Raw genomic sequence first — 44,828 nt, forward strand, 5'->3', positions numbered from 1 at the left:
CGTCTGCGCCGCGCGGCCGGTCGTTATGGTGTCGCCGTAGCCGGCTTGCCGGTCGGATTGGCGAAGTAGCGGAAGAACTCCGAATCCGGCCGCAGCAGGTAGCGGGTGTCGCCCTGCTTCAGGCCGTTCTCGTAGGCCGTCATCGAACGATAGAAGGCGAAGAAGTCTGCGTCCTGGCCATAGGCCTCGGCGAACAGACGGTTACGTTCGCCGTCACCGGCACCGCGGATCGCTTCGGCCTGTCCGTTGGCGTCGGCGATGATGACCGTTGCCTCACGATCCGCCTTGGAGCGGATTTCCTGAGCCTTCTGGCCGCCCTGCGCGCGGAACTCGGCCGCTTCACGCTGACGTTCCGTCTGCATGCGCTGATAGACCGCCTGGCTGTTGGCGTCGGGCAGATCGGCGCGGCGGATACGCACGTCGATCACCTGAATGCCGTAACCATCGGCCTCACGGTCGAGCTGGTCGCGGATCTTGTTCATCAGGCCTTCGCGGTCGTCACGAACGATCTGGATGAAATTGACCTCGCCGAGCACGCGGCGCATGGCGGCGTTCAGCAGCGTTGTCAGCTGGATGTTGGCGCCCTGAATGGTGCCGATGCTCTGATAGAAGCGCAGCGCGTTCTTGATGCGATAGCGCGCGAAGGCATCCACCACCAGACGACGCTGGTCGTTGGCGATGACTTCCTGTGCGGGGTTCTCCAAGTCGAGAATGCGCTTGTCGATGGTGATCACGCTGTCGACGAACGGCCATTTGAAGTTCAGGCCGGGCTCGGTGACCACGCGCACCGGCTCACCCAGTCGGACCACCAGGGCCTGCTGGGTCTGCTGCACGGTGTACAGCGAGCCGAAGCCGAGAATGACAAGCACCAACACGACGATCAGTGCGACGATACCTGAGATACCGGATTTCATCGGTTGCCTCCGCTCTGCTGAGGCTGACCAGATGTCGCCGGTGGCTGACGTCGCGGCGTCAGTTCGTTCAAGGGAAGATAAGGCACCACGCCCTGCGAACCAGCGCCCTGGCCGGGATCGCTGATCAGCTTCTCGGCGCCGTGGAGGATCTTTTCCATGGTTTCGAGATAGAGACGCTGACGGGTCACGTCCGGCGCCTTCTTGTACTCCTCATACACCTTCAGGAAGCGCGCGCTCTGGCCCTTGGCCTCGGCAATCGCCTGTTCGCGATAACCTTCGGCGACCTGCAGGATCTGCGCGGCGCGACCGCGGGCGTCGGGGACGATGCGGTTGGTATAGGTCTGCGCTTCGTTCTGCAGACGCTGGGCGTCGGCCTGCGCCGCCTGCACGTCGCGGAACGCGTCGATGACCTGGGACGGCGGATCGACCTTCTGCAACTGCACCTGCTGCACCAGCACGCCGGCGCCATAGCCGTCGAGCGTCTTCTGCATCAGCTCCTGCACCTGGGTTTCCGTGGTGGTGCGCGCGCCGGTCAGGATCGGCTGGATATTGGCGCGGCCAACAACTTCACGCATCACGCTTTCGGCCACCGCCTTCACGGTGCCCTGGGCATTCTGGATGTTGAACAGGAAGTTGCCGACACCGTCAGGCTTGATGCGCCACAACACCGTGAAATCGACATCGACGATGTTCTCGTCGCCGGTGAGCATCAGGCTCTCTTCGGGAATGTCGCGCACGCTGCGGCCGCGACGGCCGCTTTCCTCGAGGATGGACATGCCGACCGACAGGGTTTCCACGCGCAGCGCCTTGGGCAGCAGCACGGTCTCGATCGGATAAGGCAGATGATAGTTCAGGCCGGGCTGCACGGTGCGGACATGCTTGCCGAAACGGAGCACGGCACCGAGTTCGTCGGGCTGCACGCGGAAGAAACCCGACAGGCCCCAGATCGCACCGGCCACAACGAGCACGAGAAGGATACCCATGCCGCTGATGAAGCCGCCGGGCAGCATCGACTGCAGACGGTCCTGCCCCTTGCGCAGAAGATCCTCAAGATCAGGCGGCCTCGGTCCGGACGATTGCGGCCCCGATCCCCAGGGTCCTTTCGGGCCGGGCCCCCATGGGCCTCCGCCTTGATTCTTCCACGACATTCAAACTCTCCTCTGCGCGGCCGGACATACCGGTCTCGCCATCTCTGCATGGCTTTATAGGGGAGCGCCCCTGCTCTTACAACGCGGGGCACACCCGCTGGGAGCTAAGCGCAACGCCATGTTTTTCAATGTTAACGGGCCAAAAACGCGGTTAACGGAGGCTACGCCGGCAATATGTCACATAGGAGAAATCGACACTGTCCTCGCCCGCCGCGGGATGCCGAACCCGCGCTGTTTCTTCCCACGCAGCGAGATCGACCGGTGGCAGCCTGGTGTCGCCCACAGGAGCCGCATGGACCTCGGTCACTTCGAGGCGATCCGCAAACGGCATCCATTGCGCGTAGATTTCAGCACCGCCGATGATGGCGATTTCGGTCACCGATCGACGCAGCGCATCTCCGATGGCGATGGCATGCGCGGCCTCGCGCGAGGTGGCAACGACGGCGCCATCGGCCGTGTAATCCGCATTGCGGGTGATGACGATATTGGTGCGGCCGGGCAGCGGACGGCGCGGGAATGACTCGAAGGTCTTGCGGCCCATGACGATGGGTTTGCCGATGGTCAGCGCCTTGAAGCGCTGCATATCGGATTTCAGTCGCCACGGAATGGTGTTGTCATGGCCGATGACGCCGTTCTCGGCGACGGCGTAGACGAGGACGATCTGGATTTGTGAAAGCACCCTAGGCGGCCAATCGGTAGATGAGAGCGTCGTCAATCAGAACACCGTTAACAACATTTCGACTGAAACGAATCTCAGCTTTTCCGTCGACCCGAACGACACTACCCATCGCAGCTAACATTTTGTCTTTCGGCGGCACTAACTTGACCCGCGAAAAGTCTAATCGCGCTCGTAAATCACCCGCAGCGTCCATTACGTCGGCAACTTGTGCCAGTGAACTCAATAAGTCCTTTTCGGCTTTGGGAGTTCGGATCACCAATCGCCATTGATCGACGTCAGCAAAGTAAATCCATGCTGCACCTGTTACCGGGAACTTCGCTCGATCAAGAATATCGAGCAATTCGTGCCCCATTGCGACATCAGCATCTACCAGTGACGTTGCAGCCATTTCATAACTCCGTGCTGCGGATGCTCCACGGCATCTGCCATAGCAGCCGCCGTAACGGCATCGATCATATCATATCTGGAATCGACCGACCATTCAGCGACGACCGACCAGCGCGTGTCGAAAGCTGGAAGCTGCCGCTCGCTTTTTAGAACGTCAGCGAGCCCTGCAAGACCGACTAGCCTCGCCACTTGATGGTCTAAAAATCCGGTTAAAATAGCTTTGTCAGGGATTGTTTCTACAGAAATCTGCCGAGCAATACGAGCTTTCAAACCTAGCTCGACCCCATAGCCGTAGAGATAATATGAGTTTGAGTACCGCTTATTTTGAAACAACAAGCGTGCATCGCTCACCTTCGCTGTAGCGAGCCCCTGTAGCGTTGATCGTGACAGGGGCGCCATGGCTACACCGCAACCTCGGCCTTGATATGCGGATGCGGATCGTAGCCTTCGAGCGTGAAGTCCTCATAGCGGAACGCGAAGATGTCCTTCACGTCGGGATTGATCTTCATGACAGGCAGTTTGCGCGTCTCGCGCGTCAGCTGCAGCCGCGCCTGCTCCAGATGATTGGAGTAAAGATGCGCGTCGCCGAGCGTGTGCACGAAATCGCCGGGCTTCAAGCCGGTGACCTGCGCGATCATCATCGTCAGCAATGCATAGGATGCGATGTTGAAGGGCACGCCCAGAAAGACGTCGGCCGAGCGCTGATACAGCTGACACGACAATTTGCCATTCGCGACATAGAACTGAAACAGGCAGTGGCACGGCGGGAGTGCCATCTTCTCGATCTCGGCCGGATTCCAGGCCGAGACGATCAGCCGACGGGAATCCGGGTTACGCTTGATCATGTCGATCACATTGGCGATCTGATCGATGCTGCGGCCGTCCGGGGCCGGCCATGAGCGCCACTGTGATCCATAGACCGGGCCGAGATCGCCATTGGCGTCGGCCCATTCGTCCCAGATCGAGACGCCGTGGTCCTTGAGATATTTGATGTTGGTGTCGCCCGCGAGGAACCAGAGCAGCTCGTGAATGATGGCCTTCAGCGACAGCTTCTTGGTGGTCAGGACAGGAAAGCCGTCGCTGAGCTTGAAGCGTGTCTGATGGCCGAACACCGACAACGTACCGGTGCCGGTACGGTCGTGCTTCTCGACACCGTCGCTGAGGATGCGTTCGAGCAGGTCGTGATACTGGTTCATGGTCGTTCTTGCCGGATGTGAGCCGGCGAACTTATCGCCTCGGCCGAAACCGGGACACGCCGATTCCCGGATTATACCCGGAAATCTGTGTCCCCTCCCCGCAAAGAACAAGGGCCGGACTCTCGCGAATCCGGCCCTTAAATCAAACCGTTGGACGGTTCCCGCTTACTGGGCAGGCTTCAGCACCGCCGACCACTTGGCGACTTCGTCCTTCACCAGCGTGCCCAGGGACGCCTGGGTGCGGGCTTCCGGCTTCGGAATATCCGAGCCGAGATCGAGCAGACGCTTCTTGACGTTCTCGTCGTCGAGGGCCTTGGCGGCAGCCGCGTTCAGCTTGGCGGTGATCGCCGCGGGCGTGCCCTTCGGTGCGAAGATCGCGTTCCAGGCCGAGGCCTGATACTTCGGCAGGCCGGCTTCGTTGGTGGTCGGGACGTCCGGCAGCGACGCGTTACGTTCGGGGGTCGCGATCGCATAGGCCTTGATGGTGCCGCCCTTGATCTGCGGAACGGCGTTGACGATCTGGTCGCACATGTAGTCGACCTGACCACCGACCAGCGCGTTCATCGCCGGGCCGGTGCCGTTGAACGGCACGCCGATCGGCTTGATGTCGAGCACCGACGAGAGCAATTCGCAAGACGAGTAGGACACCGAGCCGACACCGGCATGGGCCATGTTCAGCTTCTCGTTATTCGCCTTCACATAGGTGACGAATTCCTTGAGGTCCTTCGGCGCAAAGTCCTTCTTGGAGAGGATGAGGATCGGCGTGCCGGCGAGCAGTGCGACGGGCTCGAAGTCCTTCTCCGGATGATAGGCGAGCTTCGGATACAGCGGCACGGCGGCGGCATGGGTGCCCATGTGACCGGTGATGATGGTGTAGCCGTCGTTGGTGGCCTTAGCAGCGCGGGTCGCGCCGGTGGTGCCGCCGGCGCCGACCACGTTCTCGATGATGATCTGCTGACCGAGGGTCTTCGACATTTCGGACGCAACGATACGCGCGATCACGTCGGTCGGACCGCCTGCAGCGAAAGGCACGATCATGGTAATGGGGCGGGTCGGATATTCCTGTGCTTGCGCCTTGGTCGAAACCGCGCCGAGACCGGCGAGCGTCGCCAGGCCACCGATCGCAAGCATGCGCTTAAATGACTTCATATTGTGCCTCCCAGTTCAAAATAGCCCGCCGATACGACGTATTGCGCGGGACTCATACAAAGCAACGGCCCGAAGTCCATTCGACTTCGGGCCGCGGCGGAGTGACGCAGTAATTTAGTTAATCGGGCTAGCTTTCCGATTCGACGAAGACTTCGTCGCGCTTCTTTCGCAGTGCAGGAAGCACGGCAAGGATCAGCAGGAAGGCCGAGATTGCCATCAGGGTCGCCGACAGCGGACGGGTGAAGAACACCGTCGCATCACCGCGCGAGATGAGCAGTGCACGGCGCAGGTTCTCTTCCATCAGTGGGCCGAGCACCATGCCGAGCAGCAGCGGCGCCGGCTCGAAGTCGTGCTTGATCAGCCAGTAGCCGATGAGACCGAACACGCCTGCAAGGACGACGTCCATCGGTGCATTGTTCACCGAATAGATACCGATCGAGCAGAACACCACGATCGACGGGAACATCAGGCGATACGGGACGCGCAGCAGGCGCACCCAGATGCCGACCATCGGCAGGTTGATGACGAGCAGCATCAGGTTGCCGACCCACATGGAGGCGATCATGCCCCAGACGAGATCAGGCTGCTTCTGCATCACCTGCGGACCCGGAACGATACCGTGAATGGTCATCGCGCCGACCATCAGCGCCATCACCGCATTCGGCGGAATGCCGAGGGTGAGCAGCGGGATGAACGAGGTCTGTGCAGCTGCGTTGTTGGCGCTTTCCGGCGCCGCAACGCCTTCGATCGCACCACGGCCGAACTTCCTCGGATTCTTGGAGAGCTTCTTCTCGAGGGTGTAGGCTGCGAAGGACGCGATGACCGCGCCGCCGCCCGGCAGAATGCCGAGGATCGAGCCAAGCACCGTGCCGCGCAGGATCGGCGGCGTCGATACCTTGAGATCCTCCTTGGTCGGCATCAGGCCGGTGACCTTGGACTGCACCAGCTGACGATCTTCTTCGCTGCCGGCATCGAGATTGCGGATGATTTCGGCGAAGCCGAACAGACCCATCGCAACGGTGGCGAAGCCAAGACCGTCAGCGAGTTCGGGAATGTTGAACGACATACGCGAGGCGCCAGTCTCGATGTCCGAGCCCACCATGGAGAGCAGCAGGCCGAACACGATCATGGCGATCGCCTTCAGCACCGAGCCCTTGGCGAGCACGACCGCGAAGATCAGGCCGAGCACCATCAGCGAGAAGTATTCCGCCGGACCGAAGGCCAGCGCGAGCTTGGTGAGCGGTGCGCCGAGGATCGCGATCAGAACGGTGGCGACGCAGCCGGCGAAGAACGAACCGATGGCGGCGATGGCAAGTGCCGGACCGGCGCGGCCCTGCTTGGCCATCTGGAAGCCGTCGAGTGCGGTGACGACCGAGCCGGCTTCACCGGGGATGTTGACGAGGATCGACGTGGTCGAACCACCATACTGCGCACCGTAATAGATGCCGGCGAGCATGATCAGCGCGCCGACCGGCGGCAGACCGAAGGTGATCGGCAGCAGCATCGCCACGGTGGCGATGGTGCCGATGCCCGGCAACACGCCGACCAGCGTGCCGACCAGTGCGCCGACCAGACACAGCAGAATGTTCATCGGCAGTGGAATGGTCATCCCGCCCAGGAAAGGCGGCGCCCACTGCACGAATTGGAAAACGGTCGAGAAGCCGAGACCCAGATTGGAAAAAAGATCGCCCATAACGCCCTCGTCCTTAGCGCATCAGGAAAGTCGGCCACATCTGCAGCGGCAGACCCAGCGCATACGGGAACAGCAAGGCGCAGAATGTCGTGAGACATGCACCGACGATGGCCGTTTCGAGCCAGCGCGTTTCGGTCGAGCCGAGTGCTGCGATGAGGAAGCTCGACATCGCCGAGAAGATCATGCCCATCGGGCGAATGCAGAACGCGAAAGACAGGATCGCCAGCATGACGAAGAACGGGCCGCGCCAGTGAAACTTCTGCAGCGACGGACCTTCGGTGAAGATGCCAACCGCCATCACGGCAGCGCCGAGACCGAGCAAGAGAATGCCGAACATCCGCGGCGCGGTACCTGCGCCGAACGAGAAGCCATGCATGCCCTGCAGATCACTTGATGCCCACAACGCAAATGCAGCAATTGCCACCAGGGCTAGGCCGCCGATGAAATCCTGCGGGCCCTTGACCCAACTCGGCAAGAAAGATTTCTCCGGCGCGTGGCTCGGCGCGTCACTCATTGGTACGTCCCTCTAGTCATGAGCCTATCATAGCTCAACGTCGTTCAGAGCCCGCCCAGGCTCCGTGGTCAAGGCTTGCCTAGCCACTTTCGTCAGAGAATGCCAGCGAAACCAAGTAATCCGCCGCCAACTAACAACCATAACGGGTTGAGGCGCGTTGCAAAGGCCAGAACGGCTGCAACCGCGGTGACGGAATACGCTACTATAGAAGTGTCTGCGGAATTCATGACGATGAGGCCACTCGCCCCCATTAGACCAATGGATAATGGTACAAGTGCCGCCTGCACAATTGCTGGCCATGTCGCATGCGTCGAACGCGCGAGCAAACGGCTTATATAATAGGCGACGACCGCAGTCGGCCCGCACATCGACAAGGTCGCTACCAGCGCACCGAGCACGCCGGCAACCTGGTAGCCGATCAGCGTGACAATCAGGACATTGGGCCCCGGTGATAGTTGCGAAATCGCAAAAACATCGGCGAACTGCTTGTCTGTAAGCCAATGATTGACGTCTACCGCAATGCGGTGAATCTCCGGAATCGCCGAATTTGCGCCGCCCACGGCGAAGAGCGACATTACCCCGAAGGTCCAGGCGATCGTCCACAGCGTACCGATACCAGTCTGGTTCACGCCCTGCCCCAGCGACGGATGATTATGGTGAGCAGAACGCTTGCCGGAATCGAGACCAGCAATACCGTTGGTAGTGGCCAGCGCATGAGGCCGACCGCAACGAACACCGCAAGCATCATCAGCAGGCTGAGCGGTTCGCGCTTCTGCAACAGCGGCAACATCATCCGCGCCACCACCGCGAACAGCAGTCCGACCGCAACGCAGGAGACACCGGCCAGTGTGCGGCGCAGCGATTCCAGATCGCCGTAGCGGGAATAGAGGACCGCCAGGATCGTCACGATCAGCACGGGCGGGCCGAGCAGCCCGGCGAAAGCGGCGATGGCGCCCGGCACACCGCGGATGCGGGCGCCAAACACGACCGAGAGATTGACGATGTTGGGGCCCGGCAGAAAATGGCAGAGCGCGAAGGTCTCGTTGAATTCCTCCGCCGTCATCCAGCGATGCTGCTCGACAATGGCCCGGCGCGCCCAGACCAGCACGCCGCCGAATCCCGCCAGCGACATCTTCGCAAATGCGAAGAACAGCACGCCCAATCCCACAGGCGCCAGGGTTGCAGTTCCATGGCTTTCAGCCAAGAGTGGCGGGGGCTTCGCGGGCATGCGCCCGGTTTAGGCCGGAGCAGCCGCCGCGCCAAACGATTTTGTCTGGTTTTTCGGCCGATATGGCCTCCAGACGCTTTCGCTCTGTATCGCGGCGCACCACTCTTCTATATAAAGTGCAGTCATCGTCCCTGGCCGCGGGCTTTCAAGGCTGCTGACCTCGGATGCACATGGGCGTATGAAGCGGGGCAGATGGCGCGAGTCGGCTTTCCCGACATCGCCACAATTGCCGATACATCCTCTACCAAGACGAAAGCGACGGGGCCGAACGATGCCGACCGATCATATTCGCTACGACGTGCTGGCCCGTGACGCCCTCCGTGGCGTGTTGCGCAAGGTATTGATCGATGCCGCCGAGCATGGCCTGCCGGGCGAGCACCATTTCTTCATCACCTTCATCTCGAAGGCTGACGGTGTGAAGCTGTCGCCTCGCCTGCTGGCCCAGTATCCCGAAGAGATGACGGTGATCCTGCAACACCAGTTCTGGGATCTCACGGTCACCGAGGACCGGTTCGAAGTCGGTCTGTCGTTCAATGGAATCCCCGAACGCCTGGTCGTGCCCTTCGCGTCGATCAAGAGCTTCTACGATCCGTCCGTGCAGTTCGGCCTGAGCTTCGAGACCGAAGCCGCCGCTGCCGCCGATGCTCCAGCAACCAGCACGCCGCCGGCGACCACTCCCGCTGAAGCCCTGGCCGCGCCGCCTGCACCGCCAGAGACGCCTGCCGAGGGCGAGGCACCGAAAACGGGCGAAGGTGCAGAAGTCGTCCGTTTAGACCGCTTCCGAAAAAAATAAGCGCGAGAGCGTGTACAGTGAAAGGGCCGCAGCGATGCGGCCCTTTTCGTTTTGCGTCGCGTCCGTCGGCGCAGCAATGCAGGAATTCATCATGGCTAAATCGTCGAAGAAGACATCCGCCGCATCGACCCGCACCGAGACCGACAGCTTCGGCCCCATCGAGGTCGCCGCCGATCGCTATTGGGGCGCGCAGACGGAGCGTTCACGACAGAACTTCCGCATCGGCCATGATCGCATGCCGATGCCCCTCGTCCGTGCCCTTGGCATCGTCAAGCTCGCTGCCGCCGAAACCAATCGCGAGCTCGGACTGCTGCCGCCGAAGCTCGCCAAGGCGATCGTGCAGGCCGCCCGCGAAGTCATCGACGGCAAGCTCGATGATCACTTCCCGCTTGTCGTCTGGCAGACCGGCTCCGGCACCCAGACCAACATGAATCTCAACGAGGTCATCGCCAATCGCGCCAACGAACTGCTCGGCTTTGGGCGCGGTGCGAAGGAGCCGGTGCATCCGAATGATCACGTCAACATGAGCCAGTCGTCGAATGACTCATTTCCAACCGCGATGCACATCGCAGCGACTCAACAAATCACACATGACCTCATCCCTGCCTTAAGCGAGCTGCTTGCTGCGCTGCGCAAAAAGGAAAAGGCCTTCGCCAAGATCGTGAAGATCGGACGGACGCATACGCAGGACGCGACGCCACTTACTCTTGGCCAGGAATTCTCGGGCTACGCATCGCAGGTCGAAAGCGGCATCGCGCGACTGCGTAGTGCCGTGAAGGAGCTCTATCCGCTCGCGCAAGGCGGCACCGCCGTCGGGACGGGACTCAACTCCAAGCCGGGCTTCGCCAAGCTGTTCGCGAAGAACACAGAGAAGATGACCAAGCTGCCCTTCACAAGTGCAGCGAACAAATTCGAAGCACTCGCCTCGAACGACGCCTATGTGTTTACACACGGTGCAATAAACGCAATCGCGACAGGATTATTTAAGATTGCAAACGACATTCGCCTGCTCGGCTCCGGTCCGCGCTCGGGACTCGGCGAACTCATCCTGCCGGAAAACGAGCCCGGCTCATCGATCATGCCCGGCAAGGTGAATCCGACACAATGTGAAGCAATGACAATGGTATGCTGTCAGGTATTCGGAAACCATACGGCAATCACGGTGGCCGGCAGCCAGGGGCACTTCGAGCTCAACGTGTACAAGCCCGTGATGGCGCATTGTATGATGCAGTCCATACAATTGATCGCGGACGTTGCGCGATCCTTCACTGAACACTGCATCGATGGCATCCGTGCAGATGAAAAGCGCATCCGCGAATTGATGGAACGCTCACTCATGCTCGTCACCGCGCTTGCGCCAAAGATCGGCTACGACAACGCCGCAAAGGTCGCCAAGTCTGCACATGCGAATGGGACAACGCTCAAGGAGGAAGCTGTCGGCTTGGGTCTTATCGACACAAAGGAATTCGATCGTCTCGTTCAACCGGTCAAAATGATACATCCCGGTTGACATGAAGCTGCCGAGTCAATTTTTTTCTCACAGCTTGTTGAGAATATCTCAAAGACGAAATAGTTATAATCGATACCGCCTAATTGGTTAGAATGATCGACTATCGTTTCTAACCGTTGCTGCGATACTGCGAAGACGACTTGATGAGTCAACTCGGCAAGAGCGAACTCGACAAGTCGGACTTCGCAAGTCCGGCTCTTCTCGATCTCGATACTTCCATAGTGCGATTGCTGCTTTCGATTGTTTGAAAATACGGAGTGTATTTTTTGGATGGATTGCGAAACCGACCTGGCCTTCGCCGCGTATCAGTACCCGACGGTGAAGTCTGCGTTTCACGCTCCATCAGTTTCATTGAACGACAGGAGCGATCATGGGTGACCTGATCAATCTGAATCGCTTCAGGAAGCGCGCAGCGCGCGACGAAGCTTCCCGACAAGCAGAAACTAACCGTGCCCGCTTTGGGCGAACAAAATCTGAACGCATCCTAGAGGAGCAGCGCACTGCCCGTGCGAACACCATGCTTAACCAGCACAAAATCGATGGCGAGAGCGCATCATGAAGTCTCCCGTAGTTAAACGATCGATCGTCGTTGCTGGACACAAGACCAGCGTGAGCCTTGAAGAGGCATTCTGGAACGGCATGAAGGAGATTTCCAATCTCCGTGACATGACGCTTTCGGAACTGGTCGGCGAGATCGACACCAATCGTCAGCAGGGTAACCTGTCGTCGGCGATCCGGTTGTTCGTGCTCGACTATTTCCGCACGCGCGCGGCGCCGCCGCAGCGTGGGTCCGAGAACGCGACGAACCTGTCCGCCTGACCGGCGCCGGCAGTGGCGGCTACGCCGCTGCCGTTGAAGATGGGCCGTAGAGCCTTCATTGGCGACAAGGCCGATGCCGGTCCGAGCGCATCCATGCAGAGCCGATCCACTCAGATGGATCGGACGCGCTTATCAATCCTGAAATCCTCAGAAACTTGGTCTGGTCAGCGGCACGGCTGCGGGCGGCGTCAGCACGAGCGGCGCTGCCGGTCGTTGTTTCGGCTGCGCGCGCGGCGTGCCCGGTGCTGGGCGGATCTCGATCGGTGCAGGCAATGGCGCGATCTGCTGGCTGACGACAGGCGGCAGAGCCGGCGGCGCGATGACCGGTCGGGGTGCGGCGGCCCTGGGTGGCGACCTGCGCGGCAACGGAACGTCCGGGGATGTCTGCGTGGTCGATGTGGGACCATCGACCGGATCGGGCGTCTCGACCGGCCGCGCGGCGCGCGGCGGCGGAATGGCGGCAGGCAGTGGCGCTGGCGACTGCGACGCACCGCGCTCCAGCAGATCAAGTCGCCGCGTCTCGCGATCAATGGCACGCACCGCGAGCCAGGACGACAGCGACGCGATTTCGACCGTGCGATCGAGCCGGTCCGGAGGGCCCATCAGGAACAGTTGGATCTCCGGCCGGGCATTTGAGCCACCGGTCGCCGCACCAACCAGGCTCGCGCGGATATCGACCTGATCGGCGACGATGTCGTAACCGCCCGACACGATGGCGCGCGCGCCTTCGGACTCCAGCGTGACGGCTCCCACACGCAAACGGCTGTCCTTGATACTGAACGGGATCTGCGCCGAGCCAGCGGCAAATTCGCCGCGCGCCAAGACCGGATCGATGATCTGCTTCAGTCGTACATCATCCGTGGCCTGACCGGAATCGCTGGCCAGGATCGCCACGTCGAACACTCCCGGATCGAGCCCCCCGATCCGCAGGCCATCCACGGTCAGAAGCCCATCGCCCGATACGGCGCCTTCGAGCGCCGACGCGCTACGCCCCTGCGATGAAACACTCATCTTCAGCGACGTCTTGCCGGCCGGCATGCCAAGGCCGCGATAGCGCAGTGCACTGCCGTCTGCGCCGGTCAACGTCACGCGTGCACCGAGCGCATAGCCGGTGGCGGCAGGTTTGAGATCGAGATCAGCCGCAAGATCACCACCACCGATCTTGCCCTTGATCCCGTCAATCGTCAGTGCACGGCCATCGCTCTTGATGTTGCCGCTGATTGGCTGCAGTTCGGCGCCGCCGGGTAGACTTGCGCGCAGGGCCTGGAGCGCAACCTGGCCGCGCCACCCCGGCAGCGCACTGCCGCCGAGCGGATCGCTGGCATCGTGCCCGCGCGCGCCGATCATCCAGCCGAGCGCGGGGGCAAGATCGATACTGTCGACACCGAGCTGACCGTTGATGGACTTTTCGGCTCCCAGCGTCAGCGCAAGGCGGCCGCGCAATCGTGATCCTGCGACCGTCGTGTCGATGTCATCGAGATTGAGCTTGTCGCCATTCAACGAGAGACGAGACGACAAGCTCGCCCGGGCAGCCGGATCGGTGCCTGCGATACCCAGCAGCGGCGCAGCATTGGCGCTGCGCACGGCCACCGTCAGCGTTGCCTTCGGTGCTTTTGCGAACGGCTCGGCGGTCCCCTGCACATCCGCATCGAGCTCGGCGCCGGACAGCTTCGCCTTGACCCGCATGGGCGCATGCCATGCACCGGCGGCACTGGCCTCAAGAAGAAGAGGCACATCGCCCGCTGCAAACGAACCGTTCAAGCCCAGCAGCGTGAGCATCGTGTTGCCCTGCCCCGTCAACCGCGACTCGAGCGAGAACTCGCTGCGTGACAGCGCATCGCCATCGAACCCGCGCGCGGCAACCACTGTCGGTGACGCGATGATCGTTACGTCGCCCTTGATCTGTGGCGCATCGATATCAAGCGACATGCGCGCATCGGTGCGATCGGGCTTCCCCTGCGCCTTGGTGAGATCGAGCGCGAACTTCAATTTGACAACGCCCGGCGCAGCCGCCAGCGTATCGATCCGCTTCGCTGCATCCGGCGCAAAGGACGCGATGATCTTGCTGATCTGCGCCAGCGACGGCGCACGCGCATCCAGCACCAGCTTTCCGGTGGCATCGTTGCGATCGAATGTGCCGCTGCCATCGAGCATCAGGCCTGATGCTTCCCCGACCTTGAAACGATCGAGCGATATCGTCTTCGGTCCATAGACGAGCTGTGCTGCGAAGGGACGCATCTCCTGCCCTGCCGACACCGCGCGTCCGATATCGAGCGACAGCTTTCCGGCGTCCGGCCATTCGGCCTGCGGCCCGCTCAGCGAGCGCGCCAGCGCGGTTGCGGCGTCGAGGTCGAGACGATCGGCGCGCAGCTCGGCATCGATGCGCGATCCCCCCGCGGACGATGGATAGTTCAATGCGATACGGCCCTCCAGCGTCCCGCCATCGATCTCCGCCTTCAGCCCGTCGACCGCCAGCCGGTCTGCGCTCGATGTGAAGTTGCCGCGAATGCGCAGCGGCTTTTGATCGCGTAGCCGCCCATCGCTACGGCCCTTCAGCCAGTCGGCGAGCAGGTCGGGATCGGCGGAATCGATACTAACCGCTCCGGCGAAGCCGTTGCTGCCCGGCTGCGCGGCGCCGCTCGCAATGACGCGCGTGGCGCCGGGTGCACGGAATTCAAGCCGCTCGACGGTCCATGATTTCGCATCGCCATGCAGGTCGGCGCCAATCGACTGCACCGGTCGACCGCCCAGCATGACCTGATCAGCGCTGATCTGGATCTGGGTCCGGCCCGTGGGCTGCGGGATGATGGCCGTCAACTTGCGCAGCGCTGAAATCGGCGTGGACGCGTCGCCACCGTCCTGCTTTGCCAGCAGCCGGTCGGCATCGAATTGCTTGGCCGACAACACCGCATGCAGCAGAGGCGACGCGCCGAAACGATAGTCGGCCACGCCGGCCAGTTTCAAGCCGCCGTCATCGGTGCCATAGCTCACATCGACGGTTTCAAACTGCGCTTGCGATGGATCGGCCTTGACCTTGCTGACGATCCGCCATGGTACCATCGACGGATTGGCGTCGGGCTTGTTCACGGCGCTGCCGACGGTCAGCGCGCCATCGAAGCCCGGCACGCGGTTGTCGAAACTCAGCACGCCGTCGAGATCGATGCCCGGAGATTTTTCATTGGCGTCGACGACGAAACGCAGCCGCGTGCCGTTGCCGTCACCGGTCTGGCCGGATGACATGCGGAACGGATGGCGGATACCGGCGCGCGTAAAATTGCCATCGCCGCGCATGGCGCCGGCCGCGAGCGAGCGAACATCGCCGCTGAAGGCGATGTCGCTGAGTTCGAGCGTGGAACGGCTGGCCGCGTCATGCAGATTGATGCGACCGGTGACATTCAGGCGATCGATGGCGAGGGCGCCGAGATTGAACGAACCGGTCGATGCCGGCAGATCGAGACGGCCCTGCGCATTGAGCCCGAGGTCGACGGCCAGGCCGCCGACAGTGAGTTCGGTGGCACGCCATTCGCCCCGCATCAGCGAGCCGAGGCTGAATTCCACATCGAGTTTTTCGGCGCGGAAGCGACCGAGATCATTGGCGCCGCCGATGGTGACACCGTGCAGCTGCAGCGACGGTGCAGGCAGCAGCCGTGCATCGAGCGCGCCGACCACGCGCACGGGCGCGCCGACAATACGCGTTGCTTCCGCCTCGAATTGCGGGCGGAACTGGCTCCAGTCGATGAAGAACGGTCCAACAAGCGCAGCCACCAGCGCAAGGATGAATGCGATCGCCAGGCCGAGCAGCGTGGTCTGCACGGAATCTCCCCTTCAGCGGTCCGGCGGCACGCAGCCTGCCGGCACGGCGCGATCCGTGATGCGCCGGAATACACACCATCTATAGAAGGAACTGTGGCGAAGTCACAGCATAACCCGCAGGCGGCGATGCGCGGATTTATTGCGGCAAAACGCCCGTCGTCAGCTGCGCTGCGCCTGTTCCAGCGCAGCGCGCGCCGCCTGAGCGTGGTGCAGGCGACCTGCCACGACACGCACCTTGCGCGGCGACGCCATCCAGATGGCGAACGTCGCCAGGCCGCAGATGACGATGCCGAGCGCGAAGGCCAGCGTGTAGGTGCCGAAATGATCGTGCAGCAGGCCGGTTACCAAAGGCCCCGCAGCGCCTCCCGCGAGACCTGCCAATGTCAGCGTGCCAAAAATACTGCCGAAATGCTCTCCTTTGAAAATCTCGAGCACGACCGCCCCCATGACGGAAGTGACCCCATAACCAAGCAGGCCCTGCGCGATCACCATCACGTAAACTAGCGCGAGGCTCGGCGCGTATTCCAGCGCGATCAGCGCTGCAAAGCAGATCGCAAAGCCGGCGCCACTGACGGTCCAGATCCATTCGCGGCCGATACGGTCTGACAGATGGCCGAGAAAGATCTGGCTGGGCACGCCGAACAGGCTGACCATCGCCAGTGCCCAGGCAGCGGTTTCCGACGAAAAGCCGATATCGAGCAGATATTTGGTCTGGTGAACCTGTACCGCGTACCAGGCGTAGAGCCCGCCGAACAAACCCAATGCCAGCCACCAGAACCGCGTGGTGCGCATGGCGCGACCGAGGGTCCAGTCGATGCTGGCCCAGGCGGGGTCGACGATATTCGAGATGGATTTGCTGGCAGCGTGGGCGGCGGCATCGCCATCCGGCTCCAGGCCCATGTCCTGCGGGCGCTTGCGCAGCAGCAGATTGATCGGCACCAGCACGACCAGCACCAGCAGGCCAAGCCAGGTGCAGGCAGTGCGCCAGCCGGTTTGCTGGATCATGTGCTCGACCCATGGCAGCACCGTCACCGAGCCGATGCCCACGCCCGCAAAGGCAATGCCGATGGCAAGGCCACGCTTGCGGCTGAACCAGTTCGGCAGGAACAGCGATTGCCCGGAATAGCCGAGGCAGATGCTGCCGGCGCCGACGAGAACGCCGATGGTCAGATAGAGATGCCACGGCTGGGTGGTCAGCGGAGCGAGCAGAAGCCCTGCCCCCATCAGCACCGTGCCGAGTTCCATCACCGCCCGCGGCCCGCCGCGGTCCATCAGCTTGCCCATCAACGGGCTCATGATCGCGGAGACCAGAAAGCCGAACGAGAAGGCGCCCGCGGTAACGCCGCGGTCCCAGCCAAATTCGGAGATGATGGGTGGGAAGAGCAGCGAAAAAGATGTGCGGGCATTCACCCCGATCGCCATCGTCACGAAAGTGACGGCGACGATCACCCAGCCATAGAAGAACGGCAGCCGCATCGGCTTATGCCTTTTTTGGACGCCGAGGCGTCGAATTCCCAACTTCCGCAGTCACCGCTACGGACTCAATTATTGCAGGCAATTTTATTGACTACACCTTATAGGTGTTTAGAAACCGTTCGTCCATACGACGAAAGCAGCGTTCTGCGCACCTCATCGCACAAAACGCTGCGGCCGCCTTGCGTCATCCTTGCGGCAGGATCTTGCCGGGGTTCAGGATGTTGTCGGGGTCGAGCGCGCGCTTGATCGCCCGCATGGCGTCGAGCGCTTCGGTACCGAGTTCCGCTTTCAAGTACTTCTGCTTGCCCTGACCGATGCCATGTTCCCCGGTGCAGGTGCCGCCCATGGCCTGGGCGCGCTGCACAAGACGGTGCATGAATTCCTCGGCACGGGCGATCTCGGCGGGATCGTTGCGATCGCAGACCAGCGAGCAATGGAAATTGCCATCGCCGACATGGCCGACGATCGGCGACAGCAGATTGAAGCGCTTGAGATCCTCTTCGGTCTCGCCGACGCATTCGGCGAGCTTCGAGATCGGCACGCAGACGTCGGTGGCGGCGACTTCGGATCCCGGCCGCAGGCTCTTCACCGACCAATAGGCATCGTGACGGGCCTGCCAGAGTTTGGTCCGGTCTTCCGGCTTGGTGGTCCAGGAGAAATCACCGCCGCCGCATTCGAGCGCGATATCGCGGAAGTTTTTCGACTGCTCGGCGACCTCGGCTTCACTGCCATGGAATTCCAGCAGCAGCAGCGGCGTCTCCGGGAGCGTCAGCTTCGAATAGATGTTGCAGGCCTTCACCTGCGCTTCGTTGAGCAATTCGATGCGCGCGACGGGAATGCCGGTCTGGATGGCGAGGATCGTCGCCTGACAGGCGCCCTGCACGCTTTCGAACGAACAGGAGGCGGCGGCGATCGTATCGGGAATGCCGCGCAGCTTGATGGTCAGTTCGCTGATGATGCCCAGCGTGCCTTCGGCCCCGACGAACAGATGCGTGAGGTCATAACCGGCCGACGACTTCTTGGCGCGGGTGCCCGTTGTGATGATCTCGCCATCGGCGCGGACGACCTTCAACGCCAGCACGTTTTCGCGCATGGTGCCGTAGCGCACCGCATTGGTGCCGGAGGCGCGCGTGGACGCCATGCCGCCGAGCGAGGCATCGGCGCCGGGATCGATGGGGAAAAACAGGCCCTGGTCGCGCAGATGCTCGTTGAGCGCCTTGCGGGTGACGCCGGGCTGGATGACGCAATCGAGATCCTCGGGATGCACCGCGAGAATTTTGTTCATGTCGCGCAGGTCGATGCAGATGCCGCCGCCGGGCGCATTCACCTGCCCTTCCAGCGAGGTGCCGGTGCCGAAGGCGATCACGGGGACCTTGTTGGCGGCGCAGATGCGCACGACGTCCTGAATGTCCGCCGTCTCCTGCGCGAACACCACACCATCCGGCGGCTGGTTCGCGAGCCAGGTGGTGGTGTGGCCATGCTGCTCGCGGACCGCCTGCGAGGTGACGAGCTTGTTGCCAAAGCGCGCGGTGAGCGCCTCGAGTGCAGCCGCCAGAGCCTTCGGCTCGGGGCGCTTCAGATTGGAATCGATGTTACCCACGGTTGTCCCTTTCAACGGGGCGCGACCGTCGCAAAGCTTGTATAAGCGGTCAAGAGACGTGATGTGGAAATGGGATGGGAATGACCGAGATCAACGAATTGCTGCGCCGCCCGGCTGTGTTCAAATCCTCGATCATGCAGATCGAGCCGCAATGGATCGACTATAATGGCCACCTCAACATGGCCTATTACCACGTCATGTTCGACCGGGCCGTGGACGAGCTCTGGGTCCAGATCGGCATCGGACCGGGCTACCTGAAGGAGCGAAACAACTCGTCCTTCGCCGCCGAATGTCACGTCCGCTATATCCGGGAAATCCATCTCGGCGACCCCGTACAGGTCTCCGTCCTCGTCGTCGCTGCCGACGAGAAGCGCATTCACACCTTCCAGGAAATGCGCCATGCCACCGAGGGCTGGTTGTCCGCGACATCCGAGAACATGTCGCTGCATATGGATATGACGGCGCGGAAGGTGGCGGCATTCCCGCCGGACATCAACGCCAATGTTCAGACGCTGGCAACGGCGCATTCCGGACTGGAGCGGCCTGACGGCATCGGACGCAAGATCGCGATGCCGGTGAAGAAGCAATGAGTGGTGGCTCTTCAGTCTGTTGCCATCCTTCGAGACGCGGTCGAAGACGACCGCTCCTCAGGATAAGGGAAGAGCGATCTCAAATACCGTCCTCATGGTGAGAGGCGCGCCTGTTTGCGCGGCCTCGAAGAGGCGACGAAGACGTACTCGTCAAGGCGGCATCGCCTCCGCCTCCCGCAAACGCAACAGGGCGAAGCGACCCAGCTTGATGGCTGGATGCTCCGCCCTGACAGTCTTATCGACTATCGTTGATCGCGTCAGAGACTGTTACCGCGGCCGCGGACAAGGCCGACGACGGCCGAGATCAGGAACAGCACGATGGCGATGAAGAAGATCGCCTTGGCGATTTCGATCGATGCACCAGCGACACCGCCGAAGCCGAGAACACCGGCGATCAGCGCGATAACGAGAAATGTGACGACCCAGCTCAGCATGACACGTACCTCAGTTTACGGTTGCTCGATTTGTCTTTCCTGGCGCGACTTTTGTCGCCGCGCTCGATGTCAAGACAAGCCGTGTGTCAAGTGAAAGTTCCGGGCGAAATACCGCTCGTTATCACGGAAACGAGAGCGTTCAATCGGCCGTGGACAGCTTCATCATCACGATGCCGGCGACGATCAGGGCCCCCGCCGCGAGACGCATCGCATTGGCGGACTCGCCAAGCACCGTGATGCCGACCACGAAGGCGCCGACGGCGCCGATGCCGGTCCAGATCGTATAGGCCGTGCCGAGCGGCAGCGTCTTCATAGCGATGGATAGCAGCGCGAAGCTCGCAATCATCGCAACGATGGTGATCACGCTGGGCACGAGGATGGTGAAGCCTTCCGACTTCTTCATCGAATAGGCCCAGCCGATTTCGAGGATTCCGGCGACGAAGAGATAAACCCAGGCCATTGCGGCACTCCATGTGGCCAGGTCGTCCTGGACTTTGAAGCATCCGAAGAGGTCGTCCCCTTCGGCACTAGCCAATGATCGTCAATGGCCGGGATGCAGCGCGTCGTTGAGATACATGCAGGTCAGCATCGTGAAGACGTAAGCCTGGATGAACGCCATCAGGATTTCCAGCGCGGTGATGGCCACCGTCATCATCAGCGGCAGGATCGCGGCCGCGATGCCGATGGCACCGATGCCGGACAGGCTGACGACGAAGCCTGCAAAGACTTTCAGCGTGATATGGCCGCCGAGCATGACCGCGAACAGACGCACGGAATGGCTGACCGGACGCGACAGATAGGAGATGATCTCGATCGGCACGATGAAAGGCGCAAGTGCCATCGGCACATCCGCCGGCATGAACAGCCGGAAGAAACGCAACCCATGCTTCGCGAGCCCGTAGACAGTGACGACGGCGAAGACCAGAGCAGCCAGCGCGAAGGTCACGATCAGATGGCTGGTCACCGTAAAACCGTAGGGCAGCATGCCGACGAGGTTGGCGAACAGGATGAAGGTGAACAGCGAGAACACCAGCGGGAAGAACCGCAGGCCATGCTCGCCGGTGATCTCGCGCAGGGTCTTCAGCACGAATTCGTGCTGCAGTTCGACGAGCGACTGCCAGCGACCGGGAACCGGCGCCCGGTTCCGGCTGCCGAGCAACACGAAGCTGGCAGCCAGCGCCACCACAAGAAACATGAAGGCGGAGGAATTGGTGAGCGCAATCTCGTGCCCGGCAATATCGCCGAGGCGGATGAGAGGCTTGATGTCGAATTGCTGAATCGGATCGGCCATCGCCGGCCCCTTTGAATGGGCCGGGCCGTCCCGGAATGGTCGTCGAAGGCACGGGTCGTCCCGCGCGGCTGTTGGATAGCCGATTGGGCGTCCCAGTCAAGATCGCCGCATGCGACACGGGGCCGCCAGCCGGGCGGTAACGGCATGCACCCAGAGCGGGACGGCCTCATGCGGGGAAAACTCTACCGCGGCGGTCGCCTTGCCCCTATATGAGCCCAATCCCTGTTAACAAGTCTCCCTTTGCAGGCCCCACAATGCCAGTGTGGGCGGAACACGATTCGCATGACCGAAGCACGCAAAATGCCCGCCAACGACCTTCCCGCCTATCAGCCCGTGGCGGGCGGCATTGCTGCGCGCGCCCGCGCCGCCGCGGCGCCTGCGCCCTATCTCGACAATCTCAATCCCGAGCAGCGTGACGCCGTCGAGACCCTCGACGGGCCCGTTCTGGTGCTCGCGGGTGCCGGCACCGGTAAGACCAAGGTTCTGACCTCGCGCATCGCGCATATCCTCTCCACCGGCCGCGCACGGCCCGGCGAAATCCTGTCGGTGACCTTCACCAACAAGGCCGCGCGCGAGATGAAGCATCGGCTCGGCATCATGCTCGGCCAGGCCGTCGAGGGCATGCCCTGGCTCGGCACCTTCCACTCCATCGGCGGCCGCATCCTGCGCAGCCATGCGGAGCTGGTGCAGCTCAAATCGAATTTCACGGTGCTCGACACCGACGACCAGATCCGCCTGCTCAAGCAGCTGCTGTCTGCCGAGAATATCGACGACAAGCGCTGGCCTGCGCGCATGCTGGCCGGCCTGATCGATGGCTGGAAGAATCGCGGCCTGACGCCGGCGCAGGTGCCGTCGGGCGAAGCCGCGGTGTTCGGCAATGGCAAGGGCGGCAAGCTCTACAAGGACTATCAGGAGCGGCTGAAGACGCTGAACGCGGCCGACTTCGGCGATCTGCTGCTCGAATGTATCCGCCTGTTCCGCGAGCATCCGGATGTGCTGCGATCGTATCAGGCGCGGTTCAAATATATCCTGGTGGACGAGTATCAGGACACGAATGTCGCGCAGTATCTCTGGCTGCGCCTGCTCTCGCAAGGCGCCGCGCGCGCCCCCGCGCCGGGCGAGGACAACGCGATCGCCACGCAGACCGCAGCCACGCGCAACATCTGCTGCGTGGGCGATGACGACCAGTCGATCTATGGCTGGCGCGGCGCGGAAGTCGACAACATCCTGCGCTTCGAACACGATTTCCCCGGCGCAAAGGTGATCCGGCTGGAGCGCAACTATCGCTCCACCGGCCACATCCTCGCCGCCGCCTCGCATCTGATCGCGCATAATGAAGGCCGGCTCGGAAAGACGCTGCGCACCGAGGATGTCGATGGCGAGAAGGTCACCGTCACCGGCGCATGGGATTCCGAGGAGGAAGCCCGCGGCGTCGGCGAGGAGATCGAGCAGCTGCAGCGCGAGGGCCACAAGCTCAACGATATCGCGATCCTGGTGCGTGCCTCGTTCCAGATGCGCGAATTCGAGGATCGCTTCGTCACCCTCGGCCTGCCCTATCGCGTCATCGGCGGCCCGCGCTTCTATGAGCGTGCGGAAATCCGCGATGCGCTGGCCTATCTGCGCGTGATCAATTCACCGGCCGACGATCTCGCTTTCGAGCGCATCGTCAATGTGCCGAAGCGCGGCCTCGGCGATGCCACCGTGCAAATGCTGCACGACCATGCGCGCCGCCGCCGCATCCCACTGTCCGAAGCGGCGCGGCAGGTGGTGGAGACAGACGAGATGAAGCCGAAGGCGCGCGGCTCGTTGCGCGACCTGATGCTCAGCTTCGAGCGCTGGCGCAAGCAGATGGAAGTCGTGTCGCATACGGAGCTGGCCGAAGTCGTGCTCGACGAGAGCGGCTATACCGAGATGTGGCAGAAGGACCGTTCCGCCGATGCGGCCGGTCGGCTCGAAAACCTCAAGGAGCTGGTGCGTTCCATGGAGGAGTTCGAGAACCTGCAGGGTTTCCTCGAACATATCTCGCTGGTGATGGACCGCGAAGGCGCGGCCGACGAGGATGCGGTGTCTGTGATGACGCTGCATTCGGCCAAGGGGCTGGAATTCGACAATGTGTTCCTGCCTGGCTGGGAGGAAGGCCTGTTTCCGCATCAGCGCGCCCTCGACGAACAGGGTCGCGCGGGGCTGGAGGAAGAGCGCCGCCTCGCCCATGTCGGCATCACCCGCGCCCGCAAGCGCGCCAAGCTTTACTTCGCCACCAATCGCCGCATTCACGGCACCTGGAACACGACAATCCCGTCGCGCTTCCTGGATGAATTGCCGGCGGAGAATGTGGAGATCACCGAATCCAAGGGTGGCAGCGGCTGGGGCGGCGCCGGCGGCTATGGCTCGTCGCGCTTCGACAATCTCGAGGCTTTTGGGTCCAGCTATTCGACGCCGGGCTGGCAGCGCGCGCAGCAGCAGCGCGGCCGAGGCGGTGGTGGCGGTGGCTTCAGCGAGAGCCAGTCGCCGTTCTCGTCCTTCGGTGGCGGGGGCGGTGCATCGCGCAAGCGGCCGATGGTGATCGAAGGCGAGCTGGTGGCGAAGTCGACCGGCACGGAATCCGACTTCTCGCTGGATGACCGCGTCTTCCATCAGAAATTCGGCTATGGTCACGTCACCAAGATCGACGGCAACAAGCTCACCATCGAATTCGACAAGGCCGGCGAGAAGAAGGTCGTCGACAGTTTCGTGGAGCGCGCCTGATCATGCCGGTCTATCTCGCAGTCATCCGCAAGCATGACGACGGCAGTTTCCGCGTGAACTTCCCTGACCTCCCGGGCCTCGCCACGTCCGGCGACACGCTGGACGAAGCCATCGACGAAGCCGTCGAGACGCTGGAGGACGTGGCCGGGAACTGGGTCAATGCCGACGGCTCGACCACCCTCCCGAAGCCACGGACGATCGACGAACTGAGCGCTGATCCGGCTTTTGCGGACGCGGCAGATGGGGCGACGATTGCGGAGATCGAGTACGAGCCGGCAGGATAGCTGGTCCAACTACACTTTCTGCGATAGGCTTCTCTATTAGCTTGGGGAGCCGTGATGCTGACGAACAGTCGCGACATCATTCGACGTCTCGAGCGCGAAGGCTGGATCAAAACACGCGTCGCCGGCTCCCATCACGTTTTCAAGCATCCCGAAACCGGACAAACGCTCGTCATCCCGCACCCCAAGAAGGACTTGGGCACGGGGCTCGTTCGTGCCATTTATAGGGGTGCAGGCTGGGCGCCTGATTGAGGTTCATTATGGCCCACTATGTCGCCTTCATCGAAGAAGCAGGACCGGATCTGGCCGTCGGCGTCTGGTTTCCCGACCTTCCTGGTTGCACATCGGCTGGCGACGATATCGATGAGGCCCTGCGCAACGCTCCTGCGGCCCTGCAGCTCTATGCTGAGGGTGTCGCCGCGGAAGGGCGCCGTCTTCCGCCACCGCGCACTCTCACCGAGCTGAAGGCCGATCCTGAGGTCGCCGACGATCTCGATGCCCATATGGTGGCCCTCGTCGAGTTGCGCCCCCGCGCTCACGCTGCCGAATAGCAGCAAAATCTTCTCTGCAGCGATTGCGGCGGAGAAGATGGGTTCCTATGTGTGTCATCCCGCCGCACAGTTCCCACTGCCTCCGCGCTGAATGCTTGCATGTCACCCATCATATCCGTATCCGGCCTCACCAAGAGCTATGCCTCCGGCTTCACCGCGCTGAAGGGCATTGATCTCGACATCAACCGCGGCGAGATCTTTGCGCTGCTGGGCCCCAACGGGGCCGGCAAGACGACGCTGATCTCCATCATTTGCGGCATCGTCAATGCCACTTCCGGCACCGTCTCAGTGGATGGCCATGATACGCGGACGTCCTATCGCGCGGCGCGCTCCCTGATTGGCCTCGTGCCGCAGGAACTGCATACGGATTCGTTCGAGACCGTCTGGGCCACCGTGAGCTTCAGCCGCGGATTGTTCGGCAAGCCGAAGAATCCGGCGCTGATCGAGAAGATCCTGAAGGACCTCTCGCTGTGGGAGAAGAAAGACAACAAGATCATGGAGCTCTCCGGCGGCATGAAGCGGCGCGTGATGATCGCCAAGGCGCTGTCGCATGAGCCGCAGGTGCTGTTTCTCGACGAGCCTACCGCGGGCGTCGATGTGGAGCTGCGCAAGGGCATGTGGGAAGTGGTGCGCGAGCTGCGCGCCACGGGCGTCACCGTGCTGCTGACCACGCATTACATCGAAGAAGCCGAGGAGATGGCGGATCGGGTCGGCGTCATCAACAAGGGCGAGATCATCCTGCTCGAGGAGAAAGCCAAGCTGATGCAGCAATTCGGCAAGAAGCGCCTGAAGCTGCATCTGCAAAGCAGGATCGATGCGGTGCCGGCGTCGCTCGCAGTTTACAATCTCGAACTCGGCAATGACGGCATGGAGCTGGTCTATACCTACGACACCAAGAGCGAACGCACGGGCATCACCAGCCTGCTGAACGACCTGCGCGAGACCGGCATCCGCTTCGCCGATCTCGACACGCAGCAGAATTCGCTGGAAGAAATCTTCGTCAGCCTGGTGAGGACGTAACATGAATTACCGGGCTATCGCTGCCATCTACAAATTCGAAATGGCACGCACCTGGCGCACGCTGCTGCAGAGCATCGTCTCGCCGGTCATCTCCACCTCGCTTTATTTCGTGGTGTTCGGCGCAGCCATCGGCTCGCGCATCGCCAATGTCGAGGGCGTCAGCTACGGCACCTTCATCGTTCCCGGCCTGGTGATGCTGTCGGTGCTGACCCAGAGCATCGCCAATGCGTCCTTCGGCATCTATTTCCCGAAATTCATCGGCACGATCTATGAGCTGCTGTCGGCGCCGGTCTCGGCACTAGAAGTGGTGATCGGCTATGTGGGCGCGGCCGCCACCAAGTCGATCATTCTCGGCCTGATCATTCTCGGCACCGCCGGCCTGTTCGTGCCGCTGCACATCATGCATCCGGTCTGGATGCTCGCCTTCCTGGTGATGACGGCGGTGACCTTCAGCCTGTTCGGCTTCATCATCGGCATCTGGGCCGACAGCTTTGAAAAGCTGCAGGCGATCCCGCTGCTGGTGGTGACGCCGCTGACCTTCCTGGGCGGCAGCTTCTATTCGGTGAACATGCTGCCCTCGGGCTGGCGCACGGTGACGCTGCTCAATCCGATCGTCTATCTCATCAGCGGCTTCCGCTGGAGCTTCTATGAGATCTCGGATGTCAGCATCGAGGTCAGCGTCGGCATGACCGTGGCTTTCCTGGTGATCTGCATGGCCATCGTCTGGTGGATCTTCAAGACCGGCTACAAGCTGAAGAAATAACCCGGATGCGAAAACGGCCCGGACATGTCCGGGCCGTTTTGTTTTGGGCTGTGCCGCTCAGCGGTAGCAGCGGAACTTGCCGTGCTTGTTGTAATAGCCGCGGCACTGGGTACGGCGGCCTTCGGGAATGCCGAGCACGCCCTTCACGCCGCCCACGGCACCGCCGACGCCCGCGCCGATGGCGCCGCCGACCATACCGCCAATCGGCCCGGCAGCGCGATTGCCGTCACGCACACCCTGGTTTGCGCCCTGCTCCATGCCACGGAACACGCCCTGGGCGTGCGCGAAATTCGGCATGGCTGACAGAGCCAGCACCGTCGCGGCGAGCGCCAGACGGGTCTTGAGCGAGAAAGTGACGGAAAAGGCAGCTGACGAAATTTTCATGATAGGTCCCCTGCGCGCAGCGCGCTTTGGTCGCAATCCTTGTGTGACATGCAAACGTCGCAGCAGCGGAACCGGTTCCACTGGAACGTGTTGAAATGCGCATTCCGCGTTGCAACAGGGTGGGTAACCTATTGCGATCCCTGCGGCTTGAACCGCGAGCGGTTAAGGATGCACGAAACTGTCACTGGCGACACGCCGGAGCCGGGGGCATATAGGAACCGGGACGGCGAGCGTTTGAAATGGGCGAGGCCCGGAGGCGAAAAGGTAACATGCGTGCGTTTGTCATGACCCTGGTGGGTCTCTCCGTTCTCGCCGCCGGCGGCAGCGCCGAAGCCAAGATCAACATCACCATCGACAAGGACAGCCAGACGATGACCGTCGTGCAGGACGGCGTCGAGAAATATCGCTGGCCGGTGTCATCGGGCCTGCCGTCCTATGAGACGCCGAATGGCAGCTTCCAGACCTTCCGCATGGAGGAGGATCACTTCTCCAAGGAATTCGACGAAGCGCCGATGCCGCATGCGATCTTCTTCACCAAGCGTGGCCACGCCATTCATGGCACCGATTCAGTGAACCGCCTCGGCTCGCCGGCCTCCCATGGCTGCGTGCGGCTGTCGCGCGCCAATGCCGCGACGCTGTTCGCCATGGTCAAGGCCGATGGCGTCCTCAACACCACGGTCAGCCTCACCGGCTCGTCGCAGGTCGCCCTCGCCCGCAATCCGCGTCCGACGAAGAATGCCAATGCTGCACGCCGCGAGGTGGTCACCGCCGAGCCGTCCACGGACGTCTATGGCAATCCCATGGAGATCACACCGCAGGTGGTGCCGAACAATCGTCGCATCGTCCGCCAGGCTCCGCAGCCGAACCGCGACGATCGCTACATCTATCCGGCCGATGGCGATGATGGCCGCCAGTATCCGGCCCCTCCCGGCTATCGCCGCATGACCGAGGCCGAGACCCAGCAATATTATGCGAACCGCGGCTACTACAATTACAACAACCAGCCACAGGTCTATTACGCGCCGCGCATGCGCAGCCCGTTCAGCAATTACTGAAACGCCGTGCCGAAGGGCGGATGAGGCGAAGCCGTAATCCGCCGGCCGAGCATGTGGAGCGAAGAACGGCGGATTACGCTACGCTCATCCACCCTACGACCGCCGCTCAGTTATCGCCATCCCGCAGACGGCGCCAGACGGCGCCGAGGATGTTCGAATAGTCATCCGTCCACACCCGCTGATCCGGCTTCGCCGCCGTCAGGGTCCAGGACGACGATGGCTGTGCGACACTACCGACATCCGCGGCGTCGCGCGCCGAGATCACGACATTGGTCGAGAAGATGTATTCGGCATCGCGGCCGGTATCCTCGTTGAACACCCAGCTCGTCAGCCCATTGGCGCCGGCAATGCCCGTCACCACGCTGGCGAGTTCGAGATGGCGGTTCGACACATGCATCACCACCGCACCGCCCGGTGCCAGCTTGGCCTTGTAGATCGCCATCGCTTCCTGCGTCGCCAGATGGATCGGGATCGCATCCGATGAATAGGCATCGACGATGATCAGGTCGTAAGCGCCGTCGGCTTCCTTGGTGAAAGTCAGCCGCGCATCGCCGATGACCGGCTTGATGTCCGGCTGGCATTTGGAGATGTAGCTGAAATATTTCGGATCCCGCGCGGTATCCACCATGGTCTGGTCGATCTCGAAGAAGGTCCAGTTTTCGCCGGGCGCCTGCGCGCAGACCAGCGAGCCGGTGCCGAGCCCGATCACCGCCGCACGCAGCGGCGCCCCCTTGCGCGCACGCATGGCGGCAATCGCCTGCCCCATGCCGCCATCCTTGTAATAATAGGAGATCGGCTCCGGGCGCCCCGTCACCGGCGTGCCGTCATTGTTGAGATATTTCTCGGCACCATGGATCGTCGTGCCATGCAGCAGCACATGATACTGGCCGTTCGCCGTCACCTGGATCTTGTGCACGCCGAAGAAGCTCCGCACCGTCTCGACGCGCCCGTCATCGGCGGGATAGATGCGCAGCAGCGCCAGCGCGAGCACGGTGATCGCGACGAGCTTGAGGCGATCGGCGCGCAGCAGCAGCGCGATGATCATGCCGACCACGGCTACGGCGCTGATCACATAGACGCGCTGCGTGTCGAGCCAAGTGTGCCATTGGCCGGTGGTATAGCTCGGTGCAATGAGCGCCACCGCAGCGACGAACAGCAGCAGCCAGTACCAGCCCGTCCAGCGCGAGAAACGCTCGGACTGCGCCGGGAGACAGAGCACAGCGAGCGCCACCAGGATCGGATATTCGGCGATCCACGAAAATGTATAGGGCGCGATCAGTCCGGCAAACAGGCCGCCCACCATGCCGCCGAAGGACAGCGCCACATAGAAGCCGGTGAGATAGCGCGGCGCCGGACGCGTGCGGGCGAGTTCGCCATGACAGGCCATGGCGATCACGAAGAAGGCAAGCTGATGTCCACCCAAAGTGAGCAGCAAGTTCTGCTCGCCGCCGACCGCCAGCAGCACGATGACGCCGGCAACCGCGAGCGGCTGCAACAGCAGGATGAACCAATGCGGCAGCAGCGGACGCGACTGGAACACCAGCACCCAGGTTAGCAGATAGAGCGACAGCGGCAGCACCCAGAGCAGAGGTGCGGCGGCGACATCGGTGGAGATATGCGCGGTAACCGCGATCAAGAGGCCCGACGGCACGGCCGCGAGGAAGATCCAGCGCAGCCGCTGCATCCAGCCCGGCGCGGGCGCCGCGGCTTCATTGGCTTCGGGTGATGCGATGGCGACGGCTGGCGAGCGCATCAGCAGGAATCCGCAGCCGGCGATCAGCAGGATCAGGAGACCATAGCCCGAGGTCCAGATCAGGTTCTGCGTGCGCAGCGAGAACATCGGCTCCAGCAGGACCGGATAGGACAGCAGCGCGAGGAAACTGCCGATATTCGACGAAGCATAGAGGAAATATGGATCGCGGCCATCGGGATGGCCGGTGCGCACGAACCAGGCCTGCAGCATCGGATTGTTAGCCGCGAGGGCGAAGAAAGGCAGGCCGATGGAGACGGCGAACAGGCCGAGCAGCCAGAAGGCATAGCCGCTGTCCGGCGGTTCGCCCCAGCCATTGGCGATGGCCAGCGGCAGTGTCAGCAGCGCGGCGATGAGCAGGACCACATGGATGACCACCGGCAGGACACGGCTGCGGAGCTGCATCAGGAAGTGGGCATAGGCGTAGCCGCCGAGCAGCAGCGACTGGAAGAACACCATCGCCACCGACCACACCGCCGGCGAGCCGCCGAGCCGTGGCAGCACCATCTTGGTAAACAGCGGCTGCACCGAAAACAGCAGCAGCGCGCTGACGAAGATCGCGGCCGTGTAGACTGTCAGTAGCAGGCGGTTGCGGGAGGCCGAGTTTGGGGCGGCGGACGGCTGCGACGAACTCATGAACTCTCCGGCTGGTACGGCAGGCAACAGAATCCGCCGAACGGCCGGCGAAGCGCGAATGGAGCATAGAGTACCCATTCGGGCAATCCGGGCTAACCAAGGAACCGAATTGGCGCCACATGGCCTTGTGCCGCAGGGCCGCCTCTTCGATAAGGGAGGTTGTAGCAACCCAAGCTGAACCGGACATGTCAGACCACGACGTTGTGATCATCGGCGCCGGCCATAACGGCCTCACTTGCGCGGCCTATCTCGCGATGGCCGGCCTGCGCGTGAAAGTGGTCGATCGCCGCAGCGTGGTCGGCGGCGCCGCCGTGACGCAGGAGTTTCATCCCGGCTTCCGCAACTCGGTGGCGTCCTACACCGTCAGCCTGCTTAATCCGCAGATCATCACGGATCTCAAATTGCAAGAGCACGGGTTGAGGATCGTCGAACGCAAGGCACAGAACTTCCTGCCCGCGCCTGACGGCACCTCACTGCTCACCGGCGAAGGCCGCACGCAGGCCTCGGTCGCGAAACTGAATGCCCATGATGCCGAGCGGATCGGTGCGTTCTCGCAGCAGCTCGAGGTGATCGCCGATGTGCTGCGCGCCTTTGTGCTGCGCGCGCCGCCGAATGTGGTGCAGGGTTTTGGCCTCGGCACGATTTCCGAAGCGATCAATGCACTCGGCACGGCAAAAATCCTGAACGAGCTCAGCATCGAGCAGCAGCGCATCCTGCTCGATCTCTTTACCTGCTCGGCCGGTGAAATGCTCGATGACGTGTTCGAGCATGATCTGGTCAAGGCGCTGTTCGGCTTCGATGCCGTGGTCGGCAACTATGCGAGCCCCTACGCTGCCGGCTCCGCCTATGTGATGCTGCACCACGCCTTTGGCGAGGTGAACGGCAAGAAAGGCGTGTGGGGCCACGCCATCGGCGGCATGGGCGCGATCACGCAGGCCATGGCGGCGGCGGCGCGCAGCCATGGCGTCGAGATCACGCTCGGCAACGGCGTGCGCGAAGTGCTGGTGGAGCGCGATCGCGCCATTGGCGTCGTGCTCGAGAATGGCGAGAGCGTTCGCGCGAAATATGTGATCTCCAACGTCAATCCGAAGCTGCTCTATACGCGGCTGACGCCGGCGGATGCGCTGCCAAAGCCATTTCGCGAGCGCATGGCAAATTGGCGCGGCGGCTCCGGCACGTTCCGCATGAATGTCGCGCTCAGTGCCCTGCCGTCGTTCACCGCGTTGCCCGGTAGTGGCGATCACCTGACCGCCGGCATCATCATCGCGCCGAGCCTCGGCTATATGGAGCGCGCCTGGCTGGACGCGAAGCAGGACGGCTGGAGCAAGCAGCCGATCGTCGAGGTGCTGATCCCCTCCACGCTCGACGACAGCCTCGCGCCGGCCGGCCAGCATGTGGCCAGCCTGTTCTGCCAGCACGTGGCGCCGGAGCTGCCGAACGGCATGGCCTGGGACGACCACCGCGACACTGTGGCCGACCTGATGATCAAGACGGTGGATGACTACGCCCCCGGCTTCGCTGCCAGCGTGATCGGCCGGCAGGCGTTGTCTCCGCTCGATCTGGAACGCGATTTCGGGCTGATCGGCGGGGATATTTTTCACGGGGCGCTGAGCCTGAACCAGCTGTTCTCAGCCCGGCCGATGCTCGGCCATGCCGATTATCGCGGGCCCTTGAAAGGCCTCTATCACTGCGGTTCCGGCGCCCACCCCGGCGGGGGCGTCACCGGCGCGCCCGGCCACAATGCGGCGAAAACGGTGCTCCGGGATCACCGGGCACTGTTTGGATAGACCTGTGGACAGGCTGTGGATAAGCCTGTGTGCCAGCTGTGATAGGCCCCTGGACAACTCGCGGACAAGTCTGTGGGGAAGCCCGGGATAAGCCGGTGCATGGCTGCGGTATGAACCGGTGCAGAAGCGGTGCATCAGCCGGGTATCATCCCCGGGATAAACCCTGTACGAAACGCCCTGAAACCCTGTGCATTCCCTGTTCACGACGCATCCGGATCCGCGATGACACCCCAAGGCACCAGCCGCGCCACGTTCGCCGTCGGCGATGAATTCAGCGCCAAGCGCATCGTCGATCTGCTCACCGAAAGCTTTGAAGAAGGCGAAGCGGCGATCGCGGCATTCGAGAACCCGGAAGGCCGCTGGGACGTCACCGTGCATTTCGCCGATCCGCCGGATGAGGCCTCGATCCGCAACCTGGTCGCCCTCGCCTCGGATGACACGGTCGCCGGCAGCATCGTGTTCGACACGATCGAGGCCAAGGACTGGGTCAAGGAAAGCCTCGAAGGGCTGGTGCCCGTACGCGCGGGACGCTTCATCGTCCATGGCAGCCACGACCGCGACAAGGTGCGCGACAACCAGCTCGGCATCGAGATCGAGGCGGCGCTGGCCTTCGGCACCGGCCATCACGGCACAACGCGCGGCTGCCTGATCTATCTCGATCACGTGCTGCGCTCGAAGGCGCCGAAGCGCATTCTCGATCTCGGCACCGGCACCGGCGTGCTGGCCATCGCCGCGGCCAAGGCCACCAAGAAACATGTACTGGCGACGGACATCGATGCGATGTCCGTGAAGGTCGCACATGAAAACATGAAATTGAACGGCGTCGGCAATCTGGTCGAGACCGTCTGCGCGACCGGCTTCTCATCGCCGGCCATCGCCAAGCACGCGCCGTTCGACCTGATCCTCGCCAACATCCTCGCCAATCCGCTGCGCGCCATGGCCACCGACATGGAGCGGCACATGGCGAGCAACGGCATGGTGATCCTGTCCGGCCTGCTGCCGCATCAGGCGACAAGCGTGATCGTCGCCTACCGCGCGCGTGGGCTGGTGCTGCTGAAGCAACAGATCATCGAGGGCTGGAGCAGCCTGCTGATGCAGCGGGCTGGGTAACACTCCGGCTGTCATCACCCGCGACAGCGGGTGATCCAGTATGCGGCGATGTTTCGATGTGATCACCGCAGAGGTGTCTACTGGATTGCCCGGTCAAGCCGGCAACGACAAAGAAATAGAGTGCTACTTCGGAAGCGATTGCTTCGAAGACCCACTTTCCTCGCGCACGCGCGCGATGACGAAGCGACCGAGAACCTGGATCACATTGTCCCGCTGTTGCGGCGATGTGTCGTCTGACGGAGAGGTCGGGGGTTTTTGCGATGAATGGGCGGGAGATGCGCTGTGGCGCGGCGGGGAAATCTTCTCGAACGTGAAAGCGGGCATGGTGTTTTCCCTCTTCGTTGAGTTGAACACAAAGACCAGAAATGGCGGTCTCCGCGAGGGCAACAAACCGCAGCGCCGGATAGTTCCGCGATCAATGCCCATTGCCCGAAATTCAAGCATAACTTGTGCCAGCTTTTCGCAACCCTGCCCCTCGATTGCCCGCGCCGAAGCTCACTCATAGGATGCTCGCACCATGTTCGAAGCTCATTTTCAGACTTTTGAAGAGCCCGAGGGCGGCGTCGCGCTGACGGCGCGGCTGGCTGCGTTTCGCGAGGAATTGCTGCGGCGGAAGCTGAGCGGCTTCGTGATTCCCCGCGCAGATCAGCAGCAGAACGAATATGTGCCGCCGGCCGATGAGCGGCTGGCCTGGCTCACCGGCTTCACCGGCTCGGCCGGCATGGCGGTCGCATTGCTGCAGGAAGCCGCCATCTTCGTCGATGGCCGCTACACGGTGCAGGCGCCCAAACAGGTCGATACGCATGCCTGGAGCATCCAGTCGCTGGTCGAGCCGCCGCCGGAAAACTGGATCGCGGACCATCTGAAGCCCGGAGACCGCCTCGGATTTGATCCATGGCTGCACACGACAGCGGCAGCGGAGCGCCTCAAGGCCGCCTGCGCCAAGGCCGGCGCGGAGCTCGTGGCGGTCGAGACCAATCCGATCGACACGGTCTGGCACGAACGCCCGGCCCCGCCGCTCGGCGCCGTCACAATCCATCCGATGGAATATGCCGGCGAGAGCGAGGCCGACAAGCTCACGCGCATCCGCGGCGAGATCACGCGGCTCGGCGTCGATGCCATCGTGCTGTCGGACTCCCATGCGGTGGCCTGGACCTTCAACATCCGCGGCGCCGACGTCTCGCATACACCGCTGCCGCTCTCCTACGCGCTGGTGCCGAAGGATGGCCGGCCGCAGGTGTTCATCGATCACCGCAAATTATCCAACAGTTCGCGCAATCATCTCGAGGTCTCCGCCCAGGTGCAGGAGCCGGACGCATTGGTCACGTCGCTGCGTGAGCTTGCGGCCAGCGGCGCTTCGATCGCGCTTGATGGCGCGACGGCAGCGGATGCGTTGAGCCGGCTGATCGCCGACGCCGGCGGCAAGCCTGTTCGGTCAAGCGATCCCATCGCTATGCTCAAGGCGATGAAGAATCCGGTCGAGATCAAGGGCACCATGACCGCGCATCGCCGCGATGCAGTGGCGCTGGCGAAATTTCTCGCCTGGATCGATCGCGAGGCGCCGAAGGGCGGCCTCACTGAGATCGACACCGTGGAAGCACTCGAGACGTTTCGCCGCGACACCGGCGCCCTGAAGGATGTCTCCTTCCCGACCATCGCCGGCACGGGGCCGAACGGCGCCATCGTGCATTATCGCGTCACCCGCAAGAGCAACCGCCGCATCGCGCCGGGCGATCTGCTGTTGATCGATTCCGGCGCGCAATATGAGGACGGCACCACCGACGTCACCCGCACCATCGCCATCGGCGAACCCACCGACGAGATGCGCGACCGTTTTACGCGCGTGCTGCGCGGTCACATCGCAATCTCCCGCGCGGTGTTCCCCGATGGCACCACCGGCGCGCAGATCGATTCTTTTGCACGCCAGTTCCTGTGGCATGCCGGGCTCGATTTCGCCCATGGCACCGGCCACGGTGTCGGCTCCTATCTGTCGGTGCATGAAGGACCGGCGCGGATTTCCAAGCTCGGCGCCACGCCGCTGAAGCGCGGCATGATCCTCTCCAACGAGCCCGGCTATTACAAGACCGACGCCTTCGGCATCCGCATCGAGAATCTCGAACTCGTCGTGGAAGCAAAAATCGATTGCGCCGAGCAGCCGATGAACGAATTCCAGACGCTGACCCTCGCGCCGATCGATCGCCGCCTGATCAATGCGCATCGCATCAGCAAGCGCGAGCTGGCGTGGATCAACGACTATCACGCCCGCGTCCGCCGCGAGATCGCACCGCTGATCGACGACGCAGAAGCGCGGGACTGGCTGCATGCGGCGACCGAACCGCTGGCCCAGCCACAATAACGAAAGAACAATCGTCGCGTGAGTTCCAGCCCGGCCGCCAGAGACCTCGATCCAACCGATCATACACGCTCACGCGTCATGCTGCTTCTGCTGGTCGTGATGACCGGCATCGCACCGATCACGCTCTATATGCTGGTGCCGGCACTGCCGGAGCTGGCCCGCACCTTCGACGCCGACATCTCCATCGCGCAGATGACGGTGTCGCTCTACATGGTCGGCCTTGCCTTCTCGCAGCTCATCATGGGGCCGCTGTCGGATCGTTTCGGCCGCAAGCCGGTGCTGCTCGCCGGGCTCGGCCTGATGGTGGTCGCCGGCATCGGATCGAGCTTCGCCGCGACGCTGCCGCAACTGATCGCGGCGCGCTTCTTCCAGGCACTTGGTGGCGCGACAGGCATGGTGATGAGCCGCGCCATCATTCGCGATCTCTATCCGCGTGAACGTGTCGGGCCGATGATCAGCCTCGTCATCGCGGTCATGATGATCGCGCAGATGCTGTCGCCGCTGGCCGGCGGCCTGATCGAGACCGGATTCGGCTGGCGCGCGATCTTCTACACAGTCACCGGGGCGTCGCTGGTGGTGACACTGGCCATCGCCTTCCTGCTGCCGGAGACGCGCAAGCGCGCGACCACCGATGCCGGCAGTAGCGGCTTCATCGCAGATTCGAAAGTGTTGTTCGGCAGCCGTGCCTTCATCGGCTATCTCTTTTGCTACGTGATGGCGTCGTGGATCATCTTCACGTTCGCCGGCGGCGGTCCCTATGTGGTCGTCAACCAGATGGGCCGCAGCTCCGCCGAATATGGCGCGTGGTTCGCCACTTCGGGCCTCGCTTATCTCGTCGGCAATCTCGCCTGCGTGCGCTTCGCACCGCGACGGACCATCGAACAACTGATCTGGTTCGGCCTCGCATTGCAATTCGGCGGCGCGATACTGAATGTCGTCTGGGGCCTGACCGGGCTCAATCAGGATCCGGCCTGGCTGTTCCTCACCCATATGATCGTGATGTTCGGCAATGCCTTTGTGATGTCGAACGCCGCCGCCGGCGCGCTCAGCATCCGCCCGCAGGCCGCGGGCGCGGCCTCGGGCATGATGGGTTTCATGCAGATGGGATTTGGCTCGCTGTGCTCGCAGGGCGGCGCCTGGCTCGGCGGGCATTTTGCGACACCGGTGGCGCTCAATCTGTCGCTGGTCGTGCTGTCCTGCGGCTGCGCGGCAGCGATGATCTTTCTCGTGCCACGGCGGAAAGTGGTGGTGACGGAGAAGATGGTTGAGAAGGCGGAGGAGAAGAGCGGGTTGATGTAGCTCTCTTCTCCCTCCCCCAAGCGGCGCAGCCGCGCCGTGGGGAGGGTGGATCAAAGCGAGCGTTCAGCGAGCTTTGAGACGGGTGGGGTGTTTCGCCAAACTCTGACATCACGTGGGGATAGACCCCACCCCCGCCTATCGGCGGACCCTCCCCATTCGCTTCGCTCCGGGGAGGGAGACTATGGGCATCATCCCCCAATCAATGCGAGCCATTCATCTTCAGTCAGCACCGCCACACCAAGATCACGTGCCTTGGTCAGCTTCGATCCAGCATCCTCGCCAGCGACGACGTAATCGGTCTTCTTCGACACCGAGCCGGCAACCTTCGCGCCCAGACGTTCGGCCGAAGCCTTCGCTTCATCGCGCGTAAATTTCGTCAGCGATCCCGTGAACACCACCGTCTTGCCGGCGACCGGCGTGTCGGTCTTGGCTTGCGCGACGTCCAGCACTTCGATCTCGCCGAGCAATTCGTCCAGCGCCTTCACGTTGCGCGCTTCGGCGAAGAACTCGACCACCGCGTCCGCGACGATCTCGCCGACCCCGCCGATATTGTTGAGGTCCTGATAGGCCTCCGACGTATTGCCTTCCTCGCCCTGCCCGGCCGCTGCAGCCAGCATGGCCTCGCGGAAGACTGCGAAGGAACCGTAATGTCGCGCCAGCAGCTTTGCATTGCCTTCGCCGATATGGCGGATGCCGAGTGCGAAGATCAGCCGGTTGAGTTCGATCCTGCGGCGTTCGTCGATCGCGGCAAACAGGTTGCGCACCGAAACCTCGCCGTAGCCCTCGCGGTCGCGCAGCTTCTTGCTGCTGCGCTCGTCGCGTTTGGCCAGCGTAAAGATATCGACGGGATGCATGATGATGCCCTCGTCGTAGAATTCCTGGATCTGCTTGTCGCCGAGCCCGTCGATATCGAAGGCGAGACGCGAGACGAAATGCTTGAGCTTCTCCACCGCCTGCGCCGGGCACACCAGCGCGCCGGTGCAGCGCGTGACGACTTCGTCATTCTCACGGATCGCATGGCTTCCGCAGACCGGGCATTTGTCGGGGAAAGCATATGGTTTCGCTGCTTTCGGGCGCTTGTCGAGAATGACATTCACGACCTGCGGAATGACGTCGCCCGCGCGCTGCACGATCACCGTGTCCCCTTCGCGGATATCGACGCCGTCACGGAGCGTCTGGCCGTCATTGCCGATGCCCTTGATGTAATCGGCATTGTGCAGGGTCGCATTCGACACTACGACGCCGCCGACAGTGATCGGCGTCAACCGCGCCACCGGAGTGAGCGCGCCGGTGCGGCCAACCTGGATGTCGATCTTTTCGAGCACGGTCGTCGCCTGCTCGGCCGCGAATTTGTGCGCGATGGCCCAGCGCGGCGCGCGACCGGCGAAACCAAGCCGCGCCTGCCAGTCGATGCGATCGACCTTGTAGACAACACCGTCAATGTCATAGCCGAGCGTCGCGCGGATTTCGCCGATACGACGATAGAAGGCCAGCGCATCATCGACGCTCTTGCACAGCGTGATCTCGGGATTGACGGTGAAACCGGCCTTGTCCAGCCAGGCGATCATCGCGTGCTGGGTCGGCTCCGGCATCGGATAGTCCGACATCTCGCCCCAGGCATAGGCAAAGAATTTCAGAGGTCGCGATGCAGTGATCGACACGTCCTTCTGGCGTAGCGAACCTGCGGCGGAATTGCGTGGATTGGCGAAGACGGTGTCGCCGGCCTCCTCTTGCTTCTTGTTGAGCGCGAGGAAGTCGCCCTTGAGCATATAGACCTCGCCGCGCAATTCGCAGGCGGCGGGGATATGCTTGCCTTTCAGCGTGTTCGGGATGTCCTTGATGGTGCGGACATTGGCGGTCACGTCCTCGCCAGTGAAACCATCGCCGCGGGTGGCGGCGTGAATCAGCTCGCCATTCTCGTAACGCAGCGAGAGCGAGAGACCATCGATCTTCGGCTCTGCGACCAGTGCGGGGATTTCGTCGAGCTTGAGGAAGCGCTGGATGCGGGTGACGAATTCGGTGACGTCATCGTCGCTGAACGCATTGCCGAGAGAGAGCATCGGCACCGCATGCTGGATCTTGGCAAAACCGCGCGCAGGAGCGGCGCCGACGGTCTGCGTCGGGGAATCCGATTGCACCAGTTCGGGGAATTTGGCTTCGATCGCCTCGACACGCTGGCGCAGGGCGTCGTAAGCGGCATCGGAAATCGTCGGCGCATCGTCCTGATAGTAGCGCTTGTTATGCGCCTCCATCTCCAGCGACAGCCGCATCAGCTCGATCTTGGCTTTCGGCTTGGTGAGCGTGGAGATGTCCGGGGGAGTTTTGGGGGATTTTGCCATGCGCACCGCTCTCGTCATTCCGGGGCGCGCCGCAGGCGCGAACCCGGAATCTCATCATGTTTTGCTCTTACAGGATCGAGGCATACAAATCATGCCATTCGGGATTGTTTGCCCTGATCAACGCGACCTTCCAGTCGCGTCGCCATTTTTTCAGTTCCTTCTCGCGCGTGATGGCTGTCAGGGGATCATCGTAAATCTCGAACCAGACGGCACATGCACATTGTAGCGCGAGGTGAAGCTTTTGACCGCATTCGTCTTATGTTCGTAGACACGCCGAATGAGATCATTGGTGATGCCGATATACAGCACACCATTCTTCTTCGACGCGAGCATGTAGACGTAATACGGCATGGGCGGCGTGTTCACCCTGGTCATTCCGGGGCACGCCGAAGGCGTAACCCCGGAATCTTGGCATGGGAGCGTGCGGTAACACGGAGTACAGGCATTATGAGGTTCCGGGTTCGCGCCTGCGGCGCGCCCCGGAATGACACCTTGCGGCTACGCTGCGCCCTTGAGCAGCCGGTCCGCTGCGGCACGTGCTTCGGCAGTAATCTCCGCCCCCGCCAGCATCCGTGCGATTTCCTCGCGGCGGTGATCGTCGGCCAGTGTGTTGACGTTCGTCGCGACGCGCTTGCCCTTGTCCAAGGCCGCCTTGGAGATCAAGAGATGCTGGTCGGCGCGCGCGGCCACCTGCGGCGCGTGCGTGACCGCCATCACCTGCACCTTGCCGGCGAGCCGGCCGAGCCGTGCGCCGATGGCGTCGGCCACCGCACCACCAACACCGGTGTCGATTTCGTCGAACACCAGCGTCGGTGCCGAGCCCTTGTCGGACAGCACCACTTTCAGCGCCAGCAGGAAGCGCGAGAGTTCGCCGCCGGAGGCGACCTTCATCATCGGGCCCGGCCGCGTACCGGGATTGGTCTGCACCCAGAATTCGACGCGGTCGATGCCCTGCGGGCCCGGCGTAGCCGCATCGGTATCGACCTGGGTGATGAACTTGGCGCGCTCCAGCTTGAGCGGCGCGAGCTCGGCGATGACCGCCTTGTTGAGCTTCTCCGCCGATTTGATGCGCGCAGCAGAGAGCTTCGCCGCAGCGGCAGCGTATTTCGCGTCGGTTTCGACGGCGGCCTTTTCCAGCTTCGTGAGCTGGCCGGCGCCCGCATCGATGGTGGCCACATCGGCGTAGAATTTTGCAGCCAGCGCCGCCAGCCCATCCACCGGCGTCGAGAATTTGCGGGCAGCTGCGCGCAGCGCAAACAGGCGCTCCTCGATGCGCTCGAGTTCGGCAGGATCGAAATCGGCGGCGATCAGGGCAGCGCTGAGATGCTGGTCGGCCTCTTCCAGCGCATTGATGGCGACGTCGATCGCCTTGACGGCCGGCTCCACCAGCGCCGGCGACGAGCCAGCCCGGCGCTCCAGCCGGCGCACGGCGGCAGCCAGTGCGGAAATCGGCGAATGCGGGCCGGACACCGCCTCTTGCGCCTCGCGCAGGTCGGAAGCGATCTTCTCGCCCTGCATCATGCCGGTGCGGCGCTCGGCGAGCTGGGTCTCCTCGCCGTCCTTCGGATTGAGCTTCTTCAGCTCATCGGCGGAATGGCGGAGATAGTCGGCGTCGCGAGCGGCGCGCTCCATGTTCTCGCGATGCGTCTCGAGCGCCGTGTAGGCGGCCTTGCGGGCGTCCCACAGCGTCTCCAGCGCGATCACGTCCTTGTCCAGTCCAGCGAAGGCATCGAGCAGCCGGCGGTGGCTGGCGGCGTCCACGAGAGCGCGGTCGTCATGCTGGCCGTGAATCTCGACCAGGGCCGCGCCAATCGCCTTCAGGGTCTGCACGCTGACGGTCTGGTCATTGATGTAGGCGCGGGTGCGGCCGTCGGCGAGCTGAACGCGGCGGAGAATCATCTCGCCGCTGTCGTCGTCGAAACCATTGTCCTTGAGCAGGCCGAGCGCGGGATGGCCAACGGCCAGATCGAAGGCGGCGGTGACCTGCCCCTGCTCCGCGCCATGGCGCACCAGGCCGGCATCGCCGCGGCCGCCAAGGGCCAGCGCGAAGGCATCGAGCAGGATGGATTTGCCGGCGCCGGTCTCACCGGTGAGCACCGCGAGGCCGCGCGCAAATTCGATATCGAGCCGCTCGATCAGGACGATGTCACGGATCGACAGACGGGCGAGCATGCAAAAGCGCTTCCTAGCCGAGGCCGATTCGCTTGAAGGCCCGGGAAATATAGGAGCCCTTGTTCTCGCTCGGTTCGAGACCGCCCGACTTTACAATATTGTAGGCGTCTTTGTACCAGCGGCTGTCAGGAAAATTGTGGCCAAGCACGGCGGCGGCGGTCTGCGCCTCGCCCACCACACCGACGGTCATATAGGCCTCGGTCAGGCGCATCAGCGCTTCTTCAACATGGCGGGTGGTCTGGTACTGCGTCACCACGGTCTTGAAGCGGTTGATGGCGGCGGTGTAGTCGCGCTTCTTCATGTAATAGCGGCCGATATCCATTTCCTTGCCGGCCAGCTGGTCCTTGGCGCCTTCCAGCTTCTGCTTCGCAGACGTGGCGTATTCGGAGGTCGGATACTTGCGGATGACTTCCTCGAGCGCAGCCATGGCCTTTTCGGTGCGGCCCTGATCGCGCGAGATGTCCGGAATCTGGTCGTAATGCGAGGCGGCGATCAGATACTGCGCATAGGCCGCGTCCTGGCTGCCCGGATGCAGCGTGACATAGCGCGTCGCAGAGCCGATGCAGGTGTCGTAGTCGCCGGTCTGATAGGCCGCGTAAGCGGACATCAGCAGCGACTTGCGCGCCCACTCCGAATACGGATGCTGGCGATCGACTTCCTCGAACTTCTTCGCCGCCGCCTTGGGATCCTTGCTCTGGTTCATGAGGTACAGGCCCTCATTGTAGAGCTTGTCGGCGGGCTCATCGACGAACTGGTCGTCCTTTTTGGAGAACTTGTCCCACAGCGCACCCGTGCCGCAGCCGGCCAGCGGCATGGCCAGCACGATCAGGCCGGCAGCAAGCCGCAGCGGACGCTTGAGGCGGTTGAGTTCATCACGAAAGGAAAGCGCGAAACGCTGTGCCGACATCTATTCTTGCCTGACGTCTGTGTGCGGGCGCCTCACGGTGCCCTGAATGCGGTGCTCTGCGCGCCAACCGCGCCCCGATACGAACCAGCCAAAACAAGCCCGTGGTCATGTCCCCGACCGCGTGCCTGTTTATCCGAAGGCAGTCCGTTAACCAACCGGATACGCAGGCATTTCGCCGGGATTGTGGCGAAAGAGGTGTGGAGACAGGTGGTTATGGTTACTGGCGGTGACGGACGCTGGAACGCATCCAAAACGGTGTCCCGGGATCAAGACACGTCCGGTCCGAAAGCCGGGCTCAGGCCGCCCAGCACGCCCGACGTGACATCGGCGGTCGCACGGCCGCGGCGGGCCGGAGCCTGGACAGAAACGGCGTCGGCTTCGACGATCTTCCAGGCCGAACGATCGGCCATCAGCGCCTTGAGGACTTCATTGTTGAGCTTGTGGCCGCCGCGCACGGAGCGATAGGCGCCAAGGATCGGCAGGCCGGCCAGCGCGAGATCGCCGACAGCGTCCAGCACCTTGTGGCGGGCGCATTCGTCGGCGTAGCGGAGGCCCTCGGTGTTGAGGAGCTTGGTCTCGTCGAACACGACGGAGTTTTCGAAGGAGGCGCCGAGCGCATAACCTGCGCTCCAGAGGCGGGCCACGTCGTTCATGCAGCCGAACGTACGGGCGCGGGCAACGTCACGGCGGAAGGATTCGGGATTGAGGTCGAGCACATAGCTCTGACGGCCGATGGCGGGATTCTTGAAGTTGATTTCGATCTCGGCGCGGAAACCGGCAGCGTGGGGGCGGAATTCACCGAAGCTGTCGCCGATGGCGACCTGCACCGGTTTTAGCACCTGGATGAAGCGGCGGCGGGCGCCCTGCTCCACCACGCCGGCCTGATCGATGGCGGCGACGAATGCGGCGGCCGAGCCATCCATGATCGGCACTTCCGGACCGTCGACCTCGATGGTGGCATTGTCGATACCCATGCCGCGAAGGGCTGCGAGGACGTGTTCGGCGGTGGAAACGATGGGGCCTTCACGATCGCCGAGCACGGTGGCAAATTCGGTGGCGATAACGGACTTGGCGGTGGCCTGAACTTCGCGGTCCGGACCTTCAAGCCCGGTGCGGACGAAGATATAACCGGCATCGACGGGGGCTGGTCCAAGGGTCAGGCTGACAGGTTTTCCGGAGTGGACGCCGACACCAGTCACGGTGGCTTGCGCTCCAAGCGTTGTCTGTCGGCTGAAAGTCATATGTTACCCACCCAAGTAGACCTCTCGTCATGAGAGGGACTCACTCAGTTGAACCTAAGCAAAGCCAACCTTTTTAAAGTCGAACCTTGCGGCCTTCTGAGCCCCCGAGTCGCAGTTACATTAACCCTTGCCACAAAGTGCGCCAACTCACGCTTTCTAACCGATTGTTACCCAACCTCTGCCGCATTCCGGCCGGTTGTTAACCAAGGTTTCTGGCGATTTCCGCACAAGCCAAACGCGCGACCAACGTCGCGCGAAAGAATTACCTAAGTAGAATCAATATATTAAATAATCGTGACGACATTTTCGGCACGCTCACGAAAAAGCCCCGGTCGCATGACCGGGGCTTCATCTTCATGTCGATTGTTACAGTCGATCAGTTCGACTGGCGGCGCAGGAAAGCCGGGATATCGAGATGATCATCGCCCTGTGGTGCGGGGGCCACAGGTGCCGGACGGCCATGCAGGTCGAGACCCTGCGGAGCCGGACGGCGGGCATATTCAGACACCGGCGGTTCATTGGCCATCTGCTGGGCAACCGAGCGCTGCGGCTTGCGCTCCGGCAGCGGCGGCATCGGCGCCATGGCAGGAGCCTGTGGACGGCCGGACACCGGGGCTTCCGATTCCTCGTCGCGGCGACCGAGGCCGACATTGGCGAGGCGCTGCAGCAGCGACAGGCGCTGCTTCTGCGGTTCCTCATCCGCGTCGCCGCGTGCCTGACGGATCTCGGCCTGGGCCGGCATCGGCAGTTCCTCGAACTTCGGCATACGCGGGGCGCGAACCGGAGCGCGTTCAGCCGACGGCGGGATGAACTGCTCCGGGATCGGCGCTTCCATCGGGGCTTCCTGACGCGGAGCTTCCGGGAACAGCGACGGCTTCTGCGCGATCGGGCGCACGGTCACGTCGCCATACTGCTGCGGGGCAGCCGGAGCGGCTTCCGGCGCAACGGCGGCAGCGATGGCGGCGAGCGCGGCACGCTCGTGATTGCTGGACGGGGCACGGGGTGCCGGCGCGGCGGCCGGAACCGGGGCGCCGGCCTTGGCGGCGGCCGCTGCGGCGATGCGCTGGTTGTCGGCACGCAGGCGGGCGGTCAGGTCAGCGAGACGGGTGTCCGGCTGAGCGGGCTGGCCGACGGCCGGGGCTGGCGCACCAACCGGGCCCGGCGCGGTGCGGGCCAGCTGGGCCTGCTCGATGCCCGT

Annotated in this window: 40 protein-coding genes and 2 pseudogenes; 16 read left to right on the top strand and 26 right to left on the bottom strand. The window is 62.7% G+C overall.

The features are described from left to right. Positions 1-23: 23 nt before the first annotated feature. The 11 genes from hflC to ACIQ17_RS05360 all read right to left on the bottom strand — a co-directional run bounded on the left by hflC (position 24) and on the right by ACIQ17_RS05360 (position 8,908). Positions 24-914 carry a protease modulator HflC gene (gene hflC, locus ACIQ17_RS05310; protein ID WP_398466151.1) on the bottom strand — a complete coding sequence of 297 codons (891 nt, stop codon included), beginning with the start codon at positions 912-914 and terminating at the stop codon, positions 24-26. Continuing rightward, entirely contained in the window at positions 911-2,062 is a 1,152-nt protein-coding gene (hflK, locus tag ACIQ17_RS05315) for an FtsH protease activity modulator HflK (RefSeq protein ID WP_398466153.1), read from the bottom strand. Before hflK ends, hflC begins: the two co-directional genes overlap by 4 nt. Positions 2,063-2,213: 151 nt before the next feature. Next, positions 2,214-2,729, bottom strand: a complete 516-nt coding sequence (locus tag ACIQ17_RS05320; protein ID WP_398466229.1) for a dihydrofolate reductase — start codon at positions 2,727-2,729, stop codon at positions 2,214-2,216. A 13-nt stretch (positions 2,730-2,742) separates the two neighbouring features. Next, positions 2,743-3,129 (bottom strand): hypothetical protein, encoded by a 387-nt coding sequence (locus tag ACIQ17_RS05325; protein WP_398466155.1) that lies wholly within the window; start codon positions 3,127-3,129, stop codon positions 2,743-2,745. Further along, positions 3,108-3,479, bottom strand: coding sequence for a hypothetical protein (locus tag ACIQ17_RS05330; RefSeq protein ID WP_398466157.1), 372 nt, complete (start codon positions 3,477-3,479; stop codon positions 3,108-3,110). The genes ACIQ17_RS05325 and ACIQ17_RS05330 overlap by 22 nt, the downstream gene beginning before the upstream one ends. A 50-nt stretch (positions 3,480-3,529) precedes the next feature. Continuing rightward, the gene (locus tag ACIQ17_RS05335; protein ID WP_398466159.1) at positions 3,530-4,324 is read right to left on the bottom strand and encodes a thymidylate synthase; all 795 of its coding nucleotides are present in this window, start codon (positions 4,322-4,324) and stop codon (positions 3,530-3,532) included. A 165-nt stretch (positions 4,325-4,489) separates the two neighbouring features. Beyond that, positions 4,490-5,473: a tripartite tricarboxylate transporter substrate binding protein BugD gene (locus ACIQ17_RS05340; protein WP_398466161.1), complete on the bottom strand. Its 984-nt coding sequence runs from the start codon at positions 5,471-5,473 to the stop codon at positions 4,490-4,492. Between the two features lie 127 nt (positions 5,474-5,600). Beyond that, complete coding sequence (locus ACIQ17_RS05345; protein WP_398466163.1) at positions 5,601-7,166, bottom strand: tripartite tricarboxylate transporter permease; 1,566 nt, start codon at positions 7,164-7,166, stop codon at positions 5,601-5,603. Positions 7,167-7,179: 13 nt separating this feature from the next. After that, positions 7,180-7,680, bottom strand: coding sequence for a tripartite tricarboxylate transporter TctB family protein (locus ACIQ17_RS05350; RefSeq protein WP_398466165.1), 501 nt, complete (start codon positions 7,678-7,680; stop codon positions 7,180-7,182). Between the two features lie 92 nt (positions 7,681-7,772). Further along, on the bottom strand, positions 7,773-8,309 hold the full coding sequence (locus ACIQ17_RS05355) for a chromate transporter (RefSeq protein WP_398466167.1): 537 nt from the start codon (positions 8,307-8,309) through the stop codon (positions 7,773-7,775). After that, on the bottom strand, positions 8,306-8,908 hold the full coding sequence (locus tag ACIQ17_RS05360) for a chromate transporter (RefSeq protein ID WP_398466169.1): 603 nt from the start codon (positions 8,906-8,908) through the stop codon (positions 8,306-8,308). The genes ACIQ17_RS05355 and ACIQ17_RS05360 overlap by 4 nt, the downstream gene beginning before the upstream one ends. 271 nt (positions 8,909-9,179) lie before the next feature. Here ACIQ17_RS05360 and ACIQ17_RS05365 point away from each other — a divergent pair, with 271 nt between their 5' ends. Beyond that, a complete protein-coding gene (locus tag ACIQ17_RS05365) occupies positions 9,180-9,701 on the top strand; it encodes an SspB family protein (RefSeq protein ID WP_398466171.1) in 522 nt (173 codons plus the stop codon). Here ACIQ17_RS05365 and ACIQ17_RS05370 read toward each other — a convergent pair. Continuing rightward, a complete protein-coding gene (locus ACIQ17_RS05370) occupies positions 9,678-9,860 on the bottom strand; it encodes a hypothetical protein (RefSeq protein ID WP_398466231.1) in 183 nt (60 codons plus the stop codon). The genes ACIQ17_RS05365 and ACIQ17_RS05370 overlap by 24 nt on opposite strands. Between ACIQ17_RS05370 and fumC the strand changes: the two genes are divergently transcribed. From fumC to ACIQ17_RS05385, 3 genes are all read left to right on the top strand, one after another. After that, on the top strand, positions 9,793-11,211 hold the full coding sequence (gene fumC, locus ACIQ17_RS05375) for a class II fumarate hydratase (RefSeq protein ID WP_398466173.1): 1,419 nt from the start codon (positions 9,793-9,795) through the stop codon (positions 11,209-11,211). The two genes, ACIQ17_RS05370 and fumC, sit on opposite strands and share 68 nt — an antisense overlap. 370 nt (positions 11,212-11,581) lie before the next feature. Further along, on the top strand, positions 11,582-11,770 hold the full coding sequence (locus tag ACIQ17_RS05380; protein ID WP_398466175.1) for a DUF4169 family protein: 189 nt from the start codon (positions 11,582-11,584) through the stop codon (positions 11,768-11,770). Then, positions 11,767-12,030: a ribbon-helix-helix domain-containing protein gene (locus ACIQ17_RS05385; protein ID WP_398466177.1), complete on the top strand. Its 264-nt coding sequence runs from the start codon at positions 11,767-11,769 to the stop codon at positions 12,028-12,030. The genes ACIQ17_RS05380 and ACIQ17_RS05385 overlap by 4 nt, the downstream gene beginning before the upstream one ends. 147 nt (positions 12,031-12,177) lie before the next feature. Here ACIQ17_RS05385 and ACIQ17_RS05390 read toward each other — a convergent pair whose 3' ends face one another. From ACIQ17_RS05390 to ACIQ17_RS05400, 3 genes are all read right to left on the bottom strand, one after another. Further along, complete coding sequence (locus tag ACIQ17_RS05390; RefSeq protein ID WP_398466179.1) at positions 12,178-15,843, bottom strand: AsmA family protein; 3,666 nt, start codon at positions 15,841-15,843, stop codon at positions 12,178-12,180. Between the two features lie 159 nt (positions 15,844-16,002). Continuing rightward, entirely contained in the window at positions 16,003-17,319 is a 1,317-nt protein-coding gene (locus ACIQ17_RS05395) for an MFS transporter (RefSeq protein ID WP_398466182.1), read from the bottom strand. Between the two features lie 184 nt (positions 17,320-17,503). Continuing rightward, the gene (locus tag ACIQ17_RS05400) at positions 17,504-18,919 is read right to left on the bottom strand and encodes an FAD-binding oxidoreductase (RefSeq protein WP_398466184.1); all 1,416 of its coding nucleotides are present in this window, start codon (positions 18,917-18,919) and stop codon (positions 17,504-17,506) included. An 80-nt stretch (positions 18,920-18,999) separates the two neighbouring features. On the opposite strand from ACIQ17_RS05400, the gene ACIQ17_RS05405 reads away from it, so the two are divergent. Next, positions 19,000-19,509: a thioesterase family protein gene (locus ACIQ17_RS05405; RefSeq protein ID WP_398466186.1), complete on the top strand. Its 510-nt coding sequence runs from the start codon at positions 19,000-19,002 to the stop codon at positions 19,507-19,509. 257 nt (positions 19,510-19,766) lie between these two features. Here ACIQ17_RS05405 and ACIQ17_RS05410 read toward each other — a convergent pair whose 3' ends face one another. The 3 genes from ACIQ17_RS05410 to ACIQ17_RS05420 form a co-directional block, all read right to left on the bottom strand. Then, positions 19,767-19,943 (bottom strand): DUF1328 domain-containing protein, encoded by a 177-nt coding sequence (locus ACIQ17_RS05410; RefSeq protein WP_398466188.1) that lies wholly within the window; start codon positions 19,941-19,943, stop codon positions 19,767-19,769. A 139-nt stretch (positions 19,944-20,082) separates the two neighbouring features. Continuing rightward, on the bottom strand, positions 20,083-20,403 hold the full coding sequence (gene sugE / locus ACIQ17_RS05415) for a quaternary ammonium compound efflux SMR transporter SugE (RefSeq protein ID WP_398466190.1): 321 nt from the start codon (positions 20,401-20,403) through the stop codon (positions 20,083-20,085). 81 nt (positions 20,404-20,484) lie between these two features. After that, positions 20,485-21,234, bottom strand: a complete 750-nt coding sequence (locus ACIQ17_RS05420) for a F0F1 ATP synthase subunit A (protein ID WP_398466192.1) — start codon at positions 21,232-21,234, stop codon at positions 20,485-20,487. 282 nt (positions 21,235-21,516) lie between these two features. Here ACIQ17_RS05420 and ACIQ17_RS05425 point away from each other — a divergent pair, with 282 nt between their 5' ends. The 6 genes from ACIQ17_RS05425 (at position 21,517) to ACIQ17_RS05450 (ending at position 26,594) form a co-directional block, all read left to right on the top strand. Further along, positions 21,517-23,979: an ATP-dependent helicase gene (locus ACIQ17_RS05425; protein ID WP_398466194.1), complete on the top strand. Its 2,463-nt coding sequence runs from the start codon at positions 21,517-21,519 to the stop codon at positions 23,977-23,979. 2 nt (positions 23,980-23,981) lie between these two features. Continuing rightward, entirely contained in the window at positions 23,982-24,263 is a 282-nt protein-coding gene (locus ACIQ17_RS05430) for a type II toxin-antitoxin system HicB family antitoxin (RefSeq protein WP_398466196.1), read from the top strand. Positions 24,264-24,317: 54 nt separating this feature from the next. Further along, positions 24,318-24,512 (top strand): type II toxin-antitoxin system HicA family toxin, encoded by a 195-nt coding sequence (locus tag ACIQ17_RS05435; protein ID WP_398466198.1) that lies wholly within the window; start codon positions 24,318-24,320, stop codon positions 24,510-24,512. Between the two features lie 8 nt (positions 24,513-24,520). After that, positions 24,521-24,811 carry a type II toxin-antitoxin system HicB family antitoxin gene (locus ACIQ17_RS05440; RefSeq protein ID WP_398466200.1) on the top strand — a complete coding sequence of 97 codons (291 nt, stop codon included), beginning with the start codon at positions 24,521-24,523 and terminating at the stop codon, positions 24,809-24,811. A 99-nt stretch (positions 24,812-24,910) separates the two neighbouring features. Continuing rightward, positions 24,911-25,831 carry an ABC transporter ATP-binding protein gene (locus ACIQ17_RS05445; protein WP_398466202.1) on the top strand — a complete coding sequence of 307 codons (921 nt, stop codon included), beginning with the start codon at positions 24,911-24,913 and terminating at the stop codon, positions 25,829-25,831. A 1-nt stretch (position 25,832) separates the two neighbouring features. Further along, entirely contained in the window at positions 25,833-26,594 is a 762-nt protein-coding gene (locus ACIQ17_RS05450) for an ABC transporter permease (protein WP_398466204.1), read from the top strand. A 57-nt stretch (positions 26,595-26,651) separates the two neighbouring features. On the opposite strand, the gene ACIQ17_RS05455 is transcribed toward ACIQ17_RS05450, so the two are convergent. Beyond that, positions 26,652-26,978: a hypothetical protein gene (locus ACIQ17_RS05455; RefSeq protein WP_398466206.1), complete on the bottom strand. Its 327-nt coding sequence runs from the start codon at positions 26,976-26,978 to the stop codon at positions 26,652-26,654. Positions 26,979-27,247: 269 nt separating this feature from the next. On the opposite strand from ACIQ17_RS05455, the gene ACIQ17_RS05460 reads away from it, so the two are divergent. Continuing rightward, positions 27,248-28,033, top strand: coding sequence for a L,D-transpeptidase family protein (locus ACIQ17_RS05460; RefSeq protein ID WP_398466208.1), 786 nt, complete (start codon positions 27,248-27,250; stop codon positions 28,031-28,033). Positions 28,034-28,139: 106 nt separating this feature from the next. On the opposite strand, the gene ACIQ17_RS05465 is transcribed toward ACIQ17_RS05460, so the two are convergent. Beyond that, complete coding sequence (locus tag ACIQ17_RS05465; RefSeq protein WP_398466210.1) at positions 28,140-30,419, bottom strand: spermidine synthase; 2,280 nt, start codon at positions 30,417-30,419, stop codon at positions 28,140-28,142. 185 nt (positions 30,420-30,604) lie between these two features. On the opposite strand from ACIQ17_RS05465, the gene ACIQ17_RS05470 reads away from it, so the two are divergent. The 4 genes from ACIQ17_RS05470 (at position 30,605) to ACIQ17_RS05485 (ending at position 36,971) form a co-directional block, all read left to right on the top strand. Next, positions 30,605-32,206: a phytoene desaturase family protein gene (locus tag ACIQ17_RS05470; RefSeq protein WP_398466212.1), complete on the top strand. Its 1,602-nt coding sequence runs from the start codon at positions 30,605-30,607 to the stop codon at positions 32,204-32,206. 222 nt (positions 32,207-32,428) lie between these two features. Beyond that, complete coding sequence (locus ACIQ17_RS05475) at positions 32,429-33,316, top strand: 50S ribosomal protein L11 methyltransferase (RefSeq protein WP_398466214.1); 888 nt, start codon at positions 32,429-32,431, stop codon at positions 33,314-33,316. Positions 33,317-33,833: 517 nt separating this feature from the next. Next, positions 33,834-35,672, top strand: a complete 1,839-nt coding sequence (locus tag ACIQ17_RS05480; protein WP_398466216.1) for an aminopeptidase P family protein — start codon at positions 33,834-33,836, stop codon at positions 35,670-35,672. 78 nt (positions 35,673-35,750) lie between these two features. Beyond that, positions 35,751-36,971: a multidrug effflux MFS transporter gene (locus tag ACIQ17_RS05485; RefSeq protein ID WP_398466219.1), complete on the top strand. Its 1,221-nt coding sequence runs from the start codon at positions 35,751-35,753 to the stop codon at positions 36,969-36,971. Between the two features lie 188 nt (positions 36,972-37,159). Here ACIQ17_RS05485 and ligA read toward each other — a convergent pair whose 3' ends face one another. The 6 genes and pseudogenes from ligA to ACIQ17_RS05515 all read right to left on the bottom strand — a co-directional run. Beyond that, positions 37,160-39,310 (bottom strand): NAD-dependent DNA ligase LigA, encoded by a 2,151-nt coding sequence (gene ligA, locus ACIQ17_RS05490; RefSeq protein ID WP_398466221.1) that lies wholly within the window; start codon positions 39,308-39,310, stop codon positions 37,160-37,162. 67 nt (positions 39,311-39,377) lie between these two features. Further along, positions 39,378-39,661, bottom strand: a pseudogene (locus ACIQ17_RS05495) (GIY-YIG nuclease family protein). Between the two features lie 147 nt (positions 39,662-39,808). After that, complete coding sequence (gene recN / locus ACIQ17_RS05500) at positions 39,809-41,482, bottom strand: DNA repair protein RecN (RefSeq protein WP_398466223.1); 1,674 nt, start codon at positions 41,480-41,482, stop codon at positions 39,809-39,811. A 13-nt stretch (positions 41,483-41,495) separates the two neighbouring features. Then, entirely contained in the window at positions 41,496-42,389 is an 894-nt protein-coding gene (locus ACIQ17_RS05505; protein WP_398466225.1) for an outer membrane protein assembly factor BamD, read from the bottom strand. A 266-nt stretch (positions 42,390-42,655) separates the two neighbouring features. Next, positions 42,656-43,630 carry a UDP-3-O-acyl-N-acetylglucosamine deacetylase gene (lpxC, locus tag ACIQ17_RS05510; RefSeq protein WP_398466227.1) on the bottom strand — a complete coding sequence of 325 codons (975 nt, stop codon included), beginning with the start codon at positions 43,628-43,630 and terminating at the stop codon, positions 42,656-42,658. 376 nt (positions 43,631-44,006) lie between these two features. Continuing rightward, positions 44,007-44,828: pseudogene (locus ACIQ17_RS05515) on the bottom strand (cell division protein FtsZ); the annotation flags it as partial.

Origin of the sequence: Tardiphaga sp. (genome assembly GCF_044340795.1) — a bacterium.
In the GTDB taxonomy this organism is placed as follows: Bacteria; Pseudomonadota; Alphaproteobacteria; order Rhizobiales; family Xanthobacteraceae; genus Tardiphaga.

Bases quoted from the DNA above. Each gene is read 5' to 3' on its own strand.
- ACIQ17_RS05335 (WP_398466159.1), bottom strand. From the start codon at position 4,324: ATGAACCAGTATCACGACCTGCTCGAACGCATCCTCAGCGACGGTGTC.
- ACIQ17_RS05370 (WP_398466231.1), bottom strand. From the start codon at position 9,860: ATGGGGCCGAAGCTGTCGGTCTCGGTGCGGGTCGATGCGGCGGATGTC.
- ACIQ17_RS05475 (WP_398466214.1), top strand. From the start codon at position 32,429: ATGACACCCCAAGGCACCAGCCGCGCCACGTTCGCCGTCGGCGATGAA.
- ACIQ17_RS05455 (WP_398466206.1), bottom strand. From the start codon at position 26,978: ATGAAAATTTCGTCAGCTGCCTTTTCCGTCACTTTCTCGCTCAAGACC.
- ACIQ17_RS05350 (WP_398466165.1), bottom strand. From the start codon at position 7,680: ATGAGTGACGCGCCGAGCCACGCGCCGGAGAAATCTTTCTTGCCGAGT.
- ACIQ17_RS05460 (WP_398466208.1), top strand. From the start codon at position 27,248: ATGCGTGCGTTTGTCATGACCCTGGTGGGTCTCTCCGTTCTCGCCGCC.
- ACIQ17_RS05445 (WP_398466202.1), top strand. From the start codon at position 24,911: ATGTCACCCATCATATCCGTATCCGGCCTCACCAAGAGCTATGCCTCC.
- ACIQ17_RS05465 (WP_398466210.1), bottom strand. From the start codon at position 30,419: ATGAGTTCGTCGCAGCCGTCCGCCGCCCCAAACTCGGCCTCCCGCAAC.
- ACIQ17_RS05395 (WP_398466182.1), bottom strand. From the start codon at position 17,319: ATGCGGCTGCCGTTCTTCTATGGCTGGGTGATCGTCGCCGTCACTTTC.
- ACIQ17_RS05340 (WP_398466161.1), bottom strand. From the start codon at position 5,473: ATGAAGTCATTTAAGCGCATGCTTGCGATCGGTGGCCTGGCGACGCTC.
- ACIQ17_RS05385 (WP_398466177.1), top strand. From the start codon at position 11,767: ATGAAGTCTCCCGTAGTTAAACGATCGATCGTCGTTGCTGGACACAAG.
- hflC (WP_398466151.1), bottom strand. From the start codon at position 914: ATGAAATCCGGTATCTCAGGTATCGTCGCACTGATCGTCGTGTTGGTG.
- ACIQ17_RS05360 (WP_398466169.1), bottom strand. From the start codon at position 8,908: ATGCCCGCGAAGCCCCCGCCACTCTTGGCTGAAAGCCATGGAACTGCA.
- sugE (WP_398466190.1), bottom strand. From the start codon at position 20,403: ATGGCCTGGGTTTATCTCTTCGTCGCCGGAATCCTCGAAATCGGCTGG.
- ACIQ17_RS05425 (WP_398466194.1), top strand. From the start codon at position 21,517: ATGACCGAAGCACGCAAAATGCCCGCCAACGACCTTCCCGCCTATCAG.
- ACIQ17_RS05405 (WP_398466186.1), top strand. From the start codon at position 19,000: ATGACCGAGATCAACGAATTGCTGCGCCGCCCGGCTGTGTTCAAATCC.
- fumC (WP_398466173.1), top strand. From the start codon at position 9,793: ATGGCTAAATCGTCGAAGAAGACATCCGCCGCATCGACCCGCACCGAG.
- ligA (WP_398466221.1), bottom strand. From the start codon at position 39,310: ATGGCAAAATCCCCCAAAACTCCCCCGGACATCTCCACGCTCACCAAG.
- lpxC (WP_398466227.1), bottom strand. From the start codon at position 43,630: ATGACTTTCAGCCGACAGACAACGCTTGGAGCGCAAGCCACCGTGACT.
- ACIQ17_RS05420 (WP_398466192.1), bottom strand. From the start codon at position 21,234: ATGGCCGATCCGATTCAGCAATTCGACATCAAGCCTCTCATCCGCCTC.
- hflK (WP_398466153.1), bottom strand. From the start codon at position 2,062: ATGTCGTGGAAGAATCAAGGCGGAGGCCCATGGGGGCCCGGCCCGAAA.
- ACIQ17_RS05365 (WP_398466171.1), top strand. From the start codon at position 9,180: ATGCCGACCGATCATATTCGCTACGACGTGCTGGCCCGTGACGCCCTC.
- ACIQ17_RS05435 (WP_398466198.1), top strand. From the start codon at position 24,318: ATGCTGACGAACAGTCGCGACATCATTCGACGTCTCGAGCGCGAAGGC.
- ACIQ17_RS05450 (WP_398466204.1), top strand. From the start codon at position 25,833: ATGAATTACCGGGCTATCGCTGCCATCTACAAATTCGAAATGGCACGC.
- recN (WP_398466223.1), bottom strand. From the start codon at position 41,482: ATGCTCGCCCGTCTGTCGATCCGTGACATCGTCCTGATCGAGCGGCTC.
- ACIQ17_RS05485 (WP_398466219.1), top strand. From the start codon at position 35,751: ATGCTGCTTCTGCTGGTCGTGATGACCGGCATCGCACCGATCACGCTC.
- ACIQ17_RS05470 (WP_398466212.1), top strand. From the start codon at position 30,605: ATGTCAGACCACGACGTTGTGATCATCGGCGCCGGCCATAACGGCCTC.
- ACIQ17_RS05325 (WP_398466155.1), bottom strand. From the start codon at position 3,129: ATGGCTGCAACGTCACTGGTAGATGCTGATGTCGCAATGGGGCACGAA.
- ACIQ17_RS05430 (WP_398466196.1), top strand. From the start codon at position 23,982: ATGCCGGTCTATCTCGCAGTCATCCGCAAGCATGACGACGGCAGTTTC.
- ACIQ17_RS05480 (WP_398466216.1), top strand. From the start codon at position 33,834: ATGTTCGAAGCTCATTTTCAGACTTTTGAAGAGCCCGAGGGCGGCGTC.
- ACIQ17_RS05410 (WP_398466188.1), bottom strand. From the start codon at position 19,943: ATGCTGAGCTGGGTCGTCACATTTCTCGTTATCGCGCTGATCGCCGGT.
- ACIQ17_RS05345 (WP_398466163.1), bottom strand. From the start codon at position 7,166: ATGGGCGATCTTTTTTCCAATCTGGGTCTCGGCTTCTCGACCGTTTTC.
- ACIQ17_RS05380 (WP_398466175.1), top strand. From the start codon at position 11,582: ATGGGTGACCTGATCAATCTGAATCGCTTCAGGAAGCGCGCAGCGCGC.
- ACIQ17_RS05440 (WP_398466200.1), top strand. From the start codon at position 24,521: ATGGCCCACTATGTCGCCTTCATCGAAGAAGCAGGACCGGATCTGGCC.
- ACIQ17_RS05505 (WP_398466225.1), bottom strand. From the start codon at position 42,389: ATGTCGGCACAGCGTTTCGCGCTTTCCTTTCGTGATGAACTCAACCGC.